Source organism: Elioraea rosea, from assembly GCF_007644105.1.
GTDB lineage: Bacteria > Pseudomonadota > Alphaproteobacteria > Acetobacterales > Acetobacteraceae > Elioraea_A > Elioraea_A rosea.
On sequence record NZ_VFAC01000014.1, the window covers coordinates 1 to 53,992 of the forward strand.

The following is a 53,992-nucleotide window of genomic DNA, read 5'->3' on the forward strand; positions in this document are numbered from 1 at the left end:
GCCGCGCGTTCGGGCGGGGCGAAGCCGGCGCCCGCGGCAGCCGCCGCTCCCGCTGCCGCGGCGGCGCCCGCGCCGAAGGCCGCACCTGCGCCTGCCGCGCCGATCACCGCGCCGCACAAGCTCGTGCCTCACAGCACGATGCGGAAGGTCATCGCGCGGCGGCTCGGCGAGAGCAAGGCGACGATCCCCCATTTCTACGCCACGCGGGATGTCGAGCTCGATGCGCTGATGAAGCTCCGTGCCGAGCTGAACGCCAAGTCTCCCAAGGAGGGGCCAGGCGCGTTCAAGCTCTCGGTGAATGACCTCGTCATCAAGGCGACCGCGCTCGCGCTGCGCCGGATGCCGACCGTGAACGCGTCCTGGACCGACGAGGGCATGATCCACTACGACGACGTGGACGTCTCCGTCGCCGTCTCGATCCCCGACGGGCTGATCACCCCCATCATCCGCAAGGCCGACCTGAAGGGCCTTGCCGCCATCTCCAACGAGATGAAGGACCTCGCCGCGCGGGCCAAGTCGGGCAAGCTGAAGCCCGAGGAGTTCCAGGGCGGATCGTTCTCGATCAGCAACATGGGCATGATGGGGGTGAAGGATTTCGCCGCCATCATCAACCCGCCCCAGGCAGCGATCCTCGCCGTGTCGGCCGGCGAGCAGCGGCCGGTGGTGAAGGACGGCGCGCTCGCGATCGCGACGGTCATGACCGTGACGATCAGCGTCGATCACCGCGTGATCGACGGCGCGCTCGCCGCCGAATGGCTCGGCGTGTTCAAGGGGATTATCGAGGACCCGCTGCAGATGATGCTGTGAGTTTCGGTGATCGGCCATGGAGGCGGCGATCAGGCAGTTGCTTGATTGGTATCCCTGGCTCGCATGGCCGCTTGGGCTGGGGCCTGTGTTTATTGTTGGAATTGCCGGTCTGTGGGCGTTCTGGACTTTTGGAACCACGTACCGCATCCAAGTGCACAAACCGTTCTTCGAACGGCAGCTTGAGTGCATCGTAGAGGTGAGCAAGCTAACGGCGGCGCTAGCCACCCCAGTTCACTTGCTCGAGGATTCGTCCACGACTTGGCACAAGACTGCAGGAAGATTTTGGACGCTATACTACGGCGTCCTAAGATTGGTAACCGACGAGGGACTAGAGCGGGCGGTCGATCGGTTCGCGAAGCGCCTCAGTACTTTCAGCCCAGGCGAGGACCCAACGGAACTCCAGGAGCTGAGCCTAAGCGTTGCGCTCGCTGGTCGGCGCTTAGTGTTGTCGGCCTGGAGGCCAGGCCTAAACCCGCTGCGAGTTGGGGAGGGTACCTAAGGTGAGCGACAGTTACGACCTGATCGTTGTCGGCGGTGGGCCCGGCGGATACGTCGCGGCCATCCGCGCCGCGCAGCTCAAGATGAAGGTGGCGCTGGTCGAGCGCGAGCATCTCGGCGGCATCTGCCTCAACTGGGGCTGCATCCCGACCAAGGCGCTCTTGCGCACCTCCGAGATCAACCACCTCCTGCACACGCTCGATGCCTACGGCTTCGCAGCCGACAATCCGCGCTTTGACTTCCAGAAGGTCATCAAGCGCTCGCGCCAGGTGGCTGGGCAGCTTTCGGGCGGCGTGAAGCACCTTCTCAAGAAGAACAAGGTCACCGTGCTCGACGGCCACGGCGCGCTCGCCGGGGCGAAGACGGTGAAGGTGACGAAGGATGGCAAGGACGTCGCGACGCTCACCGCGCCCCATATCATCCTCGCCACCGGCGCCCGCGCCCGCGTGCTTCCCGGCATCGAGCCCGACGGCAGGACGATCTGGACCTATCGCGAGGCGATGGTTCCGACGGCGATGCCGAAATCGCTCCTCGTCATCGGCTCCGGCGCCATCGGCATCGAGTTCGCGTCCTTCTACGCGAACATGGGCGCGAAGGTGACCGTGGTCGAGGTGATGGACCGCGTCCTGCCGGTGGAGGACGCCGAGATCTCCGCCTTCGCCCACAAGGCCTTCGTCAAGCAGGGCATGACCGTCCTCACGGGCGCGACGGTGAAGAAGGTCACGACGTCCGGCTCCGGCGCGACCGTCACGGTCGAGGAGAAGGGCGGCAAGACGCAGGACATCGCCGTCGAGGTGGTGATCAGCGCCGTCGGCATCGTCGGCAACGTCGAGAACATCGGCCTCGAGGGCACCCGCGTGAAGGTCGAGCGCACGCACGTCGTGGTCGACGAGTTCAGCCGCACGGGCGAGCCAGGCGTCTACGCGATCGGCGACCTGACCGGCGCGCCCTGGCTCGCGCACAAGGCCTCGCACGAGGGCGTGGTGTGCGTCGAGGCGATCGCGGGGCTGCACCCGCACCCGATCGACCCGACCACCATCCCCGGCTGCACCTATTGCCGCCCGCAGGTCGCCTCGGTGGGGCTCACCGAGGCGGCGGCGAGGGAGAAGGGCCACGAGGTGCGCGTCGGCCGCTTTCCGTTCATCGGCAACGGCAAGGCCATCGCCATGGGCGAGGCAGAGGGCCTGGTGAAGACGGTGTTCGACGCCAAGACCGGCGAGCTTCTCGGCGCGCACATGGTCGGCGCGGAGGTGACGGAGATGATCCAGGGCTACGCGATCGCGCGCTCGGCCGAGCTCACCGAGGCGGAGCTGATGCACACCGTGTTCCCGCACCCGACGCTGTCGGAGATGATGCACGAGAGCGTGCTCGATGCGTATGGAAGGGTGATCCATATCTAGTCGCGACTCTTCGAGGGTGTGATGGGCTCGCTCTGGATCCCTGCCTCCTCCGGCTCCGCCCTCGCCTCGCAGAAGGCCGTGAAGGCGCTCGAGCAGGGGGCCGCTGGCTCGGACATCGACCTCGCCATCGCCTCGGGCTTCGACCCGAGGGACGTGCATGCGGTCCGTGACTACTCGGAAGCGAAATCGCTGCTTCTGGTGTTCCGCTGCCCCAAGGCCTCGGCTCGTCCCTGGCATGGCGACTACGAGCCGAAGCGCGGCCATGTGTCGGAAAAGTCCGACGCCTCGGGGCGCGCGACCAAGGGCGGGCGCATCTATGTGTCGGACTATGACCTGATGTCGGTCTGGCGCGTCTCGGGCTCCGTCGCCGCGCGAGGCTACCAGAAGATCTTCGTCACAGCGATGAAGCGCGGCGCGAAGCGGGGCGCGTTCTCGCAGGAGGCGACCGAGACGGTCCGGCATCTCAACAAGGGGCTCGTCAGCCGTCTCCAGCACGGCGCGCAGGACGATTGGGCGAATGAGGGCAACCGCGGCGTGACGGGGGATGACCGGTTCCTCGCCTTCGAATGCGGCCAGGCCTGGTACATGGGCTCGGCCCAGGCATGCGCGGCCTTCTACCGTTCGCGCGGACTGCGCTGGCCCTATGACGCGTCCGGCCGCTACACCGGCCCCGACGAGCTCTACGGCGCGAACGGCAAGCCCATAGGCGGCGACTGGGCGCAGAAGGCGGGGGCCGAACCCAATGGCATCGTGCTGCTTGACGGATACGGCAGGCCCATCGACATCTGACCCATGACGACGCGCATCGAGATCGACCATCGCCGCCCCGAGGCAAAGCCGGCCGGAGCCGAGCGCCATCCCGAGAAGGCGCACCGCCCCGACAACCCGATCCAGCGCAAGCCCGCCTGGATCAGGGTGAAGGCGCCGACGCACCCGATCTACGTCGAGACCAAGGCGCTGATCCGCGAGAAGGGGCTCGTCACCGTCTGCGAGGAGGCGGCCTGCCCGAACATCGGCGAGTGCTGGTCGCAGCGGCACGCGACGATGATGATCATGGGCGACACCTGCACGCGCGCCTGCAGCTTCTGCAACGTCGCGACCGGCATCCCCCAGCCTCTCGCGGCCGACGAGCCCGCGCGCGTCGCCGATGCGGTGGCGAAGATGGGCCTACGCCATGTCGTCGTCACCTCGGTCGACCGTGACGACCTCGCCGATGGTGGGGCGGCGCATTTCGCCGCCGTGATCCGCGCCATCCGCGCCGCCGCCCCAGGCACGACGATCGAGATCCTGACACCCGATTTCCTGCGCAAGGGCGACCGCGCCATCGAGACGGTGGTCGAGGCGCGGCCGGACGTGTTCAACCACAACCTCGAGACGGTGCCGCGCCTCTACCCCTCCATCCGCCCCGGTGCGCGCTACTTCGTCTCGCTTCGCCTCCTGTCGCGGGTGAAGGAGATGGAGCCCTCGATCTTCACCAAGTCGGGCCTGATGGTCGGCCTCGGCGAGGAGAGGACGGAGCTCATCCAGGTGATGGACGACCTCCGCGCAGCGGATGTCGATTTCCTCACCCTCGGCCAGTACCTGCAGCCGACGGTGAAGCACGCGGCGGTGGCGAGGTTCGTGACACCCGAGGAGTTCGACGAATACGGCTCGCTCGCGCGCGGCAAGGGCTTCGCCATGGTCGCCTCGAGCCCGCTGACGCGAAGCTCCTACCACGCCGACAGCGACTTCGCCGCGCTGCGCGAGGCCCGCGCCGCGCAGGTCTCCGCTGCTGCGGCACGGGCGCGCTGATCAGCTCACGGCTTACGGCGAGGCAGCGCGGCCAGCAGCGCCAGCGAGGCTGCGAGCAGGGGGGCTGACGCGGGCTCCGGAACCGGCAGCGCCTCGCCCTCGATGCGGAAGAACTTGGTCACGAGAGCGACCGAGTCGACGCCAATCGGATGGGCGGTGTCCTGGCTGTTCAGGCCGACGACACGCGACATGCCGTCCCCCGTGCTGTTGATCGCGTCGTAGTAGAAGTAGACCACCGGGTAGGGGCGATCGTCCTTGTGCAGCAGGTCTACGAGAAGGTTGCCCTTCGTCGGGTCGAACAGGAAATCCTGGTCGAACATGATGACCTGGTCGAAGGCAAAGGTTCCGCCGCCGGGCGCGAAGGTGACGGGACCATCGAGGACGAGCACCGCATCCGTCCCGACATTCTCGGCGAAGGTGGGCGAGAGCCCGTCGACCGCCTTCGTCGTGCTGGAGAGCGTGATCGCGAGGTCGCGGGTGTAGGATTGCGGATTGGCCGGATATTCGACCGCGCGATAGCGGAACGCCATGCCACGGAGATAGAACGCCTCTTCCCCGAACAGCGAGCCCGCATACACGGTCTGCAGCCGCTGCCCTTCGCCCATGCACGCCACCATGCAGTTGTTGTTGGTGCCGAACTGGCTGGCATACGCGTCCGATGGCGCGACGACCGGCGTGAGCGAGGCCGCCATGGCAGGCGCGGCAGGTCCCGCTGCGAAGGCGAGGACAAGTGCGGCGTTGCGGGCCGACGCTGCAATCCGAGACATGCGTGATCCTTCCCTTGTTGCGTGCCGGCCGACCGGGCGGCGTGGTCTGGAAGGTTGCGCACGCGTGTTGCTGGCACGTGTCGGGATGGGGGCGATAGCGTTTCCGTCATGTCAGAGCCTCACCCCGTGCCACGACGCGGTCTGGGCCGCTTCCCTGTCGGCAATGCTGCGCCTCTTGCAACGCAGCTTTCCGCTTTCCTTCACGCATGGTGCGCCTAGATTGACGGGCGATGCCGACACACGCGCAGAAGACCTTCATGCCCTACCGGCCCGACCAGCTCTTCGACCTGGTCGCCGATGTCGGGCGCTACCCCGAGTTCCTGCCCTGGTGCATCGGCGCGCGCATTCGCGAACGATCCGACGCCCACCTGGTGGCCGACCTGGTGATCGGCTTCAAGGTGTTCCGCGAGCGCTTCACCAGCCACGTCACGCTCGACCGGCCGGGCCACATCCACGTGCGCTACGAGGAAGGGCCCTTCCGGTATCTCAACAACCACTGGAAGTTCATCCCCGAAGCCTCTGGAACGACGGTGGATTTTTACGTCGATTTCGAGTTCCGTTCGCGCATCCTGCAGGCTGCCATCGGCGTCGTGTTCAACGAGGCCGTGCGGCTTATGGTCTCGGCGTTCGAGCGCCGCGCGCGGAAGATCTACGGGCCCTCCAACTCGGTCGCTCCAGCCCCCTCGGCGCGCCCGACCGGCTGATCGCTTCCATCAGGCTTACTTGCTGGACCCGCCGGGCCGATGGCGCGAGGCTGCTGGCATGGCCTACGTGCTCTACGGGGACCGCCGCTGCGGTAACGCGATTGTCGAGCTTCTGCTCGCCGCGGCGGACGCGGAGGTCGAGCTCCGCCGCGTCCCGCTCGAGGGGGACGGACAGCTCGCGCCCGGGTATCGCGCCGTCAACCCGATGGGTCGGCTGCCCGCTCTGATCCTGCCCGACGGCACGCTCGTCACCGAGAGCCTCGCCTGCGCGCTGGTCGTCGCCGAGCGGCACCAGGAGGCTGGGCTGATGCCGCCGATCGGCTCGGCCGAGCGCGCGACGGCGCTTCGCTGGATGACGGTGCTGGCGGCAGAGCTCTACCCCGCGATCACGCGGTGGGACTATCCGGCCCGCTTCGCGGACGATCCCGCAGGCGTGGCCGATCGCGCGCGCGACGACAGCCGCCGGATCTGGCGCCTGATCGAGACGTCGATCGCGCCGGCTCCCTTCGCCACCGGCCCGCGCTTCTCCGCCCTCGATGCGCAGATCGCGGTAATGTCGCGCTGGTCGAACGGTCCCGCGTCCTGGGTGGATGCGCATTGCCCGAAGGTCGCAGCCGTCACCCATGCGGTCGCGACGCACCCGAAGGCAGGGCCGGCCTATATCCGGCATTTCGGCCCCTATTGAGCGGCTAGGGCAGGCCAAGGATCTCCGCAGCCTTCTCGACGAAGGCTAGCAGCGCGCGGTCCGTCCCCGGGGCCGACATGAAGGACAGGCCGACTGGCGCGCCGGAGACGCGCGCGGCCGGAATGCTGATCTCCGGCGCACCCGAGAAGCCGCTGATCGAGGTCACCCCGATCGTCCGCTCGCGCATCTGCTGCACCTCGTCGGGCCCCGCGTCGCGCTTGGGCGGGATCAGCGGCGAGGTGGGAAACACCATCACCGCGCCGCCGCCGAGCATCGCGCGGATGCGTGCGCCGGCCGTCGCGCGCAGGTGCCGCGCCCAGGCGGATTTCGCCGGCGGCTGGTGTGGTGCCTGCTCGAACCGGGCCTGCACGACCGGCGAGAGCTTCGGCTTCACCGAGTAGACCCACGGCCCGAGCGAGGAGAGGTTCTCCTCGTTGTTGCAGGCCCGGAACGCATCAAAGAACGCATGCAGCCCCTCGACCGCGACCTCGACCTGGGCCGCCCGGCCGAGCCTCGCCTCGAGCCGCTCGAGCGAGGGGGTCAGCGCAGCGGCCACGGCAGGATCTGCGTTCACCCAGGCTTCCTCGACCTTGAGGAGGGGCCCGAGGGCGCGCGGCGGGTCGGGCGGCAGAAGCACCTCGCCGACGCGCCTCAGCAGCGCCGCCTCGCGCGCGAACCAGCCCACCGTGTCGAAGGAGGGCCCGAGCGGCAGCGCGCCGCAGGCATTCACGGCCCCCCAGGTCGGGCGTATGCCGTAGATGCCGCAATAACTTGCGGGGATGCGCACGCTTCCCGCCGTGTCGGAACCGAGCGCGAAGTCGAACAGCTCTGCCGCGACGCCGGCGGCCGAGCCGCAGGAGGAGCCGCCCGGAACGCGGTCGGGGCAGGCGGGGTTGGTCGGCATGCCGTACCAGAGATTCTCGCCCGTCAGCCCGGCCGCGAGCTCGACCGTGATGGTCTTGCCCACCATCGCCGCGCCTGCCTCCGTGAGCATCGTCACGCAGGGTGCGGTGGCGGCGGCCGGCGGGTGGGTGCGCGCCCAGTCCGGGTTGCCGAATGTCGAGACATGGCCGGCGACGTCGAACAGGTCCTTCAGCCCGAAGCTGAGTCCGGCGAGCGGGCCGGAGCCTGCGCCCGGCAGCGTCACGCGCGGCCCCGGCATGAAGGCGCCGACGGGGTCGCTCAACTCGGCCATCTCTGTCTCTCCCTCTGTCGCGATGACGGCACTGTAGCGCGCCCGCGGTGCGGCGCCAGCAGCGCTCCCCGGATGCGCTACTGCCTCTGCGCGGCGCGCGACAGGAGGAGGCGGCCGGAGAGCGGGATGGTCCGGAACCCCCGGCGCTCGGCGGTCGCAAGCCAGGCCTCGAGCGCCTCCAGCGTCGCCTCGCGCGGGTGGCCGATCGCGATCACGCTTCCGGTCCGGCGGGCCCGCGCCTCCATGGCCGCGATCTGGGTGGTGATCGCGTCGGGGTCGTTGCTGTCGTCGAGGAACACGTCGCGCCCCAGCGCGGGCACGCCGAGCTCGCGCGCGGTGGTGTAGGCGAGGCTGCGCGGGCTCGTACGGCTGTCGAGGAAGTAGAGGCCGCGCGCGCCGATCTCGGCGAGGATGGGCCCGAGCGCGGCGGCGTTCTCGGTGAAGCGGCTGCCCATGTGGTTGTTGACGCCGACGGCGCCCGGCACTGCGGCGAGCGCGGCGCGCAGGCGGCTGAGATTCTCCTCCTCGCTGAGCGTGGCCCTGAGCGCAGAGGGCCCGGGGTCATGGGCCCCGAGCGGTTCCATCGGCATGTGCAGGATCACCTCGTGGCCCGCCGCCCGTGCGGCACGCGTCTGGCCGGCGAGATCCTGCGCGTAGGGGAGGTAGGCGAGGGTGAGCGGGCCTGGGAGCCGCACCGTCCTGGCGCTCCGCCTCCGGTCGAGCCCCATGTCGTCGATCACGAGCGCGACCGTCATCTGCGGCACGGGCCGCGGCACGGGAAGCGAGGCGGGGGTGTAGCCGGGCTCCTCCGGCACGAGGAGGGCGACGAGAACCGCATCGGCCGCGAGCGCGCCGGGGTACGCGAGAAGCGCGCCGAGCAGCAGGAGCGAGCCGAGCCGTCGCAGCCGCTTGGAAAGCGGGGCTGCCGGAAAGAGCCGGCGCCGCAGGCGTGGCCACAGGGCGCGGGAGCGGCGCGCTCCGGATCGTTTGGTGCGGGGGCGGGGGCTCGGCATCCCTACCCTGATGCAAAACCGACTCGCGCCCCGGCTACAGCAGAGTGGGACCAGGGGGAGAGTGGGGCGAAACCGCGGACGGCGACGTTGACCCCTCCGGCCCCGCCGCGCATCCTCCCGGCCATGATCCTGCTGATCGACAACTACGACAGTTTCACCTTCAACCTCTTCCACTTCCTCGGCGACATCGGCGAGACGGTGGAGGTGGTGCGGAACGACGCGCTCACCGCCGCGGAGGCTCTGGCCAAGCGCCCAGACGCGGTGGTGCTGAGCCCCGGGCCGTGCGACCCCGACCGCGCCGGCATCTGCCTCGAGCTGATTCGCGAGGGCGCGGGCAAGGTGCCGATCCTCGGCGTCTGCCTCGGCCACCAGGCGATCGGCCAGGCCTTCGGCGGCAAGGTCGTGCGCGCGCCGGTGCCTTGGCACGGCAAGGTCGATACCGTCGATCATACGGGAACCGACATCTTCGAGGAGGTGCCGCAGGGCTTCCGCGCCACGCGCTACCACTCCCTCGTCGTCGATCGCGCGAGCCTTCCCGCCTCGCTCGAGGCGACGGCGCTCAACGCCGAGGGGCTCGTGATGGGGATGCGGCACCGCACCCTGCCGATCTTCGGGGTGCAGTTCCACCCCGAGAGCATCGCCTCGGAGCATGGCCACACCATCCTGCGCAACTTCATGGCGATCGCCCGGCGCGAGAACCGCGTTCCGGAACCGGCGTGAGGCGCGGGCCATGAATGCCATCCCTGCCGAAGTGCAGGCGCGCACCCTCAAGCCCGTGATTGCCCGCCTCGCCGACAGCCAATCGCTCGGCGAGGAGGATGCCGAGGCGGCCTTCGACATCCTGATGGCCGGCGAGGCCACGCCCGCGCAGATCGCTGGGTTCCTGATGGCGCTGCGCGTGCGCGGCGAGACGGTGGAGGAGATCACCGGTGCAGCCCGGGCGATGCGGGCGAGGATGAGCCGCGTCGCCGCACCCGAGGGCGCGATCGATGTCTGCGGCACGGGTGGCGATGCGGCCGGCACGCTGAACATCTCGACCGCCGTCGCCTTCGTCGTCGCGGGCGCGGGCGTGGCTGTCGCCAAGCACGGCAACCGCGCCGTCTCCTCGCGCTCGGGCGCGGCAGACGTGCTCGGCGCGCTCGGCGTCAACCTCGATGCGCCGTTTTCCGCGATCGAGAAGGCGATGGAGGAGGCACGGGTGGCGTTCCTGCTCGCGCCCCGCCATCACGCGGCGATGCGCCATGTCGCCGGCCCGCGCGTGGAGCTCGGCACGCGGACGATCTTCAACCTGCTCGGACCGCTCTCGAACCCCGCGGGCGTGCGCCGGCAACTCATGGGCGTCTATGCGCGGCGCTGGGTGCGGCCGCTCGCCGAGACGCTCGGCCGGCTCGGCGCCGAGAGGGCCTGGGTGGTGCATGGCTCGGATGGGCTCGACGAGCTGACGGTCACCGGGCCCTCGCACGTCGCGGCGTGGGACGGCGCGGGGGTGAGCGAGTTCACCGTGTCGCCCGAGGATGCGGGGTTGCCGCGCGGCAACCCCGCAGCGCTCAAGGGCGGCGATGCATCGGAAAATGCCGAGGCCCTTCGCGCCCTGCTCGACGGCATGAACGGGCCCTACCGCAACGCCGTTCTGCTCAACGCCGCCGCCTCGCTGATCGTCGCCGGCCGCGTGAACGACCTGCGCGAAGGGGCTGCGATCGCCGCACGCTCGATCGACAGCGGCGCGGCGAAGGCCGCGCTCGATCAGCTCATCGCCATCACCGCGGGGGGCCGCGCATGAGCACGGTGGCCGATCGCATGCCCGATGCGCTGGCGCGGATCTGTGCCCGAACGCTTGCCGACCTCGCGCCGCTGAAGGAGGCGAAGCCCCACGCCGCACTCGAGCGCGAGGCCGCTTCCGCCCCCGTGCCGCGTGGCTTCCTGCGCGCCCTGCGCGAGGCCGCCGCGCGCCGCTACGGCCTGATCGCAGAGATCAAGAAGGCCTCGCCCTCGGCCGGGCTGATCCGCGCCGATTTCGACGCCGCAGCGCTCGCCCGCGCCTACGAGCAGGGCGGCGCGACCTGCCTCTCGGTGCTGACCGACCGCCCGTTCTTCCAGGGCGCGCCGGAGTATCTCCTCGCCGCGCGCGACGCCGTGCCGCTTCCCGTGCTGCGCAAGGACTTCATGCTCGACCCCTGGCAGGTGCTCGAGGCACGCGCCATGGGGGCAGACTGCATCCTGCTCATCATGGCCTGCCTTTCCGATGCCGAGGCCGGCGCGCTCGAACGCCTCGCGCTCGATCTCGGCATGGACGTGCTGGTCGAGGTGCATGACGAGGCCGAGCTCGACCGTGCCCTCGCGCTGACGAGTCCGCTTCTCGGCATCAACAACCGCGACCTGCGCACGCTGAAGACCGACCTCTCGACGACGGAACGGCTGAGCCGCCGCGTGCCCGCGGAGAAGCTCGTCGTCGCCGAGAGCGGCCTCGGCTCGCCCGCCGATCTTGCGCGCATGGCTGCCTGCGGCGCGCGCGTGTTCCTCGTCGGCGAGAGCCTGATGCGCCAGCCCGACGTCGCCGCGGCGACGCGTGCCCTGCTTGCCTGAGCGCGTCGTGCCCGGGCTCACCCATTTCGACGCCGCAGGCAACGCGGTGATGGTCGATGTGTCGGGCAAGGACGTCACCGCCCGAGTCGCCGTCGCGGAGGGGCGGGTGGTGATGGCGGAGGCGACGCTCGCGGCGATCCGCGACCGTGCCATCGCGAAGGGAGACGTTTTCGCCATCGCGCAGCTTGCCGGCATCATGGCAGCGAAGCGCACGGCCGACCTCATCCCCCTTTGCCACCCTCTGCCGCTGTCCTCTGTCACGCTGACGCTCGAGCCGGAAGGCGCCGACAGTGTGCGTATCGAGGCGACGGTGAAGGTCGCGGGCCGCACCGGCGTGGAGATGGAGGCGCTCACCGCGGTCTCGGTCGCTGCGCTGACCGTCTACGACATGTGCAAGGCGATCGATCGCGCGATGCGCATCGAGGGGATTCGGCTCGCGCACAAGTCCGGCGGCCGCAGCGGCACCTATGACGCGCCGGCCGCGACGCCCGTGCGCGAGAACCGATGATCTCGGTCGAGGAGGCACGGGCGCGCATCGTCGCCGCGCTGTCGCCCGTCGGCACCGAGGTCGTCGCCCTGTCCTCCGCCTGGGGCCGCGTGCTCGCCGAGCCCGTGGCAGCGCGCATGGACAAGCCGGGGGCGGATGTCTCGGCGATGGATGGGTTCGCCGTCCGCGCCGCAGAGTGCGCGACCATCCCGGTCAGGCTCCGCGTCGCCGGAAGCGCGCCGGCGGGCCATCCCTTCGCGGGGCGGCTCGCGCCGGGCGAAGCCGTGCGCGTCTTCACCGGCAGCGTGATCCCCGACGATGCCGATGCGGTGGTGATCCAGGAGGACACAAGCCACGCGGAGGAGGGCGACGGGGCCGCCAGCGTCGAGATCCGCTTCGTTCCGAAGCCGCGTGCGCATATACGCCCGCGCGCCGGCGACTTCGCGCAAGGCGACGTCCTGCTCGCCCCGCCTCGGCGGCTGACCGCGCGCGATGTCGGCATCGCCGCCTCGGCCGGGCATGCCTGGCTCACCGTCCGCCGGCGCCCGCGCGTGTCCATCCTCTCGACGGGAGACGAGATCGCCTTGCCTGGCGACCCCGTGCCCGAGGGCGGGCTCGTCTCCTCCAATGCCTTCGTGATCGAGGCGATCGTGCGCGCCCATGGCGGGGAGGCGGTGACGCTTCCGATCGCCGCCGATGATCCCGACCGAATCGCGGACCTCGTCGGCGAAGCGCGTGGTGCGGACCTCATCGTCACGTCGGGGGGCGCCTCGGTCGGCCAGCATGACCTCATCCGCCCGGCTCTCGCCCCGCTCGGCCTCTCGCTCGATTTCTGGAAGATCGCGATGCGGCCTGGGAAGCCGTTCATGTTCGGCCGTGTCGGCGACGCCGCTCTGCTCGGGCTTCCCGGCAACCCGGTTTCTGCGACGGTGTGCGGCATCCTCTTCCTCGGTCCCGCGATCGAGCGCCTCTCCGGTCTCGCGGGCGCGGCGCCTCCGACGGTTCGGGTTAGGGCCGGAACCGACCTCGCAGCGAACGACCACAGAGCGGACCATCTGCGTGCGACGCTGTCGCGCGACCGCGAGGGAACCCTGGTGGCCACGCCTGCTTCGCGGCAGGATTCCTCGCAGATGGCCATCCTCGCCGCCGCCGAGGCACTGATCCTCCGCCCGCCGAACGCACCGGCGGTTCCAGAAGGGCAGTGGGTTGACGCGATCATGCTTGGCGGGAGAGACATCTGAACCGCCTGCACAAGGTTCCGGGGGCAACATGGGGGAAGGCAGGCTGATGGGGGCGGAGGGGGATGATGGGCGGCAACGGCACCGCTGAGGCGCTGCGTCTTGCGGAGCTCGTCGCGGCCCGCATCTGTCACGACCTCGCAAGCCCGATCCTGGTGATCTCGAGCGCGGCCGACCTCGCCCGCATCGAGGCCGAACGCGGCGCTCCGCAGTCGGGCGAGGCCGTGCCGATGCTGATCGAGGGCGGGGACATGGTTTCCGGCCGCGTGAAGGTCCTGCGCGTGCTGTTCGGCCCGCCGCAGGCGCCGCTCGGGGCCGAGGATCTCGCCGCCCTCGCGCGCGGCCATGTCGGCGGCGGCAGGGCGGAGATCGACACCTCCGCGCTCGCGCCAGGTACCGTGTTCTCTCCCGCCGCCGCGCGCGCCGTGCTCGCCGCGCTGGTGCTCGCGGGCGAGGCGCTGCCCCGGGGCGGAACGATTCGCCTCCATGGCGGGGCGGAGGACCTCGCCATCTCGATCACCGGCGCCTCCGCCGCCTGGCCGGCGTCCCTCACCGCCGTCGTCGGCGGCGGCAGCCCCGTGGAGACGGCGCTCGCGGGTGGCTCGCGGGCGCTGATGGGGCCTATCCTGATGCTGCACGCCCGGGAGGCGGGCCTCGCGCCGCAGCTCCTGATGGGTCCTGGCGTGCCGCTCCTGCGGCTTGCCCGCAGCACCGCCTGAACGTTCTGAGGGAGGCTACACGATGGTTCGACCGATTCCCGGCCGCACGCCGCCTGGGCTGATCAACCTCTACTCCGACACCCAGACCAAACCCTCGCGCGCGATGCGCGAGGCGATCATGTCCGCCGAGGTCGGCGACGAGCAGCGCGGCGAGGACCCTTCGGTGAACGCGCTGTGCGAGCGCATGGCCGACCTGATGGGCAAGGAAGCGGCCGTGTTCATGCCCTCTGGCACGATGTGCAACGAGGTCGCCGTGCTCGTCCATTGCCGGCCCGGCGACGAGGTGATCGGTGCGTCGGATTGCCACATCCTCGGCTATGAGGGTGGCGCGCCGGCGGCGCTTGCGGGCGTTCTCGTCACGCCGCTTGCCTCTGTCCGCGGCCAGTTCACGCCCGAGCAGGTCGAGGCGGGTGTTCGCTTCCGCAGCCGGTATTCGCCTAACACGCGGCTGATGACCGCCGAGCAGACGGCGAACATGGGCGGGGGCGCGGTGTGGCCCGTTGCGCAGCTCAACGCGGTCGCCCAGGCGGCGAAGAAGCACGGGCTCGCGACGCATCTCGACGGCGCGCGGCTGATGAACGCCGTCGTCGCCTCCGGCGTGGCGGCGAAGGAGCATGCCGCGGGGTTCGACACGGCCTGGCTAGACTTCACCAAGGGCCTTGGCGCGCCGATCGGGGCGGTGCTCTGCGGCTCGCGCGAGATGATCGACATCGCTTGGCGCTGGAAGCAGCGCATGGGCGGCGCGCTGCGCCAGGGTGGCATCGCTGCCGCTGGCTGCCTGTACGCGCTCGACCACAACATCGAGCGCCTTGCCGAGGACCATGCCAACGCCCGCGCGCTCGCCGCCGGGCTGGGCCAGCTTCCCGGCGTCACGGCCGAGACGCCGGAGACGAACCTCGTATTCTTCGATGTATCCGGAACCGGAATGACGGGGGACGCGTTCTGCCGCGCGATGGAGGCGGAAGGCGTGCGCGTGGGCGCGCAGGGACCTGGGCCTGGCCGCGTGCGCGCCTGCACCCATCTCGACATCTCGGCGGCCGACATCCGCACGGCGCTCGACGTGGCCGAGCGCGTCGTCACCCGCGCGCGGAAGGCGGCCTGATCAGCCGGCACTGAAGCCCGCGAGAAAGCGCCCGAGCAGGCGGGGGAGGGAGGCAACGGCATAGCCTCCCTCCTGCACGATCACCGTCGGCAGCGAGAGCGACGCGGCGATGGCGCCCGCCCGCGCGAAGGCGTCATCCGAGACGTCGAGGAAGCCGAGCGGCTCGTCCTTCGACGCATCGAAGCCGAGGGCGAGGACGAGCGCCTCGGCGCCGAAGCGGCGCACCGCCTCCGCCCCCTTCGTCACCGCCTCGATCCACGGGCCGTCGCCTGCGTGTCGGGGCAAGGGAAGGTTGAGGTTGCTGCCCTCCACTCCGCCCGTCTCGTGCGCATGGCCGACGAACCAGGGATAGTAGTGGTTCGGGTCGCCATGGACGCTGACGGTGAGGACAGAGGCGTCGTCCCAGAAGATGCCCTGAGTGCCGTTGCCGTGATGGCTGTCGATGTCGAGGACGGCGACGCGCGCGGCACCGCCCGCTCGCAGGTTCGCCGCGGCGAGCGCGCTGTTGTTGAGGAAGCAGTGCCCGCCCGCGCGGGCGGCATAGGCATGGTGGCCGGGCGGGCGGCAGGCCGCGTAGGCCGCCCGAGCGCCCGAGACCACGTCGCGCGACGCGGCATCGGCGCAGCAGGCGGCGGCGAGCGACGAGGCCCAGGTGCCTTCGCCGATCGCGCAGGCCGTGTCGGCCATGTACCAGCCCGCGCGCGAAACGATGCCTGCGCCCCGCATCGCGCCCTGCGCGATCATCTCCGGTGTGGGGTGCATGTTCGGCACGATCTCCGGCCCCGCGTTCGGCTGGGCCGACCAGTCGCGCAAGCCCTCGCGCAGGAAGCGGAGATACTCCTCGTCATGGATGGAACCGAGCCGTGCGGGCGCGACGGTGTCGGGCGTGACGATCTCGAGCCCGGATGTGCGTGCGCCCTCGAGCAGCGCGGCGGCCCTGGCGGGTGTTTCGAAACAGGGAACGATCCTGCCGCGCATCAGGAAGAACTGCGGATCGTGCAGCGACAGGTCGGGATGATGGAAGACGCGCATGCGGTGCTCCTCGCTCTAGCTCCGAACGCTAGAGCAGTTCGCCTCGGCGCGGAAACAGGCGATGCGAGGGCGCGCGCACGCCTTCGGCTTGGTGACATGTTTCCGCTGCGCTTCGCCTTGCGGCGGCACCTTGGCGCGAGATAGCCTTGCCGCAAGGGAAGGCCCAAAAGGGGAGACACGAGGATGATGACCGAGGCACGCAAGGCTGCCACGTCCGCGCTCGGGCGGCGCACGCTGCTCGCTGCATCCGCCGCCGCGCCCGCGCTCATGACGCTCGGCGAAGCCCGGGCGCAGGGCGTGGCGCCGAGGCGCGGCGGCGTGCTGAACACGATCATCACGCCCGAGCCGCCCGTCCTGATCCTTGGCGTGAACAACCAGGGGCCGACGCTGATCGTCGCCTCCAAGATCTACCAGGGGCTCCTGACCGTCACGCCGTCGCTCGACCCTGCGCCCGACCTCGCCAAGTCCTGGACGCGCAGCGACGATGGGCTGACCTACACCTTTGCCCTGCAGGAGGGCGTGAAGTGGCATGACGGGCGGGACTTCACGTCGGAGGACGTGATCTTCTCGATCATGAAGTTCCACATGGAGGTGAACCCGCGCGCCCGCGCGATCCTCCAGCGCATCGACAAGGCCGAGGCGCCGGACGCGCACACCGTGCGCTTCACCCTCAAGGCGCCGTTCGAGCCGTTCCTGCTGATCTTCGACGTCACCGCCTGCGCGATGGTGCCGAAGCACATCTACGACGGCACCGATTTCCGCAACAACCCCGCCAACGCAACGCCGATCGGCACCGGCCCCTTCAAGTTCGCCGAATGGCAGAGGGGCAACTTCATTCGCATGGTCCGCAACGAGCAGTACTGGAAGCCGAACCAGCCCTATCTCGACGGCATCACCTGGCGCATCGTTCCCGACAGCCAGAGCCGCGCGCTCGCGCTGCAGACCGGCCAGGTGCAGATGACCACCTCGAACGACATCGAGCCGTTCGACGTGCCGCGCTTCCAGCAGCAGCCGAACCTGACCGTGGCGCTGAACGGCTGGGAGTACTTCTCCCCGCTCTCCTGGATCGAGATCAACAACCGCCTCGACAACCTGAAGGATCCGCGGTTCCGCCGCGCCATGGCGCATGCGGTGGACCGCAACTTCATCGCCCAGAGGCTCTGGTTCGGCGTCGGCAAGCCGGCAACCGGCCCGATCGCCTCGACGACGCGCTTCCACGACCCTTCGGTGCAGATGCCGGCCTTCAACCCGCGCGAGGCGAACGCCATCCTCGACGGCATGGGCCTGCGGCCGAACGCGCAGGGCGTGCGCGCGTCGATCAAGCTGATGCAGATCCCCTATGGCGAGGTGTGGAACAGGCTTTCCGAATACCTGCGCCAGGCCATGCGTCAGGTTGGCATCGAGGTCACGCTCGAGAGCACCGATGTCGCGGGCTGGGTGCGGCGCCTCGCCGCCTGGGAATTCGAGACGACGATCAACTTCGTCTACCAGTGGGGCGACCCGACGCTCGGTGTCGAGCGCACCTACGTCACCTCGAACATCCAGAAGGTCGCGTTCACCAACACCGCAGGCTACTCGAACCCCGAGGTCGACCGCCTGTTCGAGGCCGCGCGCAATGCCGCGCAGGCGGAGGAGCGGCGGCGGCTGTTTTCCGAGGCGCAGAAGAAGATCGTCGAGGACATGCCGCTCGTGTGGCTGATGGAACTCGCCTTCCCGACGATCCACGACAAGCGCCTGAACAACGTGATCAGGACCGGAACGGGCGTGCATGCGAGCTTCGACGACGTGTTCCTCTCCGCCTGAGGGCGGGGAGACGGCACGGCGATGGGCGCCGCCAAGCTCCTGAGGTTCCTCGCAGCGCGGAGTGTGAAGGCGGTGATCGTGGTGCTCGCGATCGTCGTCTTCCAGTTCGTGCTGATCCGCCTCGCCCCCGGCGACCCCGCGAGCGTGATCGCGGGGCAGTCCGGTGCTGCCGATCCGCTATTCATGCAGCAGCTGCGCGAGCAGTTCGGCCTCGACAGGCCGATGCACGAGCAGCTGCTGATCTATCTCCGCGACATGGCGACGCTCGACCTCGGCTTCTCGCACCGACAGCAGCAGCCCGTCGCCCGACTGATCCTCGAACGGCTTCCCGCGACGCTGCTCCTGACCGGCACGGCCTTCCTTCTCGCCATCACCGGCGGCGTGGCGCTCGGTGTCATGGCCGCCCGCCGCGTCGGCCGGCCGGCAGACAGCGCCATCACCGTTCTCGCGCTCACCTTCTACGCAACGCCCATCTTCTGGGTGGGCCTCATCCTGGTGCTGATCTTCTCGGTCTGGCTGGAATGGCTTCCGAGCTTCGGGATGTTCACCGTCGGCGCCGAACTCTCCGGCTGGGCCCATGCGCTCGATGTGGGCAAGCATCTCATCCTGCCTTCGCTTACGCTCGGGCTGTTCTTCCTCGCGATCTATGCGCGGCTCGCGCGCGCCTCGATGCTCGAGGTGGCGGACCAGGACTTCGTTCGCACTGCCCGCGCCAAGGGCGTGCCGGAGGGGCGCATCGTGCGCGCGCACGTGCTGCGCAACGCGCTCCTTCCCGTCATCACCTTCGCCGGCATCCAGGCGGGCCAGCTCGTCGGCGGCTCGATTCTGGTCGAGACCGTGTTCGCCTGGCCAGGCATCGGGCGGCTCGCCTTCGATGCGCTTCTCGCGCGCGACTATGCGACGCTTCTCGGCGTGTTCTTCTGCACCGCCGTGATGGTGGTGGTGTTCAACCTGATCACCGATCTGCTTTACGCGGTCGTCGATCCGCGGGTGGAGGTCGCATGAGCTGTCCGTCATGAGCTTTTGGCGCCGCTTCGCCCGCAACCTCGGCGCGATGGTCGGGCTCGCCATCCTCGCGCTCGTCGCATTGATGGCAGTGCTTGCGCCGGTGCTGTTCCCGTTCAGCCCCTGGGAAATGCGCGGCATTCCATTCATGCCGCCGGGAGAGGCCGGGTTCCTGCTTGGTTCCGACAGCCTCGGGCGCGACGTTGCCGCGGGCATCGCGCATGGCGCGCTAGTCTCCTTCCTGGTCGGAGGCGTCTCGACGGTCGCGGCGCTTCTGCTCGGCGTCACGCTCGGCGCGCTCGCGGGCTACGCGGGCGGCTGGGTGGATGACGCGATCATGCGCTTCACCGAGTTCTTCCAGACGATCCCGAGCTTCGTTCTCGCGGTGGTGCTCGTTGCCATCTTCACGCCCTCGATCGCTTCCATCGTCGTCTCGATCGCGATCGTCTCCTGGCCGCCGGTGACGCGCGTGGTTCGCGCCGAGTTCCTCTCGCTTCGCTCGCGCGAGTTCGTGCAGGCCGCGGAGGTGCTCGGGCGCGGCCGTATCGCGATCATGGTCACCGAGATCCTGCCCAATGCGCTCTCGCCCATCATCGTTCTCGCCTCGCTGATGGTCGCGACCGCCATCCTGCTGGAGAGCTCGCTGTCCTTCCTGGGCCTCGGCGACCCCAACCTGATGTCCTGGGGCTTCATGATCGGCTCGGGGCGGAGCGTGATCCGCATCGCCTGGTGGATGAGCGTGTTCCCCGGCATCGCCATCTTCCTCACCGTGCTCGCGCTGAACCTGGTTGGCGAGGGGCTGAACGATGCGCTGAACCCGCGGCTCGCGCGCCGGCGCGGCATCGTCGTCACATGACGTCGCCGATCCTCTCGATCGAGAACCTCACGATCGGCCTGCCCGCGGGCGGCGACCGCGCCAACGCCGTCGAGGACGTTTCCCTTGCGGTGCGGCCCGGCGAGATCCTCTGCGTCGTCGGCGAGAGCGGATCTGGCAAGTCGATGACCGCATCGGCCGTGATGGGGCTGCTCCCGAAGGGCCTTCCCGTGCGCAGCGGGCGGATCATGTTCGAGGGGAACGACCTCCTGACCTTGCCGGCCGAGACGTTCCGCGCGCTGCGCGGCGCGCGCCTCGGCATGGTGTTCCAGGAACCGATGACCGCGCTCAACCCGCTGATGCGCGTGGGCGACCAGATCGGCGAGGCGTTCCGGGTGCATGGCGAGAAGGGCGACATCCGCTCGAAGGTTCTGGCACTTCTCGAGGACGTGCGGCTGCCTGACCCGCCCTCGATCATCGGGGCCTATCCGTTCCGCCTCTCGGGGGGGCAGCGGCAGCGCGTGATGATCGCGATGGCGCTTGCCCTCGGCCCCTCCGTGCTGATCGCAGACGAGCCGACGACGGCGCTCGACGTCACCACGCAGATGCAGATCCTGCGCCTGATCCGTGGCCTTCAGGAACGGCGTGGCACGGGCGTGCTTTTCATCACCCATGATTTCGGTGTCGTCGCGGAGATCGCCGATCAGGTGGCGGTGATGCAGCACGGCCGTGTGGTCGAGCACGGGGAGGCGGCGCAGGTACTGAACGCGCCGCAGCACCCCTACACCCGCGCGCTGACCGCCGCCGTGCCACATGGCCGCGCGCGGCCGGCCGAGACGCATGCGCCCGAGCCGGTTCTTGCTCTCTCGGGCGTCGAGAAGTCCTTCCGTCGCGGAGGCGGATTGTTCCGCCGTGGCAGTCCCGTCCAGGCGGTGGCGGATGCCTCGTTCACCCTCGTGAAGGGCGAGACGCTCGGCCTCGTCGGCGAGAGCGGCTCGGGCAAGTCCACCCTCGCGCGCTGCGTCGTCCGCCTCGCCCAGCCGGAGAAGGGTGAGATCCTGTTCCACGGAACCGATCTGCTTCCTCTCGGCCGCGCTGCGATGCAGCCCTATCGTGCCCGCATCCAGATGGTGTTCCAGGACCCCTACGCCTCGCTGAACCCCCGTCGGCGCGTCGGCGACATCATCGCCGAGGGGCCGGTGACGCATGGCGTGCCGCGCGACAAGGCGCTCGCGCGCGCCCTCGAGCTCCTCGCCCTCGTGCAGCTCGATGCCGGCGCGATGGAGAGGTTCCCGCACGAGTTCTCCGGCGGCCAGAGGCAGCGCATCGGCATCGCCCGTGCGATTGCGCTCGAGCCCGAGCTCCTGATCGCAGACGAGCCGGTGAGCGCGCTCGATGTCTCGGTGCAGGCGCAGATCCTCGACCTGCTCGACGGCATCCGCAAGCGCCTCGGCCTGACCATGCTGTTCATCACGCATGACCTGCGTGTCGCCGCGCAGGTGTGCGACCGCATCGCGGTCATGCAGCGTGGGCGGATCGTCGAGATCGGGCCGACGGCCAAGGTGTTCGGCGCGCCCGAGCATCCCTATACGCGCGAGCTGCTCGACGCGATTCCCGGCAAGGCCTGGACGCCACCGCTCGAGGCGGCCTAAGACACGCCAGACATCAAGGAGAGTTCGGGTGACGATCGACCCAGGGGCGAAACGCGCGATCCTCGATGCGGTCGGCGCGTTGGAAGGCGAGGCGGAGGCGATGCTCGCTGGCCTGGTGCGGTTTCCGAGCACGCTCGGCAACGAGGGGCCCTGCCTCGACCATGTGGCGGAGCTGTTCGCGGGGCTCGGCCTTCCGGTCGATCGTGTCGCGACGCAGCCCTCCAAGCTCGCCTCCCATCCCGGTTACTCGCCGCCGCTTCTTTCCTACGAAGGGCGCGACAATGTCGCCGCCGTTCACCGCCCACGCGCCGCGACGGGGCGGAGCCTTGCGCTCCAGGCGCATGTCGATGTTGTGCCCGAAGGCGCTGCGGAGCTCTGGACCGCGCCGCCCTTCGAACCCGTGGTGCGCGATGGCCGGATGTACGGCCGTGGCGCGGGCGACATGAAGGCCGGTCTCGTCTCCAACATCATGGCCTTCAAGGCGCTGCGGGAAGCCGGCCTCGCTCCGGCCGCGCCGGTGCAGTTCCAGGCGGTGATCGAGGAGGAGTGCACGGGAAATGGCGCGCTCGCGACCATGCTCGCCCTGCCGCGCACCGACGCGGTGATCATCCCCGAGCCTGGCCCCGGCGTTCCCGCGCTCTATACGGCCGAGGTCGGCGTGGTGTGGGCATGGGTGACGGTGATGGGCAAGCCCGCGCATGTGCGCGAGATGCAGGCCGGCGTCAATGCGATCGAGGCGGCGATGGCGATCGCCGCGCGGTTCAAGAACTACGAGAACGAGATGAACCGCGCCGAGCGCGTGCATGCCTCGTTCCGTGGCGTGAACCATCCCGTGAACGTCAATCTCGGCACGGTCGAGGGCGGCGAGTGGAACAGCTCTGTTCCCTCGCGCGCGCGCATCGGCCTTCGCGTCGGCGTGATGATGGGTTATTCCGCCGCCGAGACGAAGCGCGACATCGAGCGCATCGTCGCCGAATCGGCCGCCGATCCCGCGCTGAAGGGGGCAAAGGTGCACCTCTCCTGGGGCGGCTTCATGGCCGACCCGTGCGTGTTCGACACCGATGCGGAGATCGTGCGGCTCGCGCGCGAGAGCTATGCGGAGGTGACGGGTGGAGCGCTGCGCGACTATCCCGCCACGGGTCTCACCGACGGGCGCTTCTTCACCCTCTACCAGGACACACCCGTCGCCGTGTTCGGGCCGGACGCCGATGCCATCCACGGCATCGACGAAAGTGTCGGTCTCGCCTCGATGCATGCGATCACGCGCACCATTGCACTGACGCTCGCGGCCTGGTGCGGAACGGAGCCTGCCTGATGGCATCGAACCTTCCCGTCGACGGCGAGCGCCTCTGGTCCAGCATCATGGAGCTGGCGAAGATCGGGCCGGGCATCGCCGGAGGGTCGAACCGCCAGACCCTGACCGATGCAGATGGCGAGGGCCGGCACCTGCTGCGCCGCTGGTGCGAGGAGCTCGGGCTTGCCATGAGTGTCGACCGCGTCGGCAACATGGTGTTCACCCGCCCGGGCGCCGATGCGACGCTTCCGCCGGTCGCCTTCGGCAGCCATCTCGACACGCAGCCGACAGGCGGCAGGTTCGACGGCGTGCTGGGCGTGCTGGCCGGGCTCGAGGTGATGCGCGCGCTCGCCGATGCCGGAACGGTCACCCGAGCGCCGCTGATGCTGATCAACTGGACGAACGAGGAAGGCGCGCGGTTCTCCCCGCCGATGATGGGCTCGGGCGTCGCGATGGGCCTGTTTGAAGAGGCGGAGGTTCTCGCCAAGACCGACCCCGCTGGCGCCGTGTTCGGTGCGGAGCTCCGCCGCATCGGCTGGGCGGGGGAGGCGGACCCGGCCGCCCTCCAACAGCTCGGCGCCTATTTCGAGCTGCATATCGAGCAGGGGCCGCTTCTCGAGACCGAGGGCGCCGATGTCGGCATCGTCACCGGTGCCTCGGCGCAGGCCTGGTTCGAGGTGACAGTAACGGGCGCCGAGGCGCATGCCGGCAACGGCATGGGGCTGAGGCGGGATGCGCTGGTGGCAGCGTCGCAGATGATCGTCGCGATCGAGGGCATTGCCCATGAGCTCGGCGGGAACGGCACGGTCGGCCGCGTCTCGGTCTCTCCCGACAGCCGCAATGTCGTGCCCGGCCGTGTGTGGTTCACCGTCGATCTGCGTCATGCGCGCGCCACCGCACTGGCGGAGATGGAGCGGCAGGTTCGGGTCCGCATCGGTGCGATCGCGGGCGCACGGCGCGTCTCTGCCGGGATCGTTCCGTTCTGGTCATTCCCCGAGACGCCGTTCGACGCGACGCTTGTCGGCCGGCTGGGCGAGGCGGCGAAGGCCCGCGGCTACCGTTTCCTGGAGATGCCGACGGGCATCGGCCATGACGCCGTCTATGTCGCCCGGCGTGTGCCGACCGCAATGATCTTCTGCCCCTGCCACGGGGGGCTGAGCCACAACGAGGCGGAAAGCATCACGCCTGCCTGGGCCGAGGCCGGCTGCAAGGTGCTCGCCGATGCCGTGCTGGCCACGGCCGGCGTTGCCTGAGAGGAAGGAACCGTATGCGTATCGGTGTTGCCGGCTTCCAGCACGAAAGCCACTCCTTCGCGCGGTTTCCCGCAGACATTGCCGCGTTCGAGAAGCCGGGCGGCTTCCCGCCGCTCTCGCGCGGCGCGGCGATGCTCGGCGCACTCGCCGGGACACGCGTGCCGGCGGCCGGCGCCATCGAGGCGGCCGAGGCGGCGGGACACCAGGTCGTGCCGCTCGCCTGGGGCATGGCCATGCCGTCTGCCCCCGTCACGCGCGAGGCCTTCGACACGATCGCTGGTTGGATCGTCGAGGACGCTGCGGCAGCGATGCCGCTCGACGGCCTCTATCTCGACCTGCACGGCGCGATGATGGCCGAGCATGCGCCTGACGGCGAGGGCGAGCTTCTCCGCCGGCTGCGCGCACGCCTCGGCCCCGACCTGCCGATCGCCGTCAGCCTCGATCTCCATGCCAACGTCACGGAGGCGATGGTGGACGCCGCGGACGTCATCACCGCCTACCGCACCTATCCGCACATCGACATGAAGGAGACCGGCGCACGCGCGATGGAGCAGCTTCTCGCGCGGATCGCCCATGGCGCGCCCTATGCGCGCGCCTGGCGGCCGATCGACTTCTTCATTCCGGTTCCGGCGCAGTGCACGATGATGCCGCCGATGCAGCAGATCTACGCCGTGCTGCCCGAGCTCGCCGTGGCCTGCGGGGCGGTCGATCTCTCGCTCTCGCTCGGCTTTCCCTATTGCGATTTCGACGGCTGCGGCCCTGCGGTCACGGCCTATGCCACGACGCAGGAAGCCGCCGACGAGGCTGCCGACAGGCTTCAGCGCATGGTCCTCGACCAGCGCAAGAACCTGAACGCGAAGCTCTGGCCTGCGGACGAGGCCGTCGCCCATGCCCGGGCGCAGGCCAGCCTCGGCGGCCCGCCCATCGTGCTCGCCGACACGCAGGACAATCCCGGCGGCGGCGGGCACGGCGACACGACAGGGCTTCTCTCCGCGCTCGTCGCAGGCCGCGCGCATGGCGCGGTGATTGGCGTGATCAACGACGCAGCGAGTGCCGCGGCAGCCCATGCCGCGGGCGAGGGAGCGACCATCGAGCTCTCGCTGGGGGGGGTGAGTGATGGCGTGCCCTATCGCGGGCGCTTCACCGTGCTGCGCCTCGGCGACGGCCGCTTCACCTGCACCGGGCCGATGACGCGCGGCAACGCCGCCGATCTCGGCCCGACCGCGCTTCTCGAGATCGAGGGCGTCAACGTCGTCGTCGCGAGCCGGAAGATGCAGGCCTATGACCAGGCCATGTTCCGCCATGTCGGCATCGAACCGTCCTCCGTGCCGATCATCGCGCTGAAGTCGAGCGTGCATTTCCGTGCCGACTTCCAGCCGATCGCCAAGGAGGTGCTTGTCGTTCTCGCGCCCGGCCCGGTGGTGGCGGACCCTGCGACACTTCCCTTCAGGAAGCTCCGCCCCGGTCTCGCGCTGAGCCCGTGAGCCCTCAGGGCCTGAGCAGCGCGCGCACGGCCTCGGCGCTGGGGATCGGCGCGACGGCGCCGTAGCCTGTCGTCGAAAGCGCGGCGGCGGCGTTGGCGTAGCGAAGCGCCTCCTCCGGCCCGTCGCCGAGCACGGTGCGCGCCATGAAGGCGCCGCAGAACGTGTCGCCTGCGCCCGTCGCATCCACGGCCTTGACCGGATGCGGCGTGGCGCGGACGCGGAGGCCCGATCCGGTGGCGAGCAGCGCGCCATCCGCCCCGCACTTCACCGCGACGAGCGGGCAGCCGAGCCGGAGGTAGTAGTCTGCGATCGCATCGGGGTCGGCGAGGCCGGTCAGCGCCTCGGCGTCCTCGCGCGAGGGGAAGGCCATGTCGGCCTGTGCGATGGCGGCGTCGATCACCGCCTTCGCGCGCGCGGGCGGCCAGAGGCGAAGGCGGAGGTTGGTGTCGTAGGCGACCTTCACCCCCGCCTTCCTCGCCACGGCGATCGCATGGAACACGGCGTCTGCCGCGGTGGTGCTGATCGCCTGGGAAATGCCAGACGCGTAGAGGATCTTCGCCTCCGTGATCGCCTTCTCCGGCACGTCGCGCGGCGTGTAGCGCGCAGCGGCCGAGCCGGTGCGATAGAAGGTGAAATGATGCCCTTTCGCATCGTGCGTGACGAAGTAGACGGCGGTCGGTGCATCGGGGCTGCGGATGACGGTCGAGGTGTCGATGCCTTCGCGCGCCCAGAGCTCCATGAAGCTGTCGCCCGCCGCGTCCTGCCCGATCGCGGTGACGTACCCTGCGCGCACGCCCTGGCGGGAGGCCGCGATGGCGGCGTTCGAGGTGTCACCGCCATGGCCCTGCAGGAACAGAACGCGCCCGTCGTCCTGGGCCGGGAGCTGGTTGAACTCCAGCATCGGCTCGCCCATCGAAAGGATGTCGACCGCCATCGCCCGCGCCCTCAGATGCGCCCGTACTTTGCCAGGCCCTCGCGCAGTGAGCCGGAGGAGACGATGAGCTTGGCCTGTTCCGCCTCGCGGGCATCGATCTCGCGCGCCTGCTTCAGGACCTCGGCCGCGGCATCGGGCGGCACCACGCACACGCCGTCCTCGTCGCCGACGATCAGGTCGCCCGGGCTGACGAGGATACCGCCGATCATGACAGGGATGGCGGAGGCGACGGTGCGCGTGCGCCCGAGCGTCGTGCCTGGGCTGACGCAGCGGGCGAACACCGGCAGGTCGTAGTCGCGGCGGATCTCGGCGAGGTCGCGCACCCCGGCATCGAGCACCGCGCCGGCGTGCTTGCGGGCGAAGGCGCCGGCGCTCATCAGCCCGCCCCACACCGCCACGTCCGGGTCGCCGTGCATGCCGATGCAGATGACGCTTCCTGCCTTCGCCTCGTCGATCGCGTCGAGCGCGGCCTGTGGCGGCAGCACCTCGCGCGTCGGCGCATGCAGGACCGTCACCGCGGGGCCCACGAGGCGCCTGGCGTTGATGCGGTTCTTGATCTCGTGCGCCATGTAGCCGCGCCGCCCCGTCACCTTGTCGAGCGCGTCGGCGACCGAGGCGATCGCCACGTGGCGGAAGCCGTCGAGAATCCCGTGGTCAAGCATGTGTGTTTCCTGTCCGTACCGTTACGCCGAGAGCGCGGCACGCGCCGCTGCCATCACTTCGTCCTTCGCGCCCTTGCCGATCAGCTCCTCGTCGACGAGCTTGCCGCCGATCCCGACGAAGGCCGCGCCGGCCTCGAGATAGGCACGCAGGTTGGAGGGGTCGACGCCGCCGGTTGGGCAGAAGGACACGTCGGGGAAGACGCTCTTCAGGGCCTTGATGTGCGAGGGCCCGCCCATCGAGGCGGCGGGGAAGATCTTCACCACGTCGGCGAAGCCCTCGAGCGCCTCGACCACCTCGTCGGGCGTCAGCGCGCCGAGCATCACGAGCGCGCCGAAGCGACGGCCGGCCGGTACGATCTCAGGCTCGTTCCAGGGGCAGACGATGAACTTCGCGCCGGCCTCGCCGCAGGCATAGGCCTCCGTCGCCGTCCTCACCGTTCCGGCGCCGACGAGGAGCGCGGGATCGGCCGCGAGCTCGCGGATGAGCTCGGTCGCGCGCGGCACCGTCAGCGTGATCTCGAAGGTCGTGAACCCTGCCTCGCGAAGCCAGGCAACGGCCGTGCGCGCCGCCTCCTGCGTGCGTGTCCGCACCACGGGAACGACGCGCGCCTCGACCAGGCGCGGCAGAAGGGGGTGGCTCATCCGGCATTCTCTCCCGTGACGGTGTCGGATCGATCTCAGCGCGGCAGGTTGACCTGGTGCAGTGGCTTCTCGCCCCTCAGCACGCGGGCAACCTCCTCGGCCGCCTTGCGCTGGAGATCGGCGATCGCGGCCTCGCTGTACCATGCGGCGTGGTCTGTCAGAATCACGTTGTCCAACCCGCGAAGGGGGCTGTCGGCGCGCAGCGGCTCGGTCTCGTACACATCGAGGCCGGCGGCAAGCACGCGGCCTTCCGCGAGCGCGGCGGCGAGGGCTGCCTCGTCGACGAGCCCGCCGCGCGAGGTGTTGACGAGAACGAGCGTGGGCTTCACCTGGGCGAGGAAGGCGCGGCCGACGATGTGGCGCGTCGCGTTGTTCAGCGGCGCATGCAGGCTGATCGCGTCCGCCTCGGTTGCGACCGTATCGAGGCTCGCAAGCTGCGCGCCCTCCGGCGCGGCCTTGAGGAACGGGTCATGCACCAGGACCCGCGCGAAGCCGAGGCCCGCGGCCTTGCGGTGGAACGCCGCGCCGATGCGGCCATAGCCGATCAGGCCGAGCGTGCCGCCCCGGATGCGGTGGACCTTGCGGTCCATCGGCACGCCCCAGCCCTGCGCGCGCACGCGGCGATCGGCTTCAGGGATGCGGCGGATCGCGGCGAGCATCAGCGCCAGCGCATGGTCCGACACCTCCTCGGTGCCGTAGTCGGGCACGTTGCACACGGCAATGCCGCGGGCCGCCGCGGCAGTGGTGTCGATGTTGTCGTAGCCGACGCCGTAGCGGACGATCACCTTCGCTTTCGTGCCCGCGATCGCTGCGGCATCGACGGGCGTTTCGCGCACGAGCACGGCATCGGCCTGCGCCATTTCGGTCGCCGCCTTTGCGGCATCGCCGCGGCAGGGGCGGAGAACGAACTCCGCCTCCGCCTCGGCGAGCACGGCCTTCTCCGTGTCGTAGCTCGCATAGCCGTCATCGAGGACGACGACGCGGTGCTTCGCCGCCACCGCTCAGGCCGCCCGCTGCGCGGCCTTGGCCTGCTCGACCGCCGCGAGGAGCTTGTCGACCCAAGGCTTGCCGACCTCGCCCTCGAGATAGGTACGCACCGGAGGCTGGGCGACGCGCCGCCAGGCCTCGCGCTGCTGCGGCGTGAGCGCCGTCACCTGCATGCCCTTCTCCTTCAGGATCGTCTCGGCGTTCGCATCCTGCGCGGTGGTCATGCCGCGATGGATCCATTTGGCGATTTCGATGCCCTGCGAGACGGCGAGCTTCTCCTCCGCAGAGAGGCGGCCCCAGAACCGGTCGCTCATCAGGTAGGCGTGCAGGCTGTAGACATGCCCGTTCAGGGTGATGAACTTCTGCGTCTGGTAGAGCGAGGCGGCGAGGATGTTGGTGACGCCGTTCTCCTGGCCGTCGACGGTGCCCTGCGCCAGGGCGGCAGGCAGCTCTGCCCAGTCGATCGCCGAGGGCGAGGCGCCGAAGGCCTCGACGAGGCGGAGGAACACGGGCGCCGGCTGCACGCGGATCTTGAGGCCCCTGAGGTCCTCGGGCGTGTTCAGCGCGCGCTTGGAGTTGGTGAAGTGCCGCACCCCGTTGTCGGCATAGGCCATCAGCCGGATCTGCACCTCGCTGCGCATCGCCTCGGCGACCTCGCGGCCATAGGCGCCGTCGAGCACGGCCCAGGCGACGGACTGGTCATCGAACGCGAAGGGCAGAGCGAACACGCCGAAGGTCTTGAACAGGGGCGAGATGCCGCCGTCATGCACCACAGCCATCTCGAGGCTGCCGAGGCGGAGCTGTTCCATCACCGAATTGGCGTTGCCGAGCTGCCCGGCCGGGAAGATCTCCACCTTGGTCCTGCCGCCCGTCGCCGCCTCGACATGCGCCTTGAAGGCGAGCGCCGCGGCGTGCTTCGGCTGGTCGAGCCGGCCAGGCTGGAAATGCGTGTAGCGGATCGTGCGAGCGGCCTGGGCCCGCACGATCGAGGGGGCGGCGAGGGTGGCCGCGCCGGCAGCGCCTGCGAGGATCAGCGCATCGCGTCGCGAGATCGTCGTCATGACCATGTCTCCTCCGGGTTCGTTGTCACCGAGTATAGCCCAACAATCCCGGCAGCCCATTGGAGAGGCCGGGGACCAGGATGATGGCCGCGAGCACCACGAGGTGGGCGGCAAGGAAGGGCCCGATCGCGCGCACGATCTGCCCCATCGGGATGCGCGCGACGACGGTGATGACGAAGAGCACGCCGCCGACGGGAGGCGTGATCATGCCGATCGTCAGGTTCAGGATCACCACCATCGCGAATTGCAACGGGTCGATCCCCGCCGATGTCGCCACCGGCGCGAGGATCGGCACGAGGATGATCACGGCCGGCAGCGTGTCGATCACGAGCCCGCAGAGAAGCAGGAACAGGGCGATGGCGACGAGCAGGCCGAGCCTCGGCAGGCCGAGCGACAGGAGGAAGCGCGAGATGTCCTGCGGGATCTGAAGCGAGGTCAGCATCCAGGCGAAGACCGATGCCATGGAGATGATCAGCAGCACGGCCGAGGTCATCAGTGCGGTGCGCACGAGGATTGCGGGAAGCATCGCGAGCCGCAGCGTGCGTGTCACGGCAAGGCCGACGAAGAGGGCGTAGAACACCGCGACGGCCGAAGCTTCGGTGGGGGTGAACACGCCGCCATGGATGCCGCCGAGGATGATGAAGGGGAGCAGCAGGGCGGGAAACACCGACCAGTCCTGCCGCAGATAGGCGCCCCAGGGCTGCCGTGCCTGGCCGCCGCCATAGCCGCGCCGTGCGGCGATCAGGTGGTTCACCACGGCAAGCGCAAGCCCCATCAGCAGGCCCGGAACGATCCCGGCCATGAACAGCGCGCCGACGGAGACGGAATTGTCCGTCAGCGCATAGATCACCATGATGATCGAGGGCGGAATGATCGGCGCGATGATCGCGCTCGATGCCGTCACGGCTGCGGCGTAGGGCGCGGCGTAGCCGGCCTGGCGCATCATGCGGATGATGATGCTGCCCGGCCCCGCGGCATCGGCGAGCGCGCTGCCGGAGATGCCGGCGAAGAAGATGCTCATCAGGATGTTGGCGTGGCCGAGCCCGCCCTTCACCCGTCCGATCGCCTGCACGGCGAAGCGGAGCAGCAGGTCGGTGATGCCGCCGCCGGACATGAGCTCTGCCGCGAGGATGAAGAAGGGGATGGCCATCAGCGGGAAGCTGTCGATGCCGCTGAACAGGCGCTGGGCGATGATCAGCGGGCTCGCGATGTCGGCGGCCACGAGCACGACGGCCCCGGCAAGCCCCATGGCGAGCGCGATCGGCAGGCTCGCGAGCAGCCCCGCGCCGAACAGGATGGCGAGAAGCGTGCTCACGCGGGCTGGTCCGGCCCAGGTTCGGCGAGGTCGCCGCGCCCGGCGGCGAAGCTACGGAAGCCGAGCAGAAGGTGCACCGCCATCAGCCCGGTGCCGATCGGGACCGCGAGGTAGACCATGCCGGTCGACCATTGCAGCACCGGCGTCCGCTGGCGCATCGCGAACTCGGCGTATTCCCAGCCGATCCAGGTGAGCGCGCCGAGGAAGCCGAACATGACGAGGCCGACGACCCCGCGCAGCGCGAGCGCCGGAGCGCGCGGCAGGGCCTCGACGAGCAGCATCACCGCGACATGGTTGCCGTGCCGGAGTGCCAAGCCCGCGCCGAGATAGGCGAGCCAGATCATCATGTAGCGCGTGAGCTCCTCGACCCAGCCGAACGAGGCGTTGAAGAGGTAGCGCGCGCAGACATTGCCGAACACGAGCAAGGCCATCGCGCCGAGCAGCGCGGCGAGGACGAGCCGGTTCAGGGCGACAAAGCCGCGGTCGAGCCGGTCAAGCATGCTGGCGGCGGCGCTTCGGCGTGGCTTCGGCGACGCGGCGGCCGGCGAGCGCGCGCTTCATCTGCGCGAGCTTCTCCGCGATCGCCGGCGGCGAGATAAGTGCGGCGCCGACCGCCACCATGTCGATGAGAGCGAGATGCGCGAGCCGCGACAGCATCGGGGTGAACACGGTCGTGTCCTCCTCGACGGCTGCGGCCAGCAGCACCGACGCCTGCTGCGCGAGAGGCGAGGCCGGCGCGGTGATGGCGACGACGACCGCGCCGTTCGCGGCGGCGAGGGTGACATTCTCGATCAGCTCGCGCGAGCGGCCCGTATGCGAGATCGCGAGAACGACCGAGGCGCCGTCGAGCGTCGCGGCCGCCATCGCCTGCATGTGCGGGTCGGACCGTGCGACGACGCCGCGGCCCAGCCGGAACAGCTTGTGCGCGGCGTCCTCCGCCACGGCTGCGGAGGCGCCGAAGCCCCAGATCTCGATGCGCCCCGCGCGCACGAGGGCGCGCGCAGCCGCCTCGACCGCACCCGGGTCGAGCATCGCGCGAAGCCGCTCGAGCTCGGCGATGGCGCTGTCGAGCACCGCTTCGGAGGCCCGGGCGATGGGCTGGCCAGGCTCCACCTGGCGATGCACCCGCGCCGGTGCCGGCCCGCGATCCTCCTGCGCGAGAGCGATGCGGAAGCCCTGAAACCCCGCGAAACCCAAGGCGCGGCAGAAACGGATGACGGTTGGGTCGGAGGCTTCGGCGGCGCGCGCGAGCGTGGCGACCGTGCCGCGCATCGCCGCGTCGGGATCGGCAAGCACCGCCTCGGCGACGCGACGCTCCGCCGGGCTCAGCATGCTCCAGGCCGCAGCGATCCGCGCGCGCATGGCCTACCTCGGTGGCATGTCCTTACGGCACCCATGCGATCGCATGGGCGGATGGAGGAATGCTACGCGGAAGCCCGCTGCGTCAAGGAGCGTGTAGTGTTGCTACGGCGCTCAGCGGCCGCGCGCGATCGCCTCGTCGGCCCAAGCCTCGAGGGCGCGCGCCTCGATGCCGAGGCGATCGATGTCATGGTTGAGGCAGGAGAGCTCGTCGCCATAGCGGACGAGGCCCGCTTCGAGGCCGGAGACGGCGCGATCGAGATCGCCGAGCGCGAGGCGGAAGCTGTCCATCGCCGCCTGCTGCTCTGCCAATGCAGTGTCGAGCGAGGCGAGCGCGCGGGCGAGGCGTGCCTGGCCGTCTGCCGTGCTGGTGACCTTGCCCTGAAGGGCCTGGCGAGGGCGGAAGGGAATGACCTGGGCGGAGCCGTGCATGGCCGTCTCTCCGGTGATTCAGAACATGGTTAATAAGACGTAAAAACTCCTTACTTTGCAATCCACGCGTGTGTATTCAGCGTCGAGTACAGTCAGGTGCCCAGAATTCGCCGCGCCTGCACCAGATGAGGACGGTCGACCATCTTGCCGTCGAGCGAGATCACGCCCGCGCCCGGGCTGGCAGCGAAGGCCGCGACCACCGCTTCGGCCCAGCCCTTCTCCGCGGCGGTCGGGCTGAAGGTGGCGAGGATCACCGGAACCTGTGCGGGGTGGATCGCCATCCGTCCGGCATAGCCCATCCGCCGCGCGTCGGCGCACTCGGCGGCGAAGCCTGCCTCGTTGCGGAAATCGGCGTAGACCGTGTCGATCGCCGGCACCTCCGCCGAAGCAGCGCCGGCGAGCGTCATGCTCCGCGCGAGGCGGTAGAGATCGTCCCACGTGCCATCGGCGACGCGGTTCGATTTCGCAGCGACCCCGGCGGCGAGATCCTCCCCACCCCAGGTCATCGCCGCGAGCCGAGGGCTGCCACCGTAGCCGCCGAGGGTGAACAGGGCAGCCGGCGTTTCCGTCACGATCGGCATCACGCGGATGGAGCGGTCCGCGAGCCCCTCGCGCGCCTCGAGGGCGGAGAGCGCGGCATCGAGCGTGCGGAGATCGGCAGGCGCGTTGCACTTGGGCAGCACGATGCCGTCTGGCTTCGCGCGCACGATGCCGGCGAGGTCCGCCATGGTGAGCCCCGTGTCGAGCGCGTTCACCCGCACCCAGCCCTGCGGCCCCCCGGCCGAGCGCGCGCCGAGCCAGGCTGCCGCCATCTCGCGCGCGATCGGCTTGCGCTCCGCGCCGACGCTGTCCTCGAGATCGAGGATCAGCGCATCGGCGCCGCTGTCGGCCCCCTTGGCGAGCTTGCGCTCGCTGTCGGCGGGAACGAACAGGAGGGCGCGCGGAACGCTCATGCCGTCATCTCTCCGGTGGGCCGCTTTCTCATCAGGGCAGCGCGTCGGCAGCGTGCGACGAGCACGCCGTCCTGCCGGAACGCCTCGTGCAGGAAGGTGACGATGCCCTCCGCAGGTCGCGATCTGCTCTCACGGATGCCGATGACGGTCGAACGGATCGACACCGTGTCGCCGTGGAACAGCGGCGCAGGGAAGGCGATCTCCTCGAAGCCGAGATTGGCAACCGTCGTGCCGAGCGTCGTGTCGTGCACGGAGATGCCGACCATGAGCCCGAGCGTGTAGAGCGAGTTCACGATCGGTCGCCCGAACGGCGTCGCCTTCGCGGCTTCCGCGTCGAGATGGAGCGCGGCGGGATTCATCGTGATCGAGCAGAAGAGGACGTTGTCGCCTTCCGTCACCGTGCGGCGGATCGGGTGGTCGAACACCATCCCTTCGGCGAACTCCTCGAACCAGAGCCCGGGCATCGCCGCTACTCCGCCGCCCTGGAACCCGATGCCGCGCGGAACTTCCGTGCCGGCACCGACGCACGGTTGGCGTCCTTGAAGCCGAGCGCGTCTTCCGCGATCAGCACCTTCTGCACGTTGGTCGAGCCTTCGCCGACATTCAGCATCTCGATGAAGCCCTTGAACATGCTGATCGGATACTCGTCGGCCAGCGCATAGCCGCCGAAGATCTCTGTGGCGTTGGCCACGGCCGTCTTCGCCGCGCGGGAGGCGAAGTATTTCGCGAGCGAGGCGATGCGGTTGGCCGGCAGCCCGGCATCCATCGTCTCGGCGAGCTCACGCACCAGCGCGCGCGCCGCGGCGATCTCCGCCGCCATGTCGGCTACCAGGCCCTGGACGAGCTGGTAGCGGCCGATGGCGCGCCCGCCCACCTCGCGCGTGCGCGCATAGTCGAGCGCATGGTCAAGGCAGCCCTGCGCGGCGCCGACGAGGCGGGAGGACACGGTGAGCCGCCCGTATTCGAGCGCGTTCATCGCGATCCGGAAGCCCTCTCCCTCCGCACCAAGCCGGTTGGTGGCCGGAACGGAGAACCCGTCGAGGAACACGGCGCAGGAGGAGAGTACGGGTGAGAGGTTGCGCATCCGAATCTTGTCCGCGCGGTAGCCGGGGCCCGATTTCGGCTCGACGATGAAGGCGGTGATGCCCTTGTGCCCGGCCGACGGGTCGGTCTTGGCGAACAGCACCCCAACATCCGCCTCGTGGCTGAAGGTGATCCACTGCTTCGAGCCATCGAGGACGTAACGGTCACCGTCGCGCCGCGCGGTCGTGCGCATCGCGCCCGCAGGGTCGGACCCGCCGCCAGGCTCCGTCAGGGCGAACATGCCGATGCGCTCGCCGGCGATCACCGGCGGCACGAAGCGGGTGACCTGCTCCTCGGTTCCCCAGTTCAGGATGGTGAAGGGGCAGGTCATCGCCTGCAGGTTCATGCAGTAGCCGAGATCGGGACGGATTCGGCTGATCTCCTCCGAGATCACCGCCACCGCCATGAAGCCGATATCCGAGCCGCCGACGCTCTCGGGGAACGCCGCGCCGAACAGCCCGGCCTCGCCCATCGCCCGCACGAGCGGGCGGGGAAACTCCCCACGCGCCTCGTATCCGCCGATCTCCGGAACGATCCGGGAGGAGAACAGGCGGGTCACGGTGTCGCGCAGCGACGCATAGGGTTCGGGAAGCGGGTTGGGGGGAGGGATGACGCGCATCTCAGCGCACTCCGGTCCTTGCCTTCGCGATGGGTGGGGTGAATTGCGGCTCCGTGTCCCAGGGGAACAGGATCCACGTGTCCTGGCTCACCTCGGTGACGTAGCTGTCGACCATCGTCTGGCCGGCCGGCTTGGCATAGACGGTGGCGAAATGCGCATCCGGCAGGAGCGCGCGCACCACCCTGGCGGTGGTTCCGGTATCGACCAGGTCGTCGACGATCAGCCAGCCCGCGCCCGAGCCCGCCGCGGTGGGTGGCTTCGTCACCCTCGGCTCGCCACGGTCCTGCTCCTCGTAGGTGACGACGCTGACCGTCTCGATGATCCGGCAATCGAGCTCGCGGGCGATGATCGCCGCCGGGATCAGCCCCCCGCGGGTGATCGCGACGATGCCCGACCAGGGGCCGAGGGGCAGGAGCTTCCAGGCGAGCGCCCTGCCGTCCCGGTGAAGCTGGTCCCAGGTGACCGTGTAGTATTTCTGGCTCACGCCGATCCTCGCCCTTTCTCCCCGGCTGCCCGCCCAGCCGACGCCGGCCGCTTTAGCACGCGCCGTGCCGGGGTGACAGAACCGGGCGGTTTGGCTAGCGTCGCGCGCAACAACACGAAGGGGAGCTCTGGGATGTCGAACCGCATCTTGGCCGGCTGCGCGCTGGCCATTGCCCTTGCCGCCGCGCCTGCGCAAGCCCAGCTTGCCGCAGCGCCCGCCCCCCTCAACCCCCCGGTGAAGCTCACCGTCGGTGCCGTGAAGGTGCCGCATGTCGCGCCCTTCTCCCGGGTGGCCGACCTCGCCCGGCCGCTCGGCGTCGAGGTCGAGATGGTGAACTTCGTCCGCTACGCCGATGTGCGCACCGCGCTCGCCTCAGGCTCGATCGAGGTCGGCTCGATCGGCCCGGCCGACGTTCCCATCGCGGTCAGCCAGAACCTGCGCGGCATCGTGGGGCTCTTCGGGGTGGGCGTTTCCGCCAAGCACCCGATTGTCCGCAACGGGGTGACGCTGAACAGCTGGGAGGAGCTCTACGGCAAGCGCGTGGCGATCGCGCCCGGCTCGGCCGTGTGGTTCCAGTTCGCCGCGACCGTGACGGAGGCGAACATCAACTATGGGCGCCTCAACATCGTGAACATCCAGGGCGGCGGCCAGCCCTTCGTCCAGGCGATGCAGCGCGGCGACATCGACCTCTTCATCGGCTGGGAGCCGTTCGAGAGCATGGCGATCCAGCAGGGCCTCGGCACGCGCCAGACCGCGCTCGACTACTCGAAGTCCAAGGCCGTCGGCGCCGAGCTCGGCATGGTCGGCGCGACGCGGGCGGCGATCGAGAACAAGCGCGAGGCGCTTCGCCGGCTCGTCTATGCCTATCTCCAGGCGCAGGCCGAGATGTCGGCTTCGAAGGAGGCGCTCGGCAACGCCATCGCTGCCTGGACCGGGCTCGACGCGCAGGTGGCGCGGGCAGTCGCCAATGACATGACGCTCGAGCAGTCGCTCACGCTCGCGCAGATCCAGGCCCAGGCGAAGGAGTTCCATCGCCTCGGCGTGCTGCAGCGCGACGTCTCTGGCGAGATGGCCCAGTTCTTCGACGAAAGCATCATCATGTCGGTGCGGCGCTGAGCCGCTGATGGCAGCGATCGCGCGCTCTTCCTCGCCTTCGCCCCTTCTCGGCCTTGCACTCCCCGCCGCGCTCGTCGCGGTGTGGGAGGTGCTCGGCCGCGCAGGGGTGGTTCCCCAGGGGATCCTGCCGGCGCCTAGCCTCGTCGCCGCCACCTGGTGGGACTGGGCCGTCGGGCCTTCCGGCATGGGGCTGAACCCCTATCTCGGCACCTGGTTCGAGACGGTGCTGTTCAGCGCGCGGCGCGTCTTCACAGGCTTCGCAGCGGCGATCGCCCTCGGCGTTCCGCTCGGCATCATGATCGGGTGGAACCGCCTCGTCGCCGGCGCGTTCGATCCGCTCATCCAGTCGCTCCGGCCCATCCCGATCACCGCCTGGCTGCCGTTCTCCATCGCGGTGTTCGGCATCCGCGATGCCGGGGCGGTGTTTTTGATCGGCCTCGGCGCCTTCTTCCCGATCGTCGTCAACACCACGGCCGGGGCGCGCGACACGCCGCGCAACCTGATTCGCGCCGCACGGATGATGGGGGCGTCGGAACGTCAGCTGCTGCTCCGCGTCGTGCTTCCCAACGCGCTTCCCGCGATCTTCACCGGCATGCGGCTGGGCCTGGGCATCGCCTGGACGGCCGTGATCGTGGCGGAGATCGTCGCGGTGAAGTCGGGCCTCGGCTACGTGCTGTGGGATGCCTACTACGTCGGACGGATGGACGTGGTGATCGCCGACATGGTCTCGATCGGCATCGCCGGCTTCCTGTCCGACCGCATCCTCGTCGCGATCGGCCATCGCGTGCTGCATTGGAAACAGTTCGGGGCGCGCTGAGATGGCGGCGGTCGACATCGCGGGTGTGCGGAAGGTCTTCGGCGGAAGGGCAGGGGAGGTCGAGGCGCTCGCCGCCATCGACATGGCGCTCGTGGAAGGCGAGTTCGCCTGCATCCTCGGCCCGTCGGGCTGCGGCAAGTCGACGCTTCTCAACATCATCGCCGGCTTCGAGGGGCTGACCGCAGGCGAGGCGCGGGTGTTCGGCGAGGGCGTTGCGAGGCCCGGGCCCGACCGCGCGGTGGTATTCCAGGAGGCGAGCCTCTTCCCCTGGCTCACCGTGTGGGACAACGTGACCTTCGGTCCCCGCATGCTCGGCCGGCCGAAGGAGGAAACCGACGCGCTCGCGCGCAAGTATCTCGGCCTCGTCGGCCTTGCCGGCTTCGAAAACCACCTGCCCGACCAGCTATCGGGCGGCATGAAGCAGCGCGTCGGCATTGCCCGCTGCCTGATCCTCTCCCCCCGCGTGTTCCTGATGGACGAGCCATTCGGCGCGCTCGATGCCCAGACGCGGATGCAGATGCAGGAGTTACTCCTGCATGTGTGGGACGAGACGCGCGGCACCGTGCTCTTCATCACCCACGACATCGACGAGGCGATCTTCCTCGCCGACACAGTCTATGTGATGACGGCGCGGCCGGGGCGCATCCGCTCGCGCATCCCGATCGACCTTCCCCGCCCGCGCACCATCGAGGTTCTGACCGACCCGCGCTTCAACGCGCTGCGCGCAGACATCCTGCACCAGATCCGCGAGGAGGCCTCGAAGGCGACGCGCGAGTTCGAGGAAGCGGAGAGGAGCGCGCGGCGATGAACGAGGCCGGCGTCGCGCCGGTGAAGGCGCTCGTGTTCGACGTGTTCGGCACGGTGGTCGACTGGCGCGGCTCGGTCGCGCGCGAGGTCTCTCTTGCGGCGCGCCGCCTCGGCGTGGAGACGGACGGCTTCGCGCTCGCCGATGCCTGGCGCGGCGAATACGCGCCCTCGATGCAGCGCGTCGCGCGCGGCGAGCTTCCCTGGACGGTGATCGACGACCTGCACCGCGCAGCGCTCGACCGACTTCTGCCCCGCTTCGGCCTCGGCGCAATGGACGAGGCCGCCCGTGCCGACCTGACGCTCGCCTGGCACCGGCTAGACCCCTGGCCGGACAGCGTCGCCGGACTGGCACGGCTGAAGCGGCGCTTCGTCATCGGCACCCTCTCGAACGGCAATGTGGCACTTCTCGTGAACATGGCCCGCCATGCCGGCCTGCCGTGGGACGTGATCTTCTCCGCAGAGACCTTCCGCGCCTACAAGCCCGACCCGCGCACCTATGACGGGGCCGCGGCGATGCTGAGGCTCGAGCCGGCGGAGGTGATGCTGGTCGCGGCCCACAACAACGACCTCGCCGCCGCGCAGGCGCGCGGGCTCGCCACCGGCTTCGTCGCGAGGCCGACCGAGTACGGTCCGGAGCAGGCCAGGGACCTGCATCCCGAGGGGGATTGGGACGTGGTCGCGCCGGATTTCTTGCGGCTGGCGGACGCTCTCGGCGCCTGAGGCCACTCAGCGACCAGGCAGGGCAACGCGCATCGTCCTGCCGCCATAGCCGTATCGTCGGTCACGGGCCTCCACGATCACGCTGCGGACGGCAGCCGGAATCGAGACCCCATACAGATCCCGGGTGAAGGGTTGCTCATCGGCGTGATCGTGGAAAAGCGTACGTTCCCCGAAAGCGGTGCCCGCTTCGTCCCTCACCCGGAAGCCATCGGCATAGCGCTCCGCGGTGTCGTACGGTGAGGAGATCGTCACGTCGAAATCGTACCGTCCGTCGCCTGACCGGCGAACCGAGACGCCCACGACATCAGGGAAGCGCTGCTCGGCCCGCGCCGCGGCAGGAATGAGCAGCATGCCCGTGAGAAAGGTGCGGCGAGGCGGAGGAGCCGCCATAAAAATCTCCTGGAATTTGCCGGTCGCAGGGTCGGCGATACTGCTCGAACCGGGCAAGGCAAGATGCCGTCAGGCGAATCAAATCACCGCGTGGCGAACGCGCGCAGACAGCCACTCGCTCACCACCACGGTGACGAGGATCAGCGCGAAGATCACCGTCACCTGCGGCCAGGCGAGGACGTTGATCGAGGCCTGGAGCTGCATGCCGATGCCGCCCGCACCGACGAGGCCGAGCACCGTCGCCTCGCGGATGTTGATGTCCCAGCGGAACACCGCGATGCCTGCGAAGGCGGGCATGATCTGCGGCACGATGCCCCAGGCAAGCACCTGCGCGCGGCCTGCCCCGGTTGCCGTGACGGCTTCCACCTGGGTGCGGTCGATCTCCTCGATCGCCTCGTAGAGCAGCTTGCCGATGAAGCCGATCGAGCGCAGCGCGATGGAGAGGATGCCCGCGAGCGTCCCCGGCCCGAACACGACGACCAGAAGCAGCGCCCAGATCAGCGAGTTGATCGAGCGCGAGGCGACGATGACGAAGATCGCGATGGGGCGCACGAGGAGCGCGCTCGGCGTCGTGTTGTGCGCGGCGAGGAACGCCACCGGCACGCCGAGCAGGATGGCGAGCCCCGTGCCGAGGGTCGCCATGTTGATCGTGTCCCACATCGGCTTCCAGAGCTGGTCGAGATAGCTCCAGCGCGGCGGGAACATCCGCCCGATCAGGTCGGCCCCCTGAGTCGGCGCGTCCCACACGAAGGCCCAGATCGTCGCCTGCGAGATGATCTCGAAGGAGGCGACGACGATGGCGACGCCGGCGAGCCAGGCGGCCCAGACGGCGAGGTCGCCCGACGTGGTCCGCCGCATCCAGGCCTTCTGGCCCGACGAGGTGCTGGCGACGGGCATCACTGCACCTTCCGGCGGATCCAGGACGAGGCGTATTCGCAGCCCATCACGATGACGATGATGATCAGCATGATGGCGGCGGCCGTATCGAACTCGTACCGCTCGAAGGCATTGTTCAACGTGTCGCCGATGCCGCCCGCGCCGACGAGGCCGAGCACGGCGCTCTCGCGGAAGTTGATGTCGAGCCGGTAGGCCGAGAGGCCGATGAAGCGGGGCAGCACCTGCGGCTGGATGCCCCAGGCGAGGAGCTGGAACCACGAGGCGCCGGTCGCGCGCACGGCCTCGGCCTGGGACGTCTCGATCTCCTCGATGTCCTCGGCGAGCAGTTTCGCCATGAAGCCGATCGTCGCGAAGGAGAGGGTGAGCATGCCGGCAAGCGGGCCGAACCCCACCATCGCGACGAAGACGATGGCGATGATGATCTCCTGGAAGGTCCGGCTCAGCGCGATCACGGCGCGGCAGAGGAGATAGATGGGAAGCGGGGCGAGGTTCCGCGCCGCACCGAGCGCGACGGGCACGGCGAGGATGATGCCGATCGCCGTCGAGACGACCGTCATGGTGATGCTCTCCAGCAGCCCCTCGGCGATCTCCTGGCGCTTGGTGATGAAGTCGGGCGGGAAGAACCCCGCGATGAAGCGCGCACCCCGCTCGAAGCCCTCCGCGGCGCGGGCCCAGTTGATCTCGAGCGTGCCGAAGGCGAGAGCCGCGTAGAGGATCGCGCCGAGATAGACGAGGTAGCGCGTCCAGGCGTTGTCGATCAGCGGCTTCGGCCGCCAGCGCCGCATCGGAGCGCCGGGGAGGGCGACGGCATCCATGCTCAGCCGGCGAGCTCCGTCTCTGCGTCGTCCTCGACCGCGGCGATGGTCTTGGACCAGTCCTCCTCGCCGTAGATCGTCGTCAGCACCGAGGGCGTGAGTCCGTCGGCCGGCCCGTCATAGACGATGCGCCCGCCCTGCAGCCCGACGATCCGCTGGGCAAAGGATTGCGCGAGCGCGACGTCATGGATGTTGATGATCGCGGCAAGCCCCCGCTCAGCGCAGAGCTCGACGATCAGCCGCATGATCTGCCGGCTCGTCTTGGGGTCGAGGCTCGCGGTCGGCTCGTCGACGAGGAGCAGTTCCGGGTTCTGCATCAGCGCGCGCACGATGCCGACGCGCTGCCTCTGCCCGCCCGAGAGTGCATCGGCACGCTTGTCGACCATGTGGTCGAGCCCGACGCGCTCGAGCAGCCGGAACGCCTCGGTGACGTCCTTCTGCGGGAACCGGCGGAACCAGCTCGTCCAGAACCCGACATAGCCGAGCCGGCCGGACAGCACGTTCTCCATCACCGAAAGGCGTTCGACGAGTGCGTATTCCTGGAAGATCATTCCCATCCGCCGGCGCGCGCGGCGAAGTGCGGCGGGGCCGAGGGCGGTGATGTCGTCGCCGTTCAGCACGACCCGTCCCGCCGTCGGCTCCACGAGGCGGTTGACGCAGCGGATCAGGGTCGACTTGCCCGCGCCGGAGGGGCCGATCAGCGCCATTACCTGGCCGTCGGGCACGGTGAGCGACACGTCGGTCAGCGCGAGGTCGCCCGTGGCGTAGCGTTTGGTGAGGCCTGAGATCTCGAGCATCGCCAAGGGGGCGGCGCTGGCGCCGCCCCCGTTCCCTGGTCAGCGGCAGGCGTAGGAGACGTTCATCGCCGCGTCGATGTCGCGCACCACCTTCCAGTGCTCCTGGTAGGTGATCGGCATGAACTTCTCCTGCGGCGGCTCGCTCTTCTCGAACTCGGCAAGCAGCGCGCTGCCTTCCCAGGGGAAGCTGAAGAACGCCTCGCGGATCTTCGCGGCGAGCTCGGGGCGGAGATTGTAGGCATGGCCGTAGCCGGTCGTCGGGAACGGATCGCTCTTGTAGATCGAGCGGATCTTCGAGCCGTCGACCGCGTTGCGCGCGACCATCCGCGTCATCACCGAGTTGGCGATCGCTGCGGCATCGTAGTCGCGGTTCGCCACGCCGATGATCGAGTTGTCGTGCCGCCCGGAGAAGGCCGGCTTGAAGTCGCGATCGGCGACCAGCCCGTAGGTCTGCTGCAGCAGCGCCGAGGGCGCCTTGAAGCCGGAGTTGGAGGTCTGCGACGTGAAGGCGACCGTCCGCCCGCGCAGGTCCTCCATGCGCTGGATCGGCCCGTCGGCCTGGACGATGAACTCCATGTTGTAGCCGAACTCGTTGGCGCGCGAGGCCATCATCGCGAAGGGAACGAAGCCGGCGCAGTTCACGGCGAGCGGATTGGAGCCGGTGTTGAAGCCGGTGATGTGCAGCCGGCCCGCGCGCATCGCCTCGATCTGCGCGGCGTTCGACTGCACCGAGAAGAACTGCACGCGCTTGCCGGTGACCTTCGCGAGATGGTCCATGAACCCCTGCCAGACGGAGCGGTACACGGCGGGGTCCTCGACGGGGGTGTAGGCGAAGATCAGGGTCGCGGGATCGATGAGCTGGCGTTCATCGGTCGGCGTGTCGGCGACGAGATCGCCATCGCGGTCGCAGAAGCGGGAATCGAGCGCGCCCCTCGGGCACTGTTCCTGCGCCGCAGCGGGGGCGGCAGCGAAGCCGCCGGCAAGGATGCCGATTGCGGCAAGCGTGGCGATTGGCTTCATCGAGTGGTCTCCCTGGTTCCCGGCCTTGTCTGCGAGGCCCTCCATCGGCGGGCTTTCGCTGCGGCGCACATAAGTGCCTCGGGTTATCCGGACAAATGACAGAACAATGACATGTGCGTCCAGCGCCGCGTCGCAGGTTCAGAACAACCTTCCACCGTTCGGAACCAGGAAGTCAGGGCGGACGAGCACGACGCCGCCCTCTTCGTCTGGGAAGCCGAGAACGAGGAATTGGCTCTCGAACCCGGCGATGCGCTTGGGCGGGAAGTTCACCACACCCGCCACCTGCCTGCCGATCAGCGCGTCGGGCTTGTAATGAACGGTGAGCTGCGCAGAGGTCTGCTTCGTGCCGATGCCGGGGCCGAAATCGACCCAGAGCTTGATCGATGGCTTGCGGGCCTCTGGGAAGGCTTGCGCATCCACGACGGTGCCCACGCGGATCTCCACGCGGGCGAAATCGTCCCATCCGATCTGCTGCGGTCTCGTCTCGTCCATGCCCGGCCCTCCCTCGGCCGCGTGATGATGCCGGGAGGCTCGGGCCCTGTCATGCGTCGTGGCGTCTCTAGCCAGGCGGGTTGACGCGCGGCGCGAGGCCGGGCGCACTCCCGTCAGAACCGATCGGAGGGATGGATGGGCAGGTTCCCAGGCTTCGGGCTCCAGGGCATGCGGGCGCTCGTCACCGGCGCGAGCCGCGGCATCGGCCGGGCCGCGGCAGAGGCGATGGCCGAGGCCGGCGCTCATGTGGTGCTCGCTGCCCGGGCGAAGGAGGACCTCGACGAGGCCGTCGCCGGCATCCGGGCCGGAGGCGGCTCGGCCGAGGCGCTCGTGCTCGACGTCACCGACACCGAGGCCGTGCGAGGGGCCGTCGCCGCAACCGGGCCGTTCGATGCGCTGTTCAACAATGCCGGCATCAACCGCCCGCTGCCCTTCCTTGAGGTCGACGAGGCGACCTATGACGACCTCTACGGCGTGAACGTGCGCGCCGCCTTCTTCGTCGCCCAGGCCGTGGCGAAGGGCATGGTCGATGCCGGCCGGGGCGGGGTGATCGTCAACACCTCCTCGCAGATGGGGGTCGTCGGCGGGCCGAACCGCGCCGTCTATTGCGGCACCAAGCACGCCGTGGAGGGCATGACCAAGGCGATGGCGGTGGAGCTCGCGCCGCTCGGCATCCGCGTCGTCACGGTCGGCCCGACCTTCGTGGAGACCGCTCTTGCCGCCAAGGCCTTCGCCACGCCGGAGGCCCGGGCCGGCATCGTCTCGCGCATCCCGATGGGCCGGCCGGCCACCGTCGAGGAGGTGGCGCAGACCGTCGTATTCCTCTGTTCGCCTGCCGCCGCGATGGTCACCGGCACGCATCTTCTGGTCGATGGCGGCTGGACCGCGCAGTAGCCCCGTGGCATCAGCGACACGCTGACCGGAGGAAAGGGGAGAGAGGCATGGCGGTGGCAGGTTCGGAAACGCGGTTCCCGACGACGCCGAGCTTCCGGCTTGACGGCCAGAAGGCGCTGGTGACGGGGGCGAGCAAGGGCATCGGCCGCGCCATCGCGATCGCCTATGCGGAGGCAGGAGCCGACGTCGTTCTCGCCGCCCGCTCCCTGCCCGAGATGGAGGCGACGGTCGATGGGCTTGCGCGCAAGGGGCTCAAGGCGCGCGCCTTCGCCCTCGACGTGACCGACCGCGAGGCCGTCCGTGCCATGGTCGCGAAGCATGGGCCGTTCGACATCCTGCTCAACAACGCCGGCACGAACATCCGCGAGCCCTTCCTCGAGGCCAAGGACGCCTCCGTCGATGCGCTGATCGACCTCAACATCCGTGCCGCCTTCACCGTGGCCCAGGCCGTCGCGCAGGGCATGGTGTCGGCGGGGCGGCGCGGGGCGATCGTCAATCTGTCCTCGGTGAACGGCCATGTCGCGGGCATCAACCGCTCCGTCTACACCGCAACGAAGCACGCGCTCGAGGGGCTGACCAAGGCGATGGCGGCGGAACTCGGCCCGCACGGCATCCGCGTCAACGCCATCTGCCCGACCTTCATCGAGACGCCGCTGACGGCGGGCGTGCTGTCGGACGAGGCGTTCATGGCGCGCGCTGTGCGGGCGATCCCGTTGGGCCGCATCGGCCAGGTGGAGGACATCATGGGCGCCGCGGTGTTCCTCGCAGCGCCTGCCTCGGGGCTGATCAGCGGTGCCTCGCTTCTGATTGATGGCGGCATGTGCTGTCTTTGACACGAGAAGGAATCGATCCGGATGCGTGACTTCCATTCCCCGGGCCGGAGCCCCGCACGCGGCACGCGCGGCATGGCGGCGACCTCGATGCCTGTCGCGACGCTCACCGCGCTCGACGTGCTTCGCTCGGGCGGCAACGCGCTCGACGCCGCGGTCGCGGCCTGCGCCGTGCTCGGCGTGGTTGAGCCGCATTCCACAGGCATCGGCGGGGACTGCTTCTGCCTCTATGCGCCTGCCGGCACGGGCCGCGTCATCGCCATGAACGGCTCGGGCAAGGCGCCAGGTGGCGCGACGATCGACTGGTTCGAGGGCCAGGGCATCGCGGCGCTCGACGCGCTGTCTGCGCATGTCGTCACCGTTCCGGGCGCGGTGCGCGCCTGGGAGGCGCTGGTGGCAGCGCACGGGCGGAAGGGGCTCGATGAACTGCTCCAACCCGCGATCCGTCTCGCCGAGGACGGCCACCCGGTGCATGACCGCGTGGCGGCGGACTGGGCGCAGTCGGTCGAGAAACTCGCGGCCGACCCCGACAGCCGCACCCGCTTCCTGCGCGACGGCGCGGCACCGCGCGCGGGGCACGTGTTCCGCCAGCCCGAGCTTGCCGAAACGCTGCGGCGCATCGCGCGCGAGGGCGCCAAGGGGTTCTACGAGGGGCCGGTCGCGGCAGACATCGTCGCCAAGCTCCGCTCCATCGGTGGGCTGCACACCGAGGAGGATTTCGCCAACGCAACGGCCGAGTTCGTCACGCCGATCAAGGCAGCGTGGAAGGGCCACGAGATCTACCAGTGCCCGCCCAACGGCTCCGGCCTTCTCGTGCTGATGCTCGCGGGCATGCTCGAGGGCTACGCACCCGCGGAGGCCGGGGCGATGTCGGCAGAACGGTGGCACCGCCACATCGAGGCGGCGCGGCTCGTCTACCGCGACCGTGACGCCTTCCTCGCGGACCCCGCGCAGGTCGACGTGCCTGTGGCGAAGCTGACGAGCCCCGAGTATCTCGCCGCCCTGCGCAAGCTCATCGACCCGAAGGCGGCGATGCGCGAGTTGCCGCCCGCGGGCCTCGCCGAGGTGCTGCCCGCCCATGCCGACACGGTCTATCTCTGTGTGGTGGACGGCGAGGGGAATGCCTGCTCGTTCATCAACTCGCTTTTCCAGAGCTTCGGCTCCGGCATCCTCGCCCCCGGCTCTGGCGTGATGCTGCACAATCGCGGCTTCGGCTTCCGGCTCGAGCGCGGCCACCCCAACTGCATCGCGCCTGGCAAGCGGCCGATGCACACGATCATTCCGGGCATGCTGATGAAGGACGGCCGTGCCGTAATGCCGTTCGGCGTGATGGGCGGCCACTACCAGCCTATGGGGCAGACCTCGTTCCTCTCGAACGTGTTTGACTACGGCATGGACATCCAGGAGGCGCTCGACGCGCCGCGGCTCTTCCCCTGGGCAGGCAAGGTGCAGGCAGAGACGGGCATTCCGGCAGCCACCCTCGACGTCCTCGCGCGGATGGGCCACACGCCGGAGCTGATCGACAAGCCGCATGGCGGCGGCCAGGCGATCTGGATCGACCACGAGGCCGGCGCGCTCGCCGGCGGCTCCGATCCGCGCAAGGATGGCTGCGCGATGGGCTACTGAGCCGCGCGCTGCACAGAAGGGAGGGCGTCACCATGACCGACACGGCACTCTGCGACCTCAGCGCGATCGAGCAGCGCAGGCTGATCGGCCGGCGGGCGATCAGCCCCGTCGACCTGCTCGACGCGCATCTCCGTCGGATCGAGCAGGTGAACCACGCCGTCAACGCCGTCGTCTCGATCGACGAGGGGATGGCGCGCTCGGCCGCGAAGGCGGCCGAGGCGGCCGTGGTGAAGGGAGAGGCACTGCCGCTGCTGCACGGGCTCCCCGTCGGCATCAAGGACCTCGAGGAGACGAAGGGGCTGCGCACCACCTATGGCAGCCCGCAATACGCAGACTTCGTGCCCGAGGCAGATTGCGGGATGGTGGCGAACCTTCGCGCCGCCGGCGCGATCATCCTCGGCAAGACAAACACGCCCGAGTTCGGCGCCGGCGCAAACACCGTCAACCCCGTGTTCGGGCCGACCGGCAACCCGTTCGACCCCGCGCGCTCCTGCGCCGGCTCGTCCGGCGGCTCTGCGGTCGCCCTCGCGACCGGCATGGTGCCGCTCGCCTCCGGCTCCGATCTTGGCGGGTCCTTGCGCAACCCTGCGGCCTATTGCGGTATCGTCGGCTACCGGCCGTCGCCCGGCCTCGTGCCCTCTGAGAAGCGCGGGCTCGGCTGGTATCCCTCCTCGATGCTCGGGCCGATGGCGCGCTCGGTGCCAGACCTCGCCTTCATGCTCGCGGCCATGGCCTCCGACGACCCGCGCGACCCGCTTTCGCGCGCCGTATTCGGGCGTAGGATGGTCGAGCAGGACGAGTTCCACCCGCTGAAGGAGCAGGACCCCGGCACGCTGCGCGTCGCCTACACGCCGGATTTCGGCGTCGCGCCGACCTCGAACCAGGGGCGTGCCCTGTTCGCCGATCGTATCGGCCGCTTCAAGGGCATCTTCCATTCGGCGAGCGAGGGCAGCCCCGACATGAGCGGGGCCGACCGTGCCTTCGGCGTGCTCCGCGCCGAGGCGTTCCTCGCCAAGCACCTGCCCGTCTACAACACCGCCCGGCACATGCTCGGGCCCAACGTGATCGAGAACGTGGAGGAGGGGCTTCGCTACACGCTTGCCGACATGGCCGAGGCGCACACGCTCCACACGGCGATCTACCGGCGCACCGGCGCCTTCTTCAAGGATGTCGACCTGATCATCTCGCCGGCGATGACGGTTCAGCCGACATTGTGGACCGAGCTCGCCCCGCGCGAGATCGATGGCAGGAAGCTCGCCACGTACTACTCGTGGCTCGCGCTTCCCTACGCCGTGACGCTGTCGACGCATCCTGCCATCGTGCTGCCCTGCGGCGTCGATGAGCGCGGCCTGCCTTTCGGCATCCAGATCGTCGGGCCGCGCGGCGGCGATGCGTTCGTTCTTGCCGCCGCCGCGGCGATCGAGCGCGCGCTTGCCGGCATTCCGGCCTGCGCGCGCCCTGTGCCGAACCTCGATGCGCTCTCCCACGCGCCCTCGATCCACACCCTGCCGGGTGCGGACATGCTCGCCCATGTCGGCAAGGCGGCGTGACTGTTGCCGCCGGGGCGCACAGGGATAGGATCAGGCCATGAGCACGAACCCTGAACGACGCGGCATGCACGACATGGGCGGCGACCCGGACCATCGATGGTCCGGCCCCGTGCCGCGGGCGGAGCATGTCCTCGCGCCGTGGGAGAAGGAGGTGGACGCGATCCGCACCCTGCTCGGCCGCAAGGGGCTCCAGACCGCCGATGAGCTCCGCCTCGGCATCGAGAGCCTCTCGGGCGAGGACTATGCGCGGCTGTCCTACTACGAGCGCTGGCTCCGCTCCGTCGTGCACACAATGGAGGTGAAGGGCATCCTGAAGCCGGGGGCGCACGCGGCGAAGGTGGCCGAGCTGAAGGCCAGGCGGCCATGAGCGCCCGCTTCCGACCGGGAGATCGTGTGCGCGTCACGGCGGAGCGGCCCGCCATCTCCATCGGCCGGGCGCACATCCGCACGCCGCACTACGTTCGCGGGCAGGACGGGATGATTGCCGAGGTGATGGGCCCTTTCCGGAACCCCGAGGGGCTCGCGACGGGCGGAGACGGGCTGCCGATGCAGGTTCTCTACCGCGTGCGGTTCCCGCAGCCGCAGCTCTGGCCGGGTTACGCCGGCCCCGCGAAGGACACGCTCGAGGTCGAGATTTACGAGCACTGGCTGGAGCCGATCCATGCCGCATGACGGACACGACCATCACCACGACCATCAACACGACCATGCACCGCCGCCGGACGATCCGTCATTCTCGTCCGACCAGGCGCTCGGTGCGCGCGCGCTGAGGCTCCTGCTCGAGGAGGCCGGCGTGCTCGAACCTGGCGAGGTCGCCCGGCAGATCGACAGGATGGACGGCATCACCCCCTCCATGGGCGCGTCCGTCGTCGCGCGCGCCTGGGTCGACCCGGCCTTCCGCAAGCGGCTGATCGAAACCCCCGTCGCTGCCTGCACAGAGATGGGCATCGACCTTCAGGGGACGCATCTGCACGTCGTCGAGAACACGGCGTCGGTGCACAACGTGATCGTCTGCACCCTCTGCTCCTGCTACCCGAAGCCGCTGCTCGGCATTCCGCCCGACTGGTACAAGTCGTACGAATACCGGGCGCGCGCGGTCATCGAACCGCGCGCCGTGCTCGCCGAGTTCGGCGTCGCCATTCCCGACAGCGTCGAGGTGCGGGTGCACGACAGCACCGCCGATCTCCGCTACCTCGTGCTTCCCGCCCGGCCGCAAGGCACGGAGGGGTGGAGCGAGGAGAAGCTCGCCGCGATCGTCACGCGCGACAGCATGATCGGCACGGCCATTCCAAAAGCCTGATACCGTCTGGGGGGACACACCATCATGACCATCGCTCGACGCCGCCTGCTCGGCACCGCAGCCGCGCTGCCTGTCGCCGGCCTCGCCGCGCCCGCCATCGCGCAGTCAGGCCCGCTGAAGATCGGCATGATCACCACGCTTTCGGGGCCGGGTGCCGCGCTCGGCAACGACATCCGCGACGGGTTCAACCTCGTTGTGAAGAACGCGGGCGGGCGGCTCGGGGGCGTTCCCGTCGAGGTGGTCGTCGCCGATGACGCGCTGAGGCCGGAGAACGGCCGCGCAATCGCCGAGCGCATGGTTCGTCGCGAGCGCATCGGCGTGCTCACCGGCATCGTCTTCTCGAACGTGATGCTGGCGGCAGCGCCGGTGATCCTGCCCTCCGCGACCTATGTCAGCGCCAATGCGGGGCCGAGCCAGCTCGCGGGCGAGCAGTGCAACGCCAACTACTTCAACGTCGCCTGGCAGAACGACAACCTGCATGAGGCGGTCGGCCAGTACGTGACACAGAAGGGGCTCCAGAAGGCCTTCCTCGTCGCGCCGAACTACCCGGCGGGGCGCGACGCGCTCACTGGCTTCAAGCGGTTCTTCAAGGGCGAGGTGGTGAGCGAGACCTACACGCGTCTCGACCAGCTCGACTATGCGGCCGAGCTCGCCGCGATCCGCTCCGCCGCGCCCGATGCCGTCTACATCTTCCTCCCGGGTGGCTTGGGCATCAACTTCATCAAGCAGTATGCGGCGGCGGGCCTGCGCGCGCGTACGCCTCTGTTCGGCCCCGGCTTCTCGTTCGACCAGGACGTGCTTCCCGCCGTCGGTGACGACGCGCTCGGGTGCTTCAACTCCTCGCAATGGGCGCTCGACCTGCCGCTGCCGGCGAACCGCCAGTTCGTCGATACGTTCGAGGCGGAGTACAGGCGGCTGCCGAGCCTCTATGCCAGCCAGGGCTATGACGCGGCATTGCTGATCGGCTCGGCGATCGCTGCGACGCGCGGGCGGGTGGGTGACCGCGCGGCCTTCGCGGCAGCGCTGAAGCGGGCGGATTTCCAGTCCGTTCGCGGGTCGTTCAAGTTCGGCAACAACAACCACCCGATCCAGACCATCTACATGCGCGAGGTGGTGAAGGACGGGCAGGGTCGCGTGGTGAACCGCACGATCGCAACCGCCTTCGAGGCTCACCAGGACGCCTACGCCGCGCAGTGCAAGCTGCCGGCCTGACACCGGCGCGGGGGGCACGGCCCCCCGCCACCTGAGATGACCGCGACCCTTTTCGCCGAGCAGACGCTGAACGGGCTCCAGTTCGGCGTCATGCTGTTCCTGATGGCTGCCGGGCTCACCCTGATCTTCGGCATCATGGACGTGATCAACCTCGCCCATGGCAGCCTCTACATGGCCGGCGCCTTCGTCGGCGGGACCGTGACGGCGCGCACCGGCTCGTTCCTGCTCGGCGTCGTCGCCGGTGCTGCGGCCGGCGCGCTCATCGCGCTCCTGCTCGAGCTCACGGTCATCCGAAGGCTCTACAGGCGCGACCATCTCGACCAGGTGCTCGCGACCTACGCGCTTATCCTCACCTTCAACGAGGGGGTGAAGGTGATCTGGGGCCCTGCGCCGATCTTCCTTGCGGCACCCGAGATGCTTTCCGGGACCGTGGAGATCCTGCCCGGCGTTCCCTACCCGGCCTATCGGCTGGCCGTGATCTGCGCCGGCGTGGCCGCTGCCCTCTTCCTCGGCTGGCTGATCGGGCGGACGCGCACGGGCATGCTGATCCGCGCCGGCACGACGCATCGCGAGACGGTGCAGGCGCTCGGCGTCGATGTCGGCGTTCTGTTCGCCCTCGTCTTCGCCATCGGCGGCGCGCTTGCGGGGCTCGCCGGCGTCATGGCGGGACCTGTCCTTGCCGTGCAGGTCGGCATGGGCGAGCAGATCCTCATCCTCGCCTTCGTCGTCATCGTCGTCGGCGGCCTCGGCAGCGTGAAGGGGGCGATGGCCGGCGCCCTGCTCGTTGGGCTTGCCGATACCTGGGCGCGCGCCTTCTTGCCCGTGCTCCTGCGCGGGCTGCTGCCGCCTTCCTCGGCCGACCAGGTGGCCGCCAATCTCGGCTCGGTGGCGGTCTATCTCCTGATGGCGGTGGTGCTCGCGGTGCGGCCGCAGGGGCTCTTTCCCCGCCATGCGTGAGCGGCTCGCCGCTGCGATCGGGCTCTGCCTCCTCGTCGCGGCACCGTTCGTTCTCGAGGCGATGGACGAGGCGTTCCTGCTCTCGGTGCTGACACGCATGCTCGCCTACGCGCTCGCCGCCGCGGCGCTCGACCTCGTGCTCGGCTATGGCGGGATGGTGAGCTTCGGCCATGGCGCCTTCCTCGGCACCGGCGCCTATGTCGCGGGCGTGCTGCTGCACCACCGGTCGGACGGCTCGGCGCTGGTCGCCTGGCCGGTGCGCATCGGCGGAACGGCGGAGGCGCTGATCGCCTGGCCGGCCGCTGCGCTCGTCTCGGGCCTGCTCGCCGCCGCGATCGGCGCGATCAGCCTGCGCACCCGCGGCGTGCACTTCATCATGATCACGCTCGCCTTCGCGCAGATGGTGTTCTTCCTCGTCCTCGCCCTGCCGCAATACGGCGGGACGGACGGGCTGATGGTGCCGGGGCGGAACGTTCTCGCCGGTGCCTCGCTCGAGGGCGACGCGCCGCTCTACTGGGTCGCGCTCGCGCTTCTCGTCGCCTTCCTCGCCTTCGGCCGCTCCACCATGGCCGCCCGCTTCGGGCTTGCTCTGCGCGGCGCAAGGATGAATGAGCGGCGGGCGCTTGCTCTCGGCGTGCCGGTCTATCGCCTCCGCCTCGCGGCCTTCACCCTGTCGGGCGCCGTGGCAGGGCTTGCAGGCGCAGTGCTCGCCAACCAGTCCTCCTTCGTCTCGCCCGACCTGCTCTCCTGGCAGCGCTCGGGAGAGCTGATGGTGATGGTGATCCTCGGCGGGCAGGGAACGCTGTTCGGCCCCGTGCTCGGCGCCATCGCGCTTCTCGCCGCAGAGGAGGAGCTCGCCGCGATCACCGAGCACTGGATGCTCATCCTCGGTCCCGCGCTGCTGCTGGTGGTGCTGTTCTTCCGAGGCGGGCTCTGGCCGCTGATCGCGGGGAAGCGTGGCGATGGCTGAGGCGGTGCTCGAGGCGAGGGGGCTGACGCGGCGCTTCGGCGCGCTCGCGGCGAACGAGGATGTCTCGCTCGCCATCGCGCCCGGCGAGTGCCATGCCGTGATCGGCCCGAACGGAGCGGGGAAGTCGACGCTCGTGGCGATGCTCGCGGGCGAGCAACGGCCGGATGCCGGCAGCGTGCTTCTCGCCGGCGAGGACGTGACGGCGCTTGGCGCGGCGCGGCGAGCGCGGCGCGGCATCGCGCGCAGCTTCCAGGTCACCCAGCTCTGCCGCGACCTCTCCGTGCGCGAGAACGTCATGCTCGCGGTGCAGGCAGCGGAGGGACGGCACTGGGGCTTCTTCCGCCCCGCGCACAGCGATGCCGCGCTGACCGTGACGGCCGATGCTTCGCTCGCCGCAGCGGGGCTGGATGCGCGCGCCTCGTCTCCCGCAGCACTGCTCAGTCATGGCGAGCAGCGCCAGCTCGAGCTTGCCATCGCCCTTTCGCAGGCCCCGCGCGTCCTGTTGCTCGACGAACCCGCCGCAGGACTTGGCGCGGCAGAGACGGCGGCGCTCGCCTCCCGGCTCGCGGCGCTAAAGGGGCGGCTCGCCATGCTGCTGGTCGAGCACGACATGGACACGGTGTTCGCCCTGGCGGACCGCATCACCGTTCTTGCCGGTGGGCGCGTGATCGCCACCGGCAGGCCTGGCGAGATCCGCGCCGACCGTGCCGTGCGCGAGGCCTATCTCGGCGATGTCGTCGATGCTTGAGGTTGCCGGCATCGAGACGTTCTACGGCGCAGCGCAGGCGCTGTTCGGCGTCTCGCTGTCGGTGCGCGAGGGCGAGGCGATCGCCCTCGTCGGCCGCAACGGCATGGGCAAGACGACGACGATCCGCTCGATCCTCGGCCTCTCCCGTCCGCGTGCCGGCACGATCCGCTTCGCGGG

At 69.7% G+C, this 53,992-nt stretch carries 59 protein-coding genes (1 of these 59 cut by a window edge); 36 read left to right on the plus strand and 23 right to left on the minus strand.

The genetic code is table 11. The features are described from left to right. The 4 genes from FIF60_RS10580 to lipA form a co-directional block, all read left to right on the plus strand. The coding region (locus FIF60_RS10580; protein ID WP_239451588.1) for a 2-oxo acid dehydrogenase subunit E2 at nucleotides 1-807 on the plus strand (807 nt) is incomplete at its 5' end. Nucleotides 808-1,307: 500 nt separating this feature from the next. Next, on the plus strand, nucleotides 1,308-2,705 hold the full coding sequence (lpdA, locus tag FIF60_RS10585; protein ID WP_144186047.1) for a dihydrolipoyl dehydrogenase: 1,398 nt from the start codon (nucleotides 1,308-1,310) through the stop codon (nucleotides 2,703-2,705). Nucleotides 2,706-2,726: 21 nt separating this feature from the next. Continuing rightward, nucleotides 2,727-3,494: a hypothetical protein gene (locus tag FIF60_RS10590; RefSeq protein WP_144186048.1), complete on the plus strand. Its 768-nt coding sequence runs from the start codon at nucleotides 2,727-2,729 to the stop codon at nucleotides 3,492-3,494. A gap of 3 nt (nucleotides 3,495-3,497) precedes the next feature. Then, entirely contained in the window at nucleotides 3,498-4,496 is a 999-nt protein-coding gene (lipA, locus tag FIF60_RS10595; protein ID WP_144186049.1) for a lipoyl synthase, read from the plus strand. Nucleotides 4,497-4,501: 5 nt separating this feature from the next. Here the strand turns inward: lipA and FIF60_RS10600 are convergent, their stop codons facing one another. Then, nucleotides 4,502-5,263 carry a hypothetical protein gene (locus FIF60_RS10600; protein ID WP_144186050.1) on the minus strand — a complete coding sequence of 254 codons (762 nt, stop codon included), beginning with the start codon at nucleotides 5,261-5,263 and terminating at the stop codon, nucleotides 4,502-4,504. A 230-nt stretch (nucleotides 5,264-5,493) separates the two neighbouring features. Here FIF60_RS10600 and FIF60_RS10605 point away from each other — a divergent pair, with 230 nt between their 5' ends. Together FIF60_RS10605 and FIF60_RS10610 are read left to right on the plus strand one after the other, a co-directional pair. Continuing rightward, the gene (locus FIF60_RS10605) at nucleotides 5,494-5,967 is read left to right on the plus strand and encodes a type II toxin-antitoxin system RatA family toxin (protein ID WP_144186051.1); all 474 of its coding nucleotides are present in this window, start codon (nucleotides 5,494-5,496) and stop codon (nucleotides 5,965-5,967) included. A gap of 58 nt (nucleotides 5,968-6,025) precedes the next feature. Beyond that, nucleotides 6,026-6,652, plus strand: a complete 627-nt coding sequence (locus FIF60_RS10610) for a glutathione S-transferase family protein (RefSeq protein WP_144186052.1) — start codon at nucleotides 6,026-6,028, stop codon at nucleotides 6,650-6,652. 4 nt (nucleotides 6,653-6,656) lie between these two features. On the opposite strand, the gene FIF60_RS10615 is transcribed toward FIF60_RS10610, so the two are convergent. Together FIF60_RS10615 and FIF60_RS10620 are read right to left on the minus strand one after the other, a co-directional pair. Further along, nucleotides 6,657-7,847 (minus strand): amidase, encoded by a 1,191-nt coding sequence (locus FIF60_RS10615; RefSeq protein ID WP_144186053.1) that lies wholly within the window; start codon nucleotides 7,845-7,847, stop codon nucleotides 6,657-6,659. Nucleotides 7,848-7,924: 77 nt separating this feature from the next. Next, nucleotides 7,925-8,860, minus strand: a complete 936-nt coding sequence (locus tag FIF60_RS10620; RefSeq protein ID WP_144186054.1) for a divergent polysaccharide deacetylase family protein — start codon at nucleotides 8,858-8,860, stop codon at nucleotides 7,925-7,927. A 123-nt stretch (nucleotides 8,861-8,983) separates the two neighbouring features. On the opposite strand from FIF60_RS10620, the gene FIF60_RS10625 reads away from it, so the two are divergent. From FIF60_RS10625 to FIF60_RS10655, 7 genes are all read left to right on the plus strand, one after another. Beyond that, nucleotides 8,984-9,580 (plus strand): anthranilate synthase component II, encoded by a 597-nt coding sequence (locus FIF60_RS10625; protein ID WP_144186130.1) that lies wholly within the window; start codon nucleotides 8,984-8,986, stop codon nucleotides 9,578-9,580. Nucleotides 9,581-9,590: 10 nt separating this feature from the next. After that, the gene (gene trpD / locus FIF60_RS10630) at nucleotides 9,591-10,640 is read left to right on the plus strand and encodes an anthranilate phosphoribosyltransferase (RefSeq protein WP_144186055.1); all 1,050 of its coding nucleotides are present in this window, start codon (nucleotides 9,591-9,593) and stop codon (nucleotides 10,638-10,640) included. Further along, the gene (trpC, locus tag FIF60_RS10635; RefSeq protein WP_456305147.1) at nucleotides 10,637-11,443 is read left to right on the plus strand and encodes an indole-3-glycerol phosphate synthase TrpC; all 807 of its coding nucleotides are present in this window, start codon (nucleotides 10,637-10,639) and stop codon (nucleotides 11,441-11,443) included. Before trpD ends, trpC begins: the two co-directional genes overlap by 4 nt. Nucleotides 11,444-11,450: 7 nt before the next feature. Further along, complete coding sequence (gene moaC, locus FIF60_RS10640; protein ID WP_144186056.1) at nucleotides 11,451-11,951, plus strand: cyclic pyranopterin monophosphate synthase MoaC; 501 nt, start codon at nucleotides 11,451-11,453, stop codon at nucleotides 11,949-11,951. Further along, entirely contained in the window at nucleotides 11,948-13,171 is a 1,224-nt protein-coding gene (locus FIF60_RS10645) for a molybdopterin molybdotransferase MoeA (RefSeq protein WP_144186057.1), read from the plus strand. The genes moaC and FIF60_RS10645 overlap by 4 nt, the downstream gene beginning before the upstream one ends. A gap of 62 nt (nucleotides 13,172-13,233) precedes the next feature. Further along, nucleotides 13,234-13,887 (plus strand): histidine phosphotransferase family protein, encoded by a 654-nt coding sequence (locus FIF60_RS10650; protein WP_144186058.1) that lies wholly within the window; start codon nucleotides 13,234-13,236, stop codon nucleotides 13,885-13,887. A gap of 22 nt (nucleotides 13,888-13,909) precedes the next feature. After that, nucleotides 13,910-14,989 (plus strand): threonine aldolase family protein, encoded by a 1,080-nt coding sequence (locus tag FIF60_RS10655; RefSeq protein WP_144186059.1) that lies wholly within the window; start codon nucleotides 13,910-13,912, stop codon nucleotides 14,987-14,989. On the opposite strand, the gene FIF60_RS10660 is transcribed toward FIF60_RS10655, so the two are convergent. Beyond that, nucleotides 14,990-16,021 carry a histone deacetylase family protein gene (locus FIF60_RS10660; protein ID WP_144186060.1) on the minus strand — a complete coding sequence of 344 codons (1,032 nt, stop codon included), beginning with the start codon at nucleotides 16,019-16,021 and terminating at the stop codon, nucleotides 14,990-14,992. A 183-nt stretch (nucleotides 16,022-16,204) separates the two neighbouring features. Between FIF60_RS10660 and FIF60_RS10665 the strand changes: the two genes are divergently transcribed. Genes FIF60_RS10665 through FIF60_RS10695 form a run of 7 tightly spaced genes read left to right on the plus strand, consistent with a single transcriptional unit; the run spans nucleotide 16,205 to nucleotide 25,326 of the window. Beyond that, the gene (locus tag FIF60_RS10665; protein WP_239451589.1) at nucleotides 16,205-17,824 is read left to right on the plus strand and encodes an ABC transporter substrate-binding protein; all 1,620 of its coding nucleotides are present in this window, start codon (nucleotides 16,205-16,207) and stop codon (nucleotides 17,822-17,824) included. Between the two features lie 21 nt (nucleotides 17,825-17,845). Next, nucleotides 17,846-18,829, plus strand: coding sequence for an ABC transporter permease (locus tag FIF60_RS10670; RefSeq protein WP_144186062.1), 984 nt, complete (start codon nucleotides 17,846-17,848; stop codon nucleotides 18,827-18,829). 10 nt (nucleotides 18,830-18,839) lie between these two features. Further along, a complete protein-coding gene (locus FIF60_RS10675) occupies nucleotides 18,840-19,685 on the plus strand; it encodes an ABC transporter permease (protein ID WP_144186063.1) in 846 nt (281 codons plus the stop codon). Then, nucleotides 19,682-21,295 (plus strand): ABC transporter ATP-binding protein, encoded by a 1,614-nt coding sequence (locus FIF60_RS10680; protein WP_144186064.1) that lies wholly within the window; start codon nucleotides 19,682-19,684, stop codon nucleotides 21,293-21,295. The genes FIF60_RS10675 and FIF60_RS10680 overlap by 4 nt, the downstream gene beginning before the upstream one ends. A gap of 28 nt (nucleotides 21,296-21,323) precedes the next feature. Continuing rightward, a complete protein-coding gene (locus FIF60_RS10685) occupies nucleotides 21,324-22,610 on the plus strand; it encodes an ArgE/DapE family deacylase (RefSeq protein ID WP_144186065.1) in 1,287 nt (428 codons plus the stop codon). Next, nucleotides 22,610-23,842: a Zn-dependent hydrolase gene (locus FIF60_RS10690; RefSeq protein WP_144186066.1), complete on the plus strand. Its 1,233-nt coding sequence runs from the start codon at nucleotides 22,610-22,612 to the stop codon at nucleotides 23,840-23,842. The genes FIF60_RS10685 and FIF60_RS10690 overlap by 1 nt, the downstream gene beginning before the upstream one ends. 14 nt (nucleotides 23,843-23,856) lie before the next feature. Beyond that, nucleotides 23,857-25,326: a M81 family metallopeptidase gene (locus tag FIF60_RS10695; protein ID WP_144186067.1), complete on the plus strand. Its 1,470-nt coding sequence runs from the start codon at nucleotides 23,857-23,859 to the stop codon at nucleotides 25,324-25,326. Nucleotides 25,327-25,330: 4 nt separating this feature from the next. Here the strand turns inward: FIF60_RS10695 and FIF60_RS10700 are convergent, their stop codons facing one another. From FIF60_RS10700 to gpt, 13 genes are all read right to left on the minus strand, one after another. Next, nucleotides 25,331-26,260, minus strand: coding sequence for a sugar kinase (locus FIF60_RS10700; protein WP_144186068.1), 930 nt, complete (start codon nucleotides 26,258-26,260; stop codon nucleotides 25,331-25,333). A gap of 11 nt (nucleotides 26,261-26,271) precedes the next feature. Beyond that, nucleotides 26,272-26,922, minus strand: a complete 651-nt coding sequence (locus tag FIF60_RS10705) for an RraA family protein (protein ID WP_144186069.1) — start codon at nucleotides 26,920-26,922, stop codon at nucleotides 26,272-26,274. 21 nt (nucleotides 26,923-26,943) lie between these two features. Then, nucleotides 26,944-27,564, minus strand: coding sequence for a bifunctional 4-hydroxy-2-oxoglutarate aldolase/2-dehydro-3-deoxy-phosphogluconate aldolase (locus FIF60_RS10710; protein WP_144186070.1), 621 nt, complete (start codon nucleotides 27,562-27,564; stop codon nucleotides 26,944-26,946). Between the two features lie 35 nt (nucleotides 27,565-27,599). Further along, on the minus strand, nucleotides 27,600-28,562 hold the full coding sequence (locus tag FIF60_RS10715; RefSeq protein ID WP_144186071.1) for a C-terminal binding protein: 963 nt from the start codon (nucleotides 28,560-28,562) through the stop codon (nucleotides 27,600-27,602). 3 nt (nucleotides 28,563-28,565) lie between these two features. Beyond that, complete coding sequence (locus FIF60_RS10720; RefSeq protein WP_144186072.1) at nucleotides 28,566-29,612, minus strand: DctP family TRAP transporter solute-binding subunit; 1,047 nt, start codon at nucleotides 29,610-29,612, stop codon at nucleotides 28,566-28,568. 25 nt (nucleotides 29,613-29,637) lie between these two features. Next, on the minus strand, nucleotides 29,638-30,927 hold the full coding sequence (locus FIF60_RS10725; protein ID WP_144186073.1) for a TRAP transporter large permease: 1,290 nt from the start codon (nucleotides 30,925-30,927) through the stop codon (nucleotides 29,638-29,640). After that, the gene (locus FIF60_RS10730) at nucleotides 30,924-31,427 is read right to left on the minus strand and encodes a TRAP transporter small permease (RefSeq protein ID WP_144186074.1); all 504 of its coding nucleotides are present in this window, start codon (nucleotides 31,425-31,427) and stop codon (nucleotides 30,924-30,926) included. Before FIF60_RS10730 ends, FIF60_RS10725 begins: the two co-directional genes overlap by 4 nt. Next, a complete protein-coding gene (locus tag FIF60_RS10735) occupies nucleotides 31,420-32,289 on the minus strand; it encodes an SIS domain-containing protein (RefSeq protein WP_144186075.1) in 870 nt (289 codons plus the stop codon). Before FIF60_RS10735 ends, FIF60_RS10730 begins: the two co-directional genes overlap by 8 nt. A gap of 111 nt (nucleotides 32,290-32,400) precedes the next feature. Continuing rightward, nucleotides 32,401-32,718 carry a hypothetical protein gene (locus tag FIF60_RS10740; RefSeq protein WP_144186076.1) on the minus strand — a complete coding sequence of 106 codons (318 nt, stop codon included), beginning with the start codon at nucleotides 32,716-32,718 and terminating at the stop codon, nucleotides 32,401-32,403. 92 nt (nucleotides 32,719-32,810) lie between these two features. Then, the gene (locus tag FIF60_RS10745) at nucleotides 32,811-33,671 is read right to left on the minus strand and encodes an HpcH/HpaI aldolase/citrate lyase family protein (RefSeq protein ID WP_144186077.1); all 861 of its coding nucleotides are present in this window, start codon (nucleotides 33,669-33,671) and stop codon (nucleotides 32,811-32,813) included. After that, complete coding sequence (locus FIF60_RS10750) at nucleotides 33,668-34,135, minus strand: MaoC family dehydratase (protein ID WP_144186078.1); 468 nt, start codon at nucleotides 34,133-34,135, stop codon at nucleotides 33,668-33,670. The genes FIF60_RS10745 and FIF60_RS10750 overlap by 4 nt, the downstream gene beginning before the upstream one ends. A gap of 5 nt (nucleotides 34,136-34,140) precedes the next feature. Next, on the minus strand, nucleotides 34,141-35,373 hold the full coding sequence (locus tag FIF60_RS10755; RefSeq protein WP_144186079.1) for an acyl-CoA dehydrogenase family protein: 1,233 nt from the start codon (nucleotides 35,371-35,373) through the stop codon (nucleotides 34,141-34,143). Nucleotide 35,374: 1 nt separating this feature from the next. Beyond that, nucleotides 35,375-35,857: a xanthine phosphoribosyltransferase gene (gpt, locus tag FIF60_RS10760; protein WP_144186080.1), complete on the minus strand. Its 483-nt coding sequence runs from the start codon at nucleotides 35,855-35,857 to the stop codon at nucleotides 35,375-35,377. 132 nt (nucleotides 35,858-35,989) lie between these two features. On the opposite strand from gpt, the gene FIF60_RS10765 reads away from it, so the two are divergent. From FIF60_RS10765 to FIF60_RS10780, 4 genes are read left to right on the plus strand one after another with little or no spacing between them, the layout of a single operon-like run. Beyond that, nucleotides 35,990-36,973 (plus strand): ABC transporter substrate-binding protein, encoded by a 984-nt coding sequence (locus tag FIF60_RS10765; protein WP_144186081.1) that lies wholly within the window; start codon nucleotides 35,990-35,992, stop codon nucleotides 36,971-36,973. 7 nt (nucleotides 36,974-36,980) lie between these two features. Continuing rightward, nucleotides 36,981-37,790: an ABC transporter permease gene (locus FIF60_RS10770; RefSeq protein ID WP_144186082.1), complete on the plus strand. Its 810-nt coding sequence runs from the start codon at nucleotides 36,981-36,983 to the stop codon at nucleotides 37,788-37,790. A gap of 1 nt (nucleotide 37,791) precedes the next feature. Beyond that, nucleotides 37,792-38,598 carry an ABC transporter ATP-binding protein gene (locus FIF60_RS10775; RefSeq protein WP_144186083.1) on the plus strand — a complete coding sequence of 269 codons (807 nt, stop codon included), beginning with the start codon at nucleotides 37,792-37,794 and terminating at the stop codon, nucleotides 38,596-38,598. Further along, the gene (locus FIF60_RS10780; RefSeq protein ID WP_144186084.1) at nucleotides 38,595-39,317 is read left to right on the plus strand and encodes a haloacid dehalogenase type II; all 723 of its coding nucleotides are present in this window, start codon (nucleotides 38,595-38,597) and stop codon (nucleotides 39,315-39,317) included. The genes FIF60_RS10775 and FIF60_RS10780 overlap by 4 nt, the downstream gene beginning before the upstream one ends. 6 nt (nucleotides 39,318-39,323) lie before the next feature. Here FIF60_RS10780 and FIF60_RS10785 read toward each other — a convergent pair whose 3' ends face one another. From FIF60_RS10785 to FIF60_RS10810, 6 genes are all read right to left on the minus strand, one after another. Next, entirely contained in the window at nucleotides 39,324-39,764 is a 441-nt protein-coding gene (locus FIF60_RS10785) for a hypothetical protein (RefSeq protein ID WP_144186085.1), read from the minus strand. Nucleotides 39,765-39,785: 21 nt separating this feature from the next. Next, nucleotides 39,786-40,604 (minus strand): phosphonate ABC transporter, permease protein PhnE, encoded by an 819-nt coding sequence (gene phnE, locus FIF60_RS10790; protein WP_144186086.1) that lies wholly within the window; start codon nucleotides 40,602-40,604, stop codon nucleotides 39,786-39,788. After that, nucleotides 40,604-41,419 (minus strand): phosphonate ABC transporter, permease protein PhnE, encoded by an 816-nt coding sequence (gene phnE / locus FIF60_RS10795; protein WP_144186087.1) that lies wholly within the window; start codon nucleotides 41,417-41,419, stop codon nucleotides 40,604-40,606. The genes phnE (FIF60_RS10790) and phnE (FIF60_RS10795) overlap by 1 nt, the downstream gene beginning before the upstream one ends. 2 nt (nucleotides 41,420-41,421) lie before the next feature. Further along, a complete protein-coding gene (gene phnC, locus FIF60_RS10800) occupies nucleotides 41,422-42,216 on the minus strand; it encodes a phosphonate ABC transporter ATP-binding protein (protein ID WP_144186088.1) in 795 nt (264 codons plus the stop codon). Between the two features lie 39 nt (nucleotides 42,217-42,255). Further along, on the minus strand, nucleotides 42,256-43,236 hold the full coding sequence (phnD, locus tag FIF60_RS10805; protein WP_144186089.1) for a phosphate/phosphite/phosphonate ABC transporter substrate-binding protein: 981 nt from the start codon (nucleotides 43,234-43,236) through the stop codon (nucleotides 42,256-42,258). Nucleotides 43,237-43,374: 138 nt separating this feature from the next. Beyond that, on the minus strand, nucleotides 43,375-43,728 hold the full coding sequence (locus FIF60_RS10810) for a tRNA-binding protein (RefSeq protein WP_144186090.1): 354 nt from the start codon (nucleotides 43,726-43,728) through the stop codon (nucleotides 43,375-43,377). Between the two features lie 135 nt (nucleotides 43,729-43,863). On the opposite strand from FIF60_RS10810, the gene FIF60_RS10815 reads away from it, so the two are divergent. The 12 genes in view from FIF60_RS10815 to FIF60_RS10870 are tightly spaced (at most 47 nt apart) and all read left to right on the plus strand, a layout consistent with a single transcriptional unit that may run on beyond the window. Next, complete coding sequence (locus tag FIF60_RS10815; RefSeq protein ID WP_144186091.1) at nucleotides 43,864-44,622, plus strand: SDR family NAD(P)-dependent oxidoreductase; 759 nt, start codon at nucleotides 43,864-43,866, stop codon at nucleotides 44,620-44,622. A 47-nt stretch (nucleotides 44,623-44,669) separates the two neighbouring features. Then, nucleotides 44,670-45,455: an SDR family NAD(P)-dependent oxidoreductase gene (locus tag FIF60_RS10820; RefSeq protein WP_144186092.1), complete on the plus strand. Its 786-nt coding sequence runs from the start codon at nucleotides 44,670-44,672 to the stop codon at nucleotides 45,453-45,455. A 21-nt stretch (nucleotides 45,456-45,476) separates the two neighbouring features. Beyond that, complete coding sequence (gene ggt / locus FIF60_RS10825) at nucleotides 45,477-47,078, plus strand: gamma-glutamyltransferase (RefSeq protein ID WP_144186093.1); 1,602 nt, start codon at nucleotides 45,477-45,479, stop codon at nucleotides 47,076-47,078. A gap of 32 nt (nucleotides 47,079-47,110) precedes the next feature. Then, nucleotides 47,111-48,628 carry an amidase gene (locus FIF60_RS10830; protein ID WP_144186094.1) on the plus strand — a complete coding sequence of 506 codons (1,518 nt, stop codon included), beginning with the start codon at nucleotides 47,111-47,113 and terminating at the stop codon, nucleotides 48,626-48,628. Between the two features lie 37 nt (nucleotides 48,629-48,665). Further along, the gene (locus FIF60_RS22325) at nucleotides 48,666-48,995 is read left to right on the plus strand and encodes an SH3-like domain-containing protein (protein WP_144186095.1); all 330 of its coding nucleotides are present in this window, start codon (nucleotides 48,666-48,668) and stop codon (nucleotides 48,993-48,995) included. Further along, nucleotides 48,992-49,300: an SH3-like domain-containing protein gene (locus FIF60_RS22330; RefSeq protein ID WP_144186096.1), complete on the plus strand. Its 309-nt coding sequence runs from the start codon at nucleotides 48,992-48,994 to the stop codon at nucleotides 49,298-49,300. Before FIF60_RS22325 ends, FIF60_RS22330 begins: the two co-directional genes overlap by 4 nt. Then, a complete protein-coding gene (nthA, locus tag FIF60_RS10845) occupies nucleotides 49,290-49,928 on the plus strand; it encodes a nitrile hydratase subunit alpha (RefSeq protein ID WP_144186097.1) in 639 nt (212 codons plus the stop codon). The genes FIF60_RS22330 and nthA overlap by 11 nt, the downstream gene beginning before the upstream one ends. A gap of 24 nt (nucleotides 49,929-49,952) precedes the next feature. Continuing rightward, nucleotides 49,953-51,140 carry an ABC transporter substrate-binding protein gene (locus FIF60_RS10850; RefSeq protein WP_204251164.1) on the plus strand — a complete coding sequence of 396 codons (1,188 nt, stop codon included), beginning with the start codon at nucleotides 49,953-49,955 and terminating at the stop codon, nucleotides 51,138-51,140. A gap of 36 nt (nucleotides 51,141-51,176) precedes the next feature. Then, nucleotides 51,177-52,097, plus strand: coding sequence for a branched-chain amino acid ABC transporter permease (locus FIF60_RS10855; protein WP_144186098.1), 921 nt, complete (start codon nucleotides 51,177-51,179; stop codon nucleotides 52,095-52,097). Beyond that, the gene (locus FIF60_RS10860; protein ID WP_144186099.1) at nucleotides 52,090-53,067 is read left to right on the plus strand and encodes a branched-chain amino acid ABC transporter permease; all 978 of its coding nucleotides are present in this window, start codon (nucleotides 52,090-52,092) and stop codon (nucleotides 53,065-53,067) included. Before FIF60_RS10855 ends, FIF60_RS10860 begins: the two co-directional genes overlap by 8 nt. Next, a complete protein-coding gene (locus tag FIF60_RS10865) occupies nucleotides 53,060-53,815 on the plus strand; it encodes an ABC transporter ATP-binding protein (protein WP_144186100.1) in 756 nt (251 codons plus the stop codon). Before FIF60_RS10860 ends, FIF60_RS10865 begins: the two co-directional genes overlap by 8 nt. After that, nucleotides 53,808-53,992: the beginning of an ABC transporter ATP-binding protein gene (locus FIF60_RS10870; RefSeq protein WP_204251165.1), read on the plus strand. Its footprint extends 502 nt past the window's final position; the window shows 185 of its 687 coding nt (coding positions 1-185); its start codon is at nucleotides 53,808-53,810; its stop codon lies off the right edge, out of view. The genes FIF60_RS10865 and FIF60_RS10870 overlap by 8 nt, the downstream gene beginning before the upstream one ends.

Coding starts and splice junctions, on each gene's coding strand:
- FIF60_RS22330 (WP_144186096.1), top strand. CDS start 48,992: ATGAGCGCCCGCTTCCGACCGGGAGATCGTGTGCGCGTCACGGCGGAG.
- nthA (WP_144186097.1), top strand. CDS start 49,290: ATGCCGCATGACGGACACGACCATCACCACGACCATCAACACGACCAT.
- FIF60_RS10740 (WP_144186076.1), bottom strand. CDS start 32,718: ATGCACGGCTCCGCCCAGGTCATTCCCTTCCGCCCTCGCCAGGCCCTT.
- FIF60_RS10695 (WP_144186067.1), top strand. CDS start 23,857: ATGCGTATCGGTGTTGCCGGCTTCCAGCACGAAAGCCACTCCTTCGCG.
- FIF60_RS10625 (WP_144186130.1), top strand. CDS start 8,984: ATGATCCTGCTGATCGACAACTACGACAGTTTCACCTTCAACCTCTTC.
- trpD (WP_144186055.1), top strand. CDS start 9,591: ATGAATGCCATCCCTGCCGAAGTGCAGGCGCGCACCCTCAAGCCCGTG.
- trpC (WP_456305147.1), top strand. CDS start 10,637: ATGAGCACGGTGGCCGATCGCATGCCCGATGCGCTGGCGCGGATCTGT.
- FIF60_RS10700 (WP_144186068.1), bottom strand. CDS start 26,260: ATGGCGGTCGACATCCTTTCGATGGGCGAGCCGATGCTGGAGTTCAAC.
- FIF60_RS10690 (WP_144186066.1), top strand. CDS start 22,610: ATGGCATCGAACCTTCCCGTCGACGGCGAGCGCCTCTGGTCCAGCATC.
- FIF60_RS10850 (WP_204251164.1), top strand. CDS start 49,953: ATGACCATCGCTCGACGCCGCCTGCTCGGCACCGCAGCCGCGCTGCCT.
- FIF60_RS10670 (WP_144186062.1), top strand. CDS start 17,846: ATGGGCGCCGCCAAGCTCCTGAGGTTCCTCGCAGCGCGGAGTGTGAAG.
- FIF60_RS10720 (WP_144186072.1), bottom strand. CDS start 29,612: ATGACGACGATCTCGCGACGCGATGCGCTGATCCTCGCAGGCGCTGCC.
- FIF60_RS10770 (WP_144186082.1), top strand. CDS start 36,981: ATGGCAGCGATCGCGCGCTCTTCCTCGCCTTCGCCCCTTCTCGGCCTT.
- FIF60_RS10745 (WP_144186077.1), bottom strand. CDS start 33,671: ATGAGCGTTCCGCGCGCCCTCCTGTTCGTTCCCGCCGACAGCGAGCGC.
- FIF60_RS22325 (WP_144186095.1), top strand. CDS start 48,666: ATGAGCACGAACCCTGAACGACGCGGCATGCACGACATGGGCGGCGAC.
- FIF60_RS10615 (WP_144186053.1), bottom strand. CDS start 7,847: ATGGCCGAGTTGAGCGACCCCGTCGGCGCCTTCATGCCGGGGCCGCGC.
- FIF60_RS10865 (WP_144186100.1), top strand. CDS start 53,060: ATGGCTGAGGCGGTGCTCGAGGCGAGGGGGCTGACGCGGCGCTTCGGC.
- FIF60_RS10675 (WP_144186063.1), top strand. CDS start 18,840: ATGAGCTTTTGGCGCCGCTTCGCCCGCAACCTCGGCGCGATGGTCGGG.
- FIF60_RS10810 (WP_144186090.1), bottom strand. CDS start 43,728: ATGGACGAGACGAGACCGCAGCAGATCGGATGGGACGATTTCGCCCGC.
- FIF60_RS10680 (WP_144186064.1), top strand. CDS start 19,682: ATGACGTCGCCGATCCTCTCGATCGAGAACCTCACGATCGGCCTGCCC.
- FIF60_RS10665 (WP_239451589.1), top strand. CDS start 16,205: ATGATGACCGAGGCACGCAAGGCTGCCACGTCCGCGCTCGGGCGGCGC.
- FIF60_RS10750 (WP_144186078.1), bottom strand. CDS start 34,135: ATGCCCGGGCTCTGGTTCGAGGAGTTCGCCGAAGGGATGGTGTTCGAC.
- FIF60_RS10705 (WP_144186069.1), bottom strand. CDS start 26,922: ATGCTTGACCACGGGATTCTCGACGGCTTCCGCCACGTGGCGATCGCC.
- lipA (WP_144186049.1), top strand. CDS start 3,498: ATGACGACGCGCATCGAGATCGACCATCGCCGCCCCGAGGCAAAGCCG.
- FIF60_RS10855 (WP_144186098.1), top strand. CDS start 51,177: ATGACCGCGACCCTTTTCGCCGAGCAGACGCTGAACGGGCTCCAGTTC.
- phnD (WP_144186089.1), bottom strand. CDS start 43,236: ATGAAGCCAATCGCCACGCTTGCCGCAATCGGCATCCTTGCCGGCGGC.
- FIF60_RS10765 (WP_144186081.1), top strand. CDS start 35,990: ATGTCGAACCGCATCTTGGCCGGCTGCGCGCTGGCCATTGCCCTTGCC.
- FIF60_RS10780 (WP_144186084.1), top strand. CDS start 38,595: ATGAACGAGGCCGGCGTCGCGCCGGTGAAGGCGCTCGTGTTCGACGTG.
- FIF60_RS10620 (WP_144186054.1), bottom strand. CDS start 8,860: ATGCCGAGCCCCCGCCCCCGCACCAAACGATCCGGAGCGCGCCGCTCC.
- FIF60_RS10655 (WP_144186059.1), top strand. CDS start 13,910: ATGGTTCGACCGATTCCCGGCCGCACGCCGCCTGGGCTGATCAACCTC.
- phnE (WP_144186086.1), bottom strand. CDS start 40,604: ATGCCCGTCGCCAGCACCTCGTCGGGCCAGAAGGCCTGGATGCGGCGG.
- FIF60_RS10820 (WP_144186092.1), top strand. CDS start 44,670: ATGGCGGTGGCAGGTTCGGAAACGCGGTTCCCGACGACGCCGAGCTTC.
- ggt (WP_144186093.1), top strand. CDS start 45,477: ATGCGTGACTTCCATTCCCCGGGCCGGAGCCCCGCACGCGGCACGCGC.
- FIF60_RS10590 (WP_144186048.1), top strand. CDS start 2,727: ATGGGCTCGCTCTGGATCCCTGCCTCCTCCGGCTCCGCCCTCGCCTCG.
- FIF60_RS10730 (WP_144186074.1), bottom strand. CDS start 31,427: ATGCTTGACCGGCTCGACCGCGGCTTTGTCGCCCTGAACCGGCTCGTC.
- FIF60_RS10735 (WP_144186075.1), bottom strand. CDS start 32,289: ATGCGCGCGCGGATCGCTGCGGCCTGGAGCATGCTGAGCCCGGCGGAG.
- FIF60_RS10860 (WP_144186099.1), top strand. CDS start 52,090: ATGCGTGAGCGGCTCGCCGCTGCGATCGGGCTCTGCCTCCTCGTCGCG.
- FIF60_RS10815 (WP_144186091.1), top strand. CDS start 43,864: ATGGGCAGGTTCCCAGGCTTCGGGCTCCAGGGCATGCGGGCGCTCGTC.
- FIF60_RS10830 (WP_144186094.1), top strand. CDS start 47,111: ATGACCGACACGGCACTCTGCGACCTCAGCGCGATCGAGCAGCGCAGG.
- FIF60_RS10755 (WP_144186079.1), bottom strand. CDS start 35,373: ATGCGCGTCATCCCTCCCCCCAACCCGCTTCCCGAACCCTATGCGTCG.
- phnC (WP_144186088.1), bottom strand. CDS start 42,216: ATGCTCGAGATCTCAGGCCTCACCAAACGCTACGCCACGGGCGACCTC.
- phnE (WP_144186087.1), bottom strand. CDS start 41,419: ATGGATGCCGTCGCCCTCCCCGGCGCTCCGATGCGGCGCTGGCGGCCG.
- FIF60_RS10660 (WP_144186060.1), bottom strand. CDS start 16,021: ATGCGCGTCTTCCATCATCCCGACCTGTCGCTGCACGATCCGCAGTTC.
- FIF60_RS10775 (WP_144186083.1), top strand. CDS start 37,792: ATGGCGGCGGTCGACATCGCGGGTGTGCGGAAGGTCTTCGGCGGAAGG.
- FIF60_RS10610 (WP_144186052.1), top strand. CDS start 6,026: ATGGCCTACGTGCTCTACGGGGACCGCCGCTGCGGTAACGCGATTGTC.
- FIF60_RS10645 (WP_144186057.1), top strand. CDS start 11,948: ATGATCTCGGTCGAGGAGGCACGGGCGCGCATCGTCGCCGCGCTGTCG.
- FIF60_RS10605 (WP_144186051.1), top strand. CDS start 5,494: ATGCCGACACACGCGCAGAAGACCTTCATGCCCTACCGGCCCGACCAG.
- FIF60_RS10710 (WP_144186070.1), bottom strand. CDS start 27,564: ATGAGCCACCCCCTTCTGCCGCGCCTGGTCGAGGCGCGCGTCGTTCCC.
- FIF60_RS10600 (WP_144186050.1), bottom strand. CDS start 5,263: ATGTCTCGGATTGCAGCGTCGGCCCGCAACGCCGCACTTGTCCTCGCC.
- FIF60_RS10650 (WP_144186058.1), top strand. CDS start 13,234: ATGATGGGCGGCAACGGCACCGCTGAGGCGCTGCGTCTTGCGGAGCTC.